51 protein-coding genes are annotated in these 55,145 nt (G+C 73.5%); 29 read left to right on the top strand and 22 right to left on the bottom strand.

All coding sequences use genetic code 11. The features are described 5' to 3' along the window. Nucleotides 1-171: 171 nt before the first annotated feature. The 4 genes from AB0D67_RS04160 to AB0D67_RS04145 all read right to left on the bottom strand — a co-directional run bounded on the left by AB0D67_RS04160 (nucleotide 172) and on the right by AB0D67_RS04145 (nucleotide 5,516). Entirely contained in the window at nucleotides 172-1,803 is a 1,632-nt protein-coding gene (locus AB0D67_RS04160; RefSeq protein WP_362929694.1) for an MFS transporter, read from the bottom strand. 323 nt (nucleotides 1,804-2,126) lie between these two features. Continuing rightward, nucleotides 2,127-3,065, bottom strand: a complete 939-nt coding sequence (gene cydB, locus AB0D67_RS04155; protein ID WP_362929692.1) for a cytochrome d ubiquinol oxidase subunit II — start codon at nucleotides 3,063-3,065, stop codon at nucleotides 2,127-2,129. A gap of 13 nt (nucleotides 3,066-3,078) precedes the next feature. Then, on the bottom strand, nucleotides 3,079-4,509 hold the full coding sequence (locus tag AB0D67_RS04150) for a cytochrome ubiquinol oxidase subunit I (RefSeq protein ID WP_362929690.1): 1,431 nt from the start codon (nucleotides 4,507-4,509) through the stop codon (nucleotides 3,079-3,081). A gap of 149 nt (nucleotides 4,510-4,658) precedes the next feature. Further along, nucleotides 4,659-5,516 (bottom strand): polysaccharide deacetylase family protein, encoded by an 858-nt coding sequence (locus tag AB0D67_RS04145; protein WP_362929689.1) that lies wholly within the window; start codon nucleotides 5,514-5,516, stop codon nucleotides 4,659-4,661. A gap of 350 nt (nucleotides 5,517-5,866) precedes the next feature. Between AB0D67_RS04145 and AB0D67_RS04140 the strand changes: the two genes are divergently transcribed. The 13 genes from AB0D67_RS04140 (at nucleotide 5,867) to AB0D67_RS04080 (ending at nucleotide 20,220) form a co-directional block, all read left to right on the top strand. Beyond that, nucleotides 5,867-7,195, top strand: a complete 1,329-nt coding sequence (locus AB0D67_RS04140; RefSeq protein ID WP_362929687.1) for an SRPBCC family protein — start codon at nucleotides 5,867-5,869, stop codon at nucleotides 7,193-7,195. A gap of 9 nt (nucleotides 7,196-7,204) precedes the next feature. Further along, complete coding sequence (locus tag AB0D67_RS04135) at nucleotides 7,205-8,374, top strand: zinc-dependent alcohol dehydrogenase (protein WP_362929685.1); 1,170 nt, start codon at nucleotides 7,205-7,207, stop codon at nucleotides 8,372-8,374. A gap of 81 nt (nucleotides 8,375-8,455) precedes the next feature. After that, complete coding sequence (locus tag AB0D67_RS04130; RefSeq protein ID WP_362929683.1) at nucleotides 8,456-9,238, top strand: carbon monoxide dehydrogenase subunit G; 783 nt, start codon at nucleotides 8,456-8,458, stop codon at nucleotides 9,236-9,238. A 133-nt stretch (nucleotides 9,239-9,371) separates the two neighbouring features. Further along, entirely contained in the window at nucleotides 9,372-12,167 is a 2,796-nt protein-coding gene (locus AB0D67_RS04125) for a Na+/H+ antiporter subunit A (protein WP_362929681.1), read from the top strand. Then, nucleotides 12,164-12,979, top strand: a complete 816-nt coding sequence (locus AB0D67_RS04120) for a Na(+)/H(+) antiporter subunit C (RefSeq protein ID WP_362929679.1) — start codon at nucleotides 12,164-12,166, stop codon at nucleotides 12,977-12,979. Before AB0D67_RS04125 ends, AB0D67_RS04120 begins: the two co-directional genes overlap by 4 nt. Continuing rightward, nucleotides 12,979-14,718 carry a Na+/H+ antiporter subunit D gene (locus AB0D67_RS04115; RefSeq protein ID WP_362929677.1) on the top strand — a complete coding sequence of 580 codons (1,740 nt, stop codon included), beginning with the start codon at nucleotides 12,979-12,981 and terminating at the stop codon, nucleotides 14,716-14,718. The genes AB0D67_RS04120 and AB0D67_RS04115 overlap by 1 nt, the downstream gene beginning before the upstream one ends. Beyond that, entirely contained in the window at nucleotides 14,715-15,263 is a 549-nt protein-coding gene (locus tag AB0D67_RS04110) for a Na+/H+ antiporter subunit E (RefSeq protein ID WP_362929675.1), read from the top strand. Before AB0D67_RS04115 ends, AB0D67_RS04110 begins: the two co-directional genes overlap by 4 nt. Beyond that, complete coding sequence (locus AB0D67_RS04105; RefSeq protein ID WP_362929673.1) at nucleotides 15,260-15,523, top strand: monovalent cation/H+ antiporter complex subunit F; 264 nt, start codon at nucleotides 15,260-15,262, stop codon at nucleotides 15,521-15,523. The genes AB0D67_RS04110 and AB0D67_RS04105 overlap by 4 nt, the downstream gene beginning before the upstream one ends. After that, the gene (mnhG, locus tag AB0D67_RS04100) at nucleotides 15,520-15,846 is read left to right on the top strand and encodes a monovalent cation/H(+) antiporter subunit G (protein WP_362929671.1); all 327 of its coding nucleotides are present in this window, start codon (nucleotides 15,520-15,522) and stop codon (nucleotides 15,844-15,846) included. The genes AB0D67_RS04105 and mnhG overlap by 4 nt, the downstream gene beginning before the upstream one ends. A gap of 26 nt (nucleotides 15,847-15,872) precedes the next feature. Then, complete coding sequence (locus AB0D67_RS04095) at nucleotides 15,873-16,772, top strand: hypothetical protein (RefSeq protein WP_362929669.1); 900 nt, start codon at nucleotides 15,873-15,875, stop codon at nucleotides 16,770-16,772. A 141-nt stretch (nucleotides 16,773-16,913) separates the two neighbouring features. Beyond that, nucleotides 16,914-18,317: an extracellular solute-binding protein gene (locus AB0D67_RS04090; protein WP_362929667.1), complete on the top strand. Its 1,404-nt coding sequence runs from the start codon at nucleotides 16,914-16,916 to the stop codon at nucleotides 18,315-18,317. A gap of 20 nt (nucleotides 18,318-18,337) precedes the next feature. Continuing rightward, on the top strand, nucleotides 18,338-19,300 hold the full coding sequence (locus tag AB0D67_RS04085) for a sugar ABC transporter permease (RefSeq protein ID WP_362929665.1): 963 nt from the start codon (nucleotides 18,338-18,340) through the stop codon (nucleotides 19,298-19,300). Then, nucleotides 19,297-20,220 carry a carbohydrate ABC transporter permease gene (locus AB0D67_RS04080; protein ID WP_362929663.1) on the top strand — a complete coding sequence of 308 codons (924 nt, stop codon included), beginning with the start codon at nucleotides 19,297-19,299 and terminating at the stop codon, nucleotides 20,218-20,220. The genes AB0D67_RS04085 and AB0D67_RS04080 overlap by 4 nt, the downstream gene beginning before the upstream one ends. A gap of 97 nt (nucleotides 20,221-20,317) precedes the next feature. On the opposite strand, the gene AB0D67_RS04075 is transcribed toward AB0D67_RS04080, so the two are convergent. Beyond that, entirely contained in the window at nucleotides 20,318-20,947 is a 630-nt protein-coding gene (locus AB0D67_RS04075) for a thymidine kinase (RefSeq protein WP_362929661.1), read from the bottom strand. A gap of 159 nt (nucleotides 20,948-21,106) precedes the next feature. Between AB0D67_RS04075 and AB0D67_RS04070 the strand changes: the two genes are divergently transcribed. Beyond that, entirely contained in the window at nucleotides 21,107-21,592 is a 486-nt protein-coding gene (locus AB0D67_RS04070; RefSeq protein WP_362929659.1) for a hypothetical protein, read from the top strand. A 62-nt stretch (nucleotides 21,593-21,654) separates the two neighbouring features. Here the strand turns inward: AB0D67_RS04070 and AB0D67_RS04065 are convergent, their stop codons facing one another. Further along, nucleotides 21,655-22,320 carry an AIM24 family protein gene (locus tag AB0D67_RS04065; RefSeq protein WP_362929657.1) on the bottom strand — a complete coding sequence of 222 codons (666 nt, stop codon included), beginning with the start codon at nucleotides 22,318-22,320 and terminating at the stop codon, nucleotides 21,655-21,657. 192 nt (nucleotides 22,321-22,512) lie between these two features. On the opposite strand from AB0D67_RS04065, the gene AB0D67_RS04060 reads away from it, so the two are divergent. The 4 genes from AB0D67_RS04060 to AB0D67_RS04045 all read left to right on the top strand — a co-directional run bounded on the left by AB0D67_RS04060 (nucleotide 22,513) and on the right by AB0D67_RS04045 (nucleotide 27,710). Continuing rightward, nucleotides 22,513-23,121 carry a hypothetical protein gene (locus tag AB0D67_RS04060; protein WP_362929655.1) on the top strand — a complete coding sequence of 203 codons (609 nt, stop codon included), beginning with the start codon at nucleotides 22,513-22,515 and terminating at the stop codon, nucleotides 23,119-23,121. A gap of 57 nt (nucleotides 23,122-23,178) precedes the next feature. After that, nucleotides 23,179-23,397: a hypothetical protein gene (locus AB0D67_RS04055; RefSeq protein ID WP_362929653.1), complete on the top strand. Its 219-nt coding sequence runs from the start codon at nucleotides 23,179-23,181 to the stop codon at nucleotides 23,395-23,397. Between the two features lie 221 nt (nucleotides 23,398-23,618). Continuing rightward, the gene (locus AB0D67_RS04050) at nucleotides 23,619-25,718 is read left to right on the top strand and encodes a hydantoinase/oxoprolinase family protein (RefSeq protein ID WP_362929651.1); all 2,100 of its coding nucleotides are present in this window, start codon (nucleotides 23,619-23,621) and stop codon (nucleotides 25,716-25,718) included. Between the two features lie 78 nt (nucleotides 25,719-25,796). Beyond that, nucleotides 25,797-27,710, top strand: coding sequence for a hydantoinase B/oxoprolinase family protein (locus AB0D67_RS04045; RefSeq protein ID WP_362929649.1), 1,914 nt, complete (start codon nucleotides 25,797-25,799; stop codon nucleotides 27,708-27,710). Between the two features lie 21 nt (nucleotides 27,711-27,731). Here the strand turns inward: AB0D67_RS04045 and AB0D67_RS04040 are convergent, their stop codons facing one another. From AB0D67_RS04040 to AB0D67_RS04030, 3 genes are all read right to left on the bottom strand, one after another. Beyond that, on the bottom strand, nucleotides 27,732-28,700 hold the full coding sequence (locus AB0D67_RS04040; protein WP_362929647.1) for a hypothetical protein: 969 nt from the start codon (nucleotides 28,698-28,700) through the stop codon (nucleotides 27,732-27,734). A 183-nt stretch (nucleotides 28,701-28,883) separates the two neighbouring features. Further along, a complete protein-coding gene (locus tag AB0D67_RS04035) occupies nucleotides 28,884-29,768 on the bottom strand; it encodes an ABC transporter ATP-binding protein (protein WP_362929645.1) in 885 nt (294 codons plus the stop codon). Nucleotides 29,769-29,838: 70 nt separating this feature from the next. After that, nucleotides 29,839-30,231 carry a GntR family transcriptional regulator gene (locus AB0D67_RS04030; protein ID WP_362929643.1) on the bottom strand — a complete coding sequence of 131 codons (393 nt, stop codon included), beginning with the start codon at nucleotides 30,229-30,231 and terminating at the stop codon, nucleotides 29,839-29,841. A 221-nt stretch (nucleotides 30,232-30,452) separates the two neighbouring features. Between AB0D67_RS04030 and AB0D67_RS04025 the strand changes: the two genes are divergently transcribed. Beyond that, a complete protein-coding gene (locus tag AB0D67_RS04025) occupies nucleotides 30,453-32,687 on the top strand; it encodes a hypothetical protein (RefSeq protein WP_362929641.1) in 2,235 nt (744 codons plus the stop codon). 8 nt (nucleotides 32,688-32,695) lie between these two features. On the opposite strand, the gene AB0D67_RS04020 is transcribed toward AB0D67_RS04025, so the two are convergent. Beyond that, on the bottom strand, nucleotides 32,696-33,292 hold the full coding sequence (locus AB0D67_RS04020) for a hypothetical protein (protein ID WP_362929639.1): 597 nt from the start codon (nucleotides 33,290-33,292) through the stop codon (nucleotides 32,696-32,698). Between the two features lie 204 nt (nucleotides 33,293-33,496). On the opposite strand from AB0D67_RS04020, the gene AB0D67_RS04015 reads away from it, so the two are divergent. Next, nucleotides 33,497-34,651 (top strand): CoA transferase, encoded by a 1,155-nt coding sequence (locus tag AB0D67_RS04015; RefSeq protein WP_362929637.1) that lies wholly within the window; start codon nucleotides 33,497-33,499, stop codon nucleotides 34,649-34,651. A 33-nt stretch (nucleotides 34,652-34,684) separates the two neighbouring features. After that, nucleotides 34,685-36,181, top strand: a complete 1,497-nt coding sequence (locus AB0D67_RS04010) for a carboxyl transferase domain-containing protein (RefSeq protein ID WP_362929635.1) — start codon at nucleotides 34,685-34,687, stop codon at nucleotides 36,179-36,181. 171 nt (nucleotides 36,182-36,352) lie between these two features. On the opposite strand, the gene AB0D67_RS04005 is transcribed toward AB0D67_RS04010, so the two are convergent. From AB0D67_RS04005 to AB0D67_RS03975, 7 genes are all read right to left on the bottom strand, one after another. Then, entirely contained in the window at nucleotides 36,353-37,573 is a 1,221-nt protein-coding gene (locus AB0D67_RS04005) for a hypothetical protein (protein WP_362929633.1), read from the bottom strand. Then, nucleotides 37,570-38,070, bottom strand: coding sequence for a SigE family RNA polymerase sigma factor (locus tag AB0D67_RS04000; RefSeq protein ID WP_362929631.1), 501 nt, complete (start codon nucleotides 38,068-38,070; stop codon nucleotides 37,570-37,572). Before AB0D67_RS04000 ends, AB0D67_RS04005 begins: the two co-directional genes overlap by 4 nt. Nucleotides 38,071-38,286: 216 nt before the next feature. Further along, on the bottom strand, nucleotides 38,287-38,718 hold the full coding sequence (locus AB0D67_RS03995; protein WP_362929629.1) for a hypothetical protein: 432 nt from the start codon (nucleotides 38,716-38,718) through the stop codon (nucleotides 38,287-38,289). Then, entirely contained in the window at nucleotides 38,715-39,176 is a 462-nt protein-coding gene (locus AB0D67_RS03990; RefSeq protein WP_362929627.1) for a hypothetical protein, read from the bottom strand. The genes AB0D67_RS03995 and AB0D67_RS03990 overlap by 4 nt, the downstream gene beginning before the upstream one ends. Nucleotides 39,177-39,185: 9 nt before the next feature. After that, on the bottom strand, nucleotides 39,186-40,025 hold the full coding sequence (locus tag AB0D67_RS03985; RefSeq protein ID WP_362929625.1) for a carbon-nitrogen hydrolase family protein: 840 nt from the start codon (nucleotides 40,023-40,025) through the stop codon (nucleotides 39,186-39,188). Nucleotides 40,026-40,095: 70 nt separating this feature from the next. Next, nucleotides 40,096-41,100 carry a DUF418 domain-containing protein gene (locus AB0D67_RS03980; RefSeq protein WP_362929623.1) on the bottom strand — a complete coding sequence of 335 codons (1,005 nt, stop codon included), beginning with the start codon at nucleotides 41,098-41,100 and terminating at the stop codon, nucleotides 40,096-40,098. Between the two features lie 69 nt (nucleotides 41,101-41,169). Next, nucleotides 41,170-42,189, bottom strand: coding sequence for a LacI family DNA-binding transcriptional regulator (locus tag AB0D67_RS03975; protein ID WP_362929621.1), 1,020 nt, complete (start codon nucleotides 42,187-42,189; stop codon nucleotides 41,170-41,172). Nucleotides 42,190-42,570: 381 nt separating this feature from the next. Here AB0D67_RS03975 and AB0D67_RS03970 point away from each other — a divergent pair, with 381 nt between their 5' ends. Then, nucleotides 42,571-43,947 (top strand): GH1 family beta-glucosidase, encoded by a 1,377-nt coding sequence (locus AB0D67_RS03970; RefSeq protein WP_362929619.1) that lies wholly within the window; start codon nucleotides 42,571-42,573, stop codon nucleotides 43,945-43,947. A 72-nt stretch (nucleotides 43,948-44,019) separates the two neighbouring features. Here the strand turns inward: AB0D67_RS03970 and AB0D67_RS03965 are convergent, their stop codons facing one another. After that, nucleotides 44,020-44,541: an AAA family ATPase gene (locus AB0D67_RS03965; protein ID WP_362929617.1), complete on the bottom strand. Its 522-nt coding sequence runs from the start codon at nucleotides 44,539-44,541 to the stop codon at nucleotides 44,020-44,022. A gap of 73 nt (nucleotides 44,542-44,614) precedes the next feature. Here AB0D67_RS03965 and AB0D67_RS03960 point away from each other — a divergent pair, with 73 nt between their 5' ends. Continuing rightward, on the top strand, nucleotides 44,615-45,799 hold the full coding sequence (locus AB0D67_RS03960) for a pyridoxal phosphate-dependent aminotransferase (RefSeq protein WP_362929615.1): 1,185 nt from the start codon (nucleotides 44,615-44,617) through the stop codon (nucleotides 45,797-45,799). A 59-nt stretch (nucleotides 45,800-45,858) separates the two neighbouring features. Further along, complete coding sequence (locus tag AB0D67_RS03955; RefSeq protein WP_362929613.1) at nucleotides 45,859-46,068, top strand: hypothetical protein; 210 nt, start codon at nucleotides 45,859-45,861, stop codon at nucleotides 46,066-46,068. 10 nt (nucleotides 46,069-46,078) lie between these two features. On the opposite strand, the gene AB0D67_RS03950 is transcribed toward AB0D67_RS03955, so the two are convergent. Continuing rightward, nucleotides 46,079-47,023 carry a LysR substrate-binding domain-containing protein gene (locus AB0D67_RS03950; RefSeq protein ID WP_362929611.1) on the bottom strand — a complete coding sequence of 315 codons (945 nt, stop codon included), beginning with the start codon at nucleotides 47,021-47,023 and terminating at the stop codon, nucleotides 46,079-46,081. Between the two features lie 97 nt (nucleotides 47,024-47,120). Between AB0D67_RS03950 and AB0D67_RS03945 the strand changes: the two genes are divergently transcribed. After that, nucleotides 47,121-47,675 carry a peroxiredoxin gene (locus AB0D67_RS03945; RefSeq protein WP_362929609.1) on the top strand — a complete coding sequence of 185 codons (555 nt, stop codon included), beginning with the start codon at nucleotides 47,121-47,123 and terminating at the stop codon, nucleotides 47,673-47,675. Then, nucleotides 47,675-48,211 carry a carboxymuconolactone decarboxylase family protein gene (locus tag AB0D67_RS03940; RefSeq protein WP_362929607.1) on the top strand — a complete coding sequence of 179 codons (537 nt, stop codon included), beginning with the start codon at nucleotides 47,675-47,677 and terminating at the stop codon, nucleotides 48,209-48,211. Before AB0D67_RS03945 ends, AB0D67_RS03940 begins: the two co-directional genes overlap by 1 nt. Nucleotides 48,212-48,301: 90 nt before the next feature. Here the strand turns inward: AB0D67_RS03940 and AB0D67_RS03935 are convergent, their stop codons facing one another. Continuing rightward, entirely contained in the window at nucleotides 48,302-49,882 is a 1,581-nt protein-coding gene (locus AB0D67_RS03935) for an MDR family MFS transporter (RefSeq protein WP_362929605.1), read from the bottom strand. A gap of 78 nt (nucleotides 49,883-49,960) precedes the next feature. Between AB0D67_RS03935 and AB0D67_RS03930 the strand changes: the two genes are divergently transcribed. Continuing rightward, the gene (locus tag AB0D67_RS03930; RefSeq protein WP_362929603.1) at nucleotides 49,961-50,521 is read left to right on the top strand and encodes a TetR family transcriptional regulator; all 561 of its coding nucleotides are present in this window, start codon (nucleotides 49,961-49,963) and stop codon (nucleotides 50,519-50,521) included. A 153-nt stretch (nucleotides 50,522-50,674) separates the two neighbouring features. Here AB0D67_RS03930 and AB0D67_RS03925 read toward each other — a convergent pair whose 3' ends face one another. Next, nucleotides 50,675-51,577 carry a cation diffusion facilitator family transporter gene (locus AB0D67_RS03925; protein WP_362929601.1) on the bottom strand — a complete coding sequence of 301 codons (903 nt, stop codon included), beginning with the start codon at nucleotides 51,575-51,577 and terminating at the stop codon, nucleotides 50,675-50,677. An 82-nt stretch (nucleotides 51,578-51,659) separates the two neighbouring features. Continuing rightward, nucleotides 51,660-52,634 carry a glucosyl-3-phosphoglycerate synthase gene (locus tag AB0D67_RS03920; RefSeq protein ID WP_362929861.1) on the bottom strand — a complete coding sequence of 325 codons (975 nt, stop codon included), beginning with the start codon at nucleotides 52,632-52,634 and terminating at the stop codon, nucleotides 51,660-51,662. 418 nt (nucleotides 52,635-53,052) lie between these two features. Here AB0D67_RS03920 and AB0D67_RS03915 point away from each other — a divergent pair, with 418 nt between their 5' ends. Together AB0D67_RS03915 and AB0D67_RS03910 are read left to right on the top strand one after the other, a co-directional pair. Next, nucleotides 53,053-54,144 (top strand): ring-opening amidohydrolase, encoded by a 1,092-nt coding sequence (locus AB0D67_RS03915; protein ID WP_362929599.1) that lies wholly within the window; start codon nucleotides 53,053-53,055, stop codon nucleotides 54,142-54,144. 216 nt (nucleotides 54,145-54,360) lie between these two features. Further along, nucleotides 54,361-54,996 (top strand): SseB family protein, encoded by a 636-nt coding sequence (locus AB0D67_RS03910; protein ID WP_362929597.1) that lies wholly within the window; start codon nucleotides 54,361-54,363, stop codon nucleotides 54,994-54,996. Nucleotides 54,997-55,145 lie beyond the last annotated feature (149 nt).

Below are 55,145 nucleotides of genomic sequence, written 5' to 3'. Positions count from 1 at the left end.
GTACATCCGCGCCGTCCGGGCCGTGCCGTACATCCGCGCCGTCCGGGCCGTGCCGTACATCCGCGCCGTCCGGGCCGTGCCGTCCGCGCCGGGCCGGGCCGGGCCGTCCGTGCCGGAACCGGTGCCCGGCGGGATCGGTCGCCGCGTCGCTCGTCCCGGCCGGGGCCGGTGTCAGGAGCCGTCGGCGGGATCCGGCCGTCCGGTGTCGTCCCGTACGGAGGTCCCGTCTCGGCCGGGGTCGCCGGCCGGTGCGGAGCCGGAGACCGGATCGGAGGCGGGGTCGTGCGCCGGGACGGAGCCGGGGACCGGGCCGGAGGCGGGGTCGTGCGCCGGGGCGGGCCGCTCGGTCACGGGGATCCCCGCCACCGTCTCTCCGATCAGCGGAACCTCCGCCGCCGCCTCCCCGGTCGCCTGGTCCTCCGTCACGGTGCCGCCGCCCGCCGCCCGCTCCTTCGCCGGTCTCCCGCTCGGCGGGCCCTCCGCGGCCGGATCGCCGGCCGCCGGCTCCTCCGCCGCCGGCTGCTCCGCCATCGGACCGGCCGCCGGGCCCTCCGTCCCGGGCCCGTCCGGGTCCGGGACCTCGGGCAGGTCGCGCATGGTGCGCAGCGGGGAGAGCACCGGCGGCACCACCGCCAGCAGGGTGACCCCCACGACGACCCACAGCGTGGCGCGGGCGCCGAACTGCTCACCCAGCAGACCGCCGACCAGGCCACCGATGGGCAGCGTGCCCCACACCAGGAAGCGCATGGTGGCGTTCATCCGGCCGAGCATGCGCTCGGGGGTGACGCTCTGACGGAAGGTGACCTGACCGACGTTGTAGAGCACCACGCCGATCGACTGGATGAACGCGCCGATCGCGAAGAGCGAGACCCGCCAGCCCGGCTCGGTCAGCGGCACCAGGGCGGTGAACGGCGACGTCACCATGATGGACAGCCAGATGATCCGGGCCGAGCCGATCCGGCGGCTCATCGGCCCCACGAGCGCCGCGCCGGTCAGGCCGCCGACGGACACCACCGAGAACAGCACGCCGATCGCACCGGGGGACAGGCCGACCACCCGGGCCAGGAAGATCATCTCGACGGCGACCATCATGCCGTTGGCGAAGTTCGCCAGGGCCGTGGAGGCGGCGATCAGCCGCAGGATGCGGTGGGAGACCACGTACCGCAGGCCCTCGCCGATCTCCTTCAGCAGTCCCCGCCGCTCGCTGCGGTCCGGGACCTGCTCGGTGGCGTCGATCCGCCCCAGCATCAGCGCCGAGCCCAGGAAGCTGACGGCGTCCAGCACCACCGCGACCGGCGCGGTGAGCAGCTGGATCAGACCGCCGCCGACGGCCGGGCCGGCGATCTGCGCCGAGTTGCGGACGATCTCCAGTTTGGCGTTGCCCTCCATCAGGCGGTCCCTGCCGACCAGGCTCGGCAGGTAACTCTGGTAGGCGACGTCGAAGAAGACCGTGGCCAGGCCGGTGCCGAGCGCCACGCCGTACAGCTGGGGCAGGCTCAGTGCGTCGAACCACCAGGCGAGCGGCACCGAGGCCAGCAGCACGGCCCGGACCACGTCGGCGCCGACCAGGATCCGCCGGCGCGGCATCCGGTCCACCCACACCCCGGCCGGCAGTCCGACCAGCAGGAAGGCCGCCGTCTGCGCGGCGGCCAGCAGGCCGGTCTCGAACGGGCTCGCGTGCAGCGCGAGCACCGCGACCAGCGGCAGCGCGAGGGTGCTGACCTGCGTGCCGATCTGGCTGATCGTGTCCGCTCCGAACAGGAGCGAGAAGTTCCGGTGCCGGAACAGACTGGGGGTGGTCACCGAGGCATGTTTGCGATCTTTTCACTGGAAGTCAATGCCTCTGTTTCCCAACTCCACCACCCGGAAAATGTCAGATCTCACAGTGATAACGGTGGCCGCCGGGCTCGTGGAGACGGCCACGGCCGCGGTGGCGGCCGTGGTCACGGTGTTCCCGGTACGGCGCCGGCGGCGCGGCGGACGGGGAGGGCGGCGCGCCGCCCGCTGTCAGGACGCCCCGGCCCGGGCGGCCCGCCCGGGCGGCCCGGGCCGCGAGACCCCGACGCGAGGGCCGGTCCGGGAGGCCCCGGAGCGGGGGCCGGATCCGGGAGACCCGGGCCGGGGAGTCAGGCTCGGGAGACCTCGGCGACCAGGCGCCTGCGGAACACCCAGTAGGTCCACGCCTGGTAGCCGAGCACGAACGGCAGCGCGATCAGGCCGATCCAGGTCAGCATGCCCAGCGTGTAGGGGCCGGAGGCGGCCCCGGCGACGGTCATGCCCGGCATGGGGGCTTCGAAGAGGGTGGCGAACAGCGCGGCGCCGGTCAGGACGATGGCGGAGGCGGTGGCGGTGAACGCCCAGCCGTCCCTGCCCCGCCAGGTCAGCGCGACCCCGGCGGCCAGAGCGGCGACCGCGGCCAGCGCGCCCGCCCACGGCCACGGCGCCGCGGCCCAGCCGCTGCCCGCCGGGGGGATGCCCGGCAGCGCCACCACGGCCGCGGGCAGCGCCACCGCCGAGGCGGCCATCGCGGCGCGGCGGGCGCGGGCCCGTACCGGGCCGGTGGTCTTCAGCGCGACGAAGACCGCGCCGTGCAGGGCGAACAGCGAGAGCGAGAGGACCCCGCCGGCCAGCGCGGCGGCCGCGCCGCCCCGCAGCAGGTCGGCGAAGACGGCGCCCCACAGGAACGCCGGGAGCGCGCTGCCCGCCACGATGCCCAGGTCGCACCAGCGGCGGTCCGTGGCGTGGTGCACCTTGCCCCGCCACTCCAGGCCGACGCCGCGCACGATCAGCCCGACCAGGACCAGCGTGAGCGGCAGGTAGAACTCGCTGAGCAGACCGGCGTACCAGGCGGGGAACGCGGCGAACATCGCGCCGACCGCGGTGATCAGCCACACCTCGTTGCCGTCCCAGACCGGGCCGATGGTGCCGAGCACCTGCCTGCGCTCGGCCTCGTTCCGCGACAGCGCCGGGGCCAGCATGCCGACGCCGAAGTCGAAGCCCTCCAGGACGAAGAAGCCGGTCCACAGGAAGGCGATGACGATGAACCAGAAGGTCGTCAGTTCCATGTCCGTTGTCCGCTCAGTACATCAGGGTCGGCTGGAGCAGTGCGGTGCGGTCCTCGTCGCCGTCGCGCGAGGGCGGGGCGAGGGGGCCGGGGGCGGCGGGCTCGGGGCCCGCCTTGACGTGCCGGACCAGCAGTACGGCCTCGGCCAGGGCGAGCGCGCCGTACAGGACGGTGAAGACCGCCAGGGAGACGGCGACCTCGGCGAGGCTGACGCCGGGGGAGACGCTCGCGGCGGTGAGCAGCTCGCCCTGGACGGTCCAGGGCTGGCGGCCGATCTCGCTGAGCAGCCAGCCGGCGATCATGGCCAGGGGCGGCAGCGGCAGGGCCAGAACGCAGGCGCGGGCGAACCAGGAGGGCAGCGGGCGCGGGTCGCGGCGGCGCCGGCGGGTCAGCCACAGGCCGAGGACCGACAGGGCCACGGTCGTCATGCCGAAGACGATCATGACGCGGAAGGACCAGTAGACGACGGACAGGTCGGGCACGTAGTCGGCCGGGCCGAACTGCCGGGCGTAGACGGCCTGGAGGTCCTCGGTGCCCCGGATGACGGCGCCGAAGTCGCCGGTGGACAGGAAGCTGAGCACGCCGGGCAGCTCCACCCCGGGCACGGGGGAGAACGGCGCGCCCGCCGTGCTGTGCCGGAGTCCCTCGGCGGCGGCCAGCTTCATCGGCTGCTGCTCGTTCAGGAGCTTGGCGGAGGCGTCGCCGGTGAAGGCGACGACGGCCCCGGCGATCGCCGTCATGACCAGCGCGGCGCGCATCGGGGCACGCCACATGCCCTCCTCGCCGCGCCGTACGGGAACGGTGCCGCCGGGGCCCGGGCGCCGCTCGCGCAGGACGCGGTAGCCGCAGACGGCCAGCACGAACCCGCCGGCGACGACGAACGCCGCGCCGACCACGTGGGGCACCTGGGCGAGGGCCGTGGGGTTGGTGAGCACCGCCCACAGGTCCGTCATGCGGGCCCGGCCGCCGACCACCTCGTAGCCGACCGGGTGCTTCATCCAGGCGTTGGCGGCGAGGATGAAGTAGGCCGAGAGGTTGGAGCCGATCACCGCCGCCCAGATCGTGGCGAGGTGGACGCGCTTGGGGAGGCGGTCCCACCCGAAGATCCACAGGCCCAGGAACGTCGACTCCAGGAAGAACGCCAGCAGCGCCTCCAGTGCCAGCGGGGCGCCGAAGACGTCGCCGACGAAGACGGAGTACTCACTCCAGTTCATCCCGAACTGGAACTCCTGCACGATGCCGGTCACCACGCCCATCGCGAAGTTGATCAGGAAGAGCTTCCCGAAGAACTTGGTGAGCGTCAGGTACTGCTCCTTGCCGGTGCGGTGCCAGGCGGTCTGCAGGCCGGCCACGAAGACGCCCAGGCCGATGGTCAAGGGTACGAAAAGAAAGTGGTAGACGGTGGTGATCCCGAACTGCCACCGCGCCAGGTCCAGTGCGTCCATCTTCCCCTCACGGGTCAAAGCTCTACAAGCGGTAGTGCTACCTCCAGTAGTACTACAACGTGTAGAGCAAAGGGGGGCGCCGACGCCGCGAGCTGATGCGATCTTCGTCACACGGCCCGGTCCGGACCGCACTCCGGCTCGGACCCGGGTCAGGACCTGCGGCCCGCGGCCTCCAGGTAGGCGTGGAGGTTGCCGAGCTCGAAGCCCCGGCGCTGGATCTTCTTGACCAGGACGCGGAAGTCGCGGGACAGGTTCGGCCGGAAGTGCAGCAGCAGCACGTCGCCGGGGCGCAGCTTCTTGTCCGGCACCTGGTAGGCGATCTTCCCGCCCGGCTGCACGGTAGCCGTCCAGAGCAGCAGCGCGTCCATGCCGCACGCCTTGGCCGCCCTGCGCGTCAGGGTGTTGAAGGCGCCGAACGGCGGGCGGAACAGCCTGGGCGACTCGCCGGTGTGCCTGCGGACCAGCTTGGCGGTGCCGCAGATCTCCGCCTTCTGCCGCTCGTAGCCGAGCGTGGGCATGCTGGGATGGGTGAGCGTGTGGTCCTCGATCGTCGCCCCGGCCTCGCGCAGGTCGCGCACGTAGTCCCACTTCCCGGCGCCGAGGTATCTCCCTCCCTGGGCGGTCGGGTCGGTCGCGCCCCTGGCCTCGACGGCGTCGCGGGTGACGAAGGCCGCGATCGGGATCCGCCGCTCGCGGACCTGCGCCAGGAACCCCGGATCCTGCTCCCATCCGTCGTCGATGGTGAGGAAGACGACCTTCCGCTTGGTCGGGATGGAGCTGATCACGGGCGGCAGCCCGTCGGCGGGCACGGGGATCCGGGCCACCTCGCCCGGCCTGGGCAGCGCCCCGGGCGGACCGGTGGGGGACGGCGAGGCGGACGCGGCGGAGGAGGGGACGCGGGCGGCGCCGTCCCTGCCGTCCGCCGCGCCGCCGTCCGCACCCGTGCTCCCCTGGCCGCAGCCCGCGCCCGCCGTCACGACCGCGAGCGCGACCGCCGCCCCGGCCATTCGTGATCTCCCCGATGCCATGGCGCACCATCCTGCCAGGGGCCGGGGACCGGTAATCGCATAAATGGCCATATGGGGCATTTGTCGGCGACGAGATCCGGCGGCCGGGGCCGGCGGAGAGTCCGGCGATGTTGGGATCTCCTGACCCATTCCGGACCGGAGAATCAGCGTCTTCCCATGTCAGAGGGGTAATACCTGCGGTTACCGGGAGGTTCGCCACCGGCCGTTCCCGCCTGCCGGGCCGCGCCGGACGGCGGCGGCGCCGGTGCGGCGTGGCGGCCGGGAGCGGCCGCGGGGCCGAGCCGACGGCGGGCCGGAATCGGAGAAGCGACCAGCCATGCGAGGACCATATGACCCATGAACATCAGCACACCGCCGACCCGCTCGCCCGCGTGCTGGGCTGGGCCGGCCTCGGCCTGGGCCTGGCGCACGTCGTCGCGCCGAAGACCGCCGAGCGGATCCACCGGAGGCTGACGCCGACGAGCGGCCGGGAGTTCATCCAGGCCATGCCGATGATGGGCGGCACGCCCGGCCGCGGCCCGAGGCGGAGGCTCATGCCCACCGGCGGCCGGGAGTTCCTGCACACGCTCCCGTCGCGCGGAGCGGGGGGCATGCTCAGCGGGATGCCGATGGCGGGCGGCCGGAGGCTTCCCCGCGGCCTGCGGCGGGCGCTGGCGCCGACCGGCGGCCGGGAGTTCCTGCACGTCATCCCGCAGCCCGGGGCGCGGGGTCTGCTCCACATGACGCCGCCCGGCACGGGCCGCGGCATCGCCGGCCGGATCCGCGCGATGCTGGCGCCGACCGGCCGGCGGGAGTTCCTGCACGTGATCCCGTACCCGGGAGGCCGCGGGCACGTCCGCGGGATGGGGGACCACCACCGCATGGGCGGCGCGATGCGCATGATGGCGCCCGGCCGCCGCATCGGCGGGATGAGGCGGATGACGGCGTCCGGACACGGCCTGGGCGGCGCGATGCGGATGATGGCGCCCGGCCGCGCGAAGACCGGCCGGGGCGGCCGCTCCGGCGGCGGAGGCGGCCGCATCGGGACCCTCACGGCGGCCACCGGGCTCGCCGCCGCCGTGTACGCCGCGATGCGGGCAGGCCGGCGCGCCACGGCCACCCGGGGCCCTGAGGGCCGGGAGGGCCGTGAACTGGGCGATCGGGTCCGGGACCTGCGGGCGGCGGTGACGATCAACCATCCCCGCGAGGAGGTCTACCGGTACTGGCGGGACTTCGGGCACCTTCCGCGGTTCATGACGCACCTTGAGTCGGTGGAGGTGACCGGCGACGGGCGGTCGCACTGGACGGCGCGGGGCCCGGCCGGCAGGAGCGTGCAGTGGGACGCGGAGATCGTCGAGGACCGCCCGGGTGAGCTGATCTCGTGGCGGTCCACGGGACGGGCGACGGTGCCCAACAGCGGGACGGTGCGCTTCGCCGACGCCCCGGGCGGGCGCGGCACCGAGGTGCGGGTGAGCCTGAGCTACGACCCGCCGGGCGGCAAGGCGGGCCTGGCGCTGGCCCGGCTGCTGGGCGAGCACCCCGAGCAGCAGGTCCACGACGACCTGCGGCGGTTCAAGCAGGTCATGGAGACCGGGGAGGTGGTGCGTTCCGAGGGCAGCCCGGAGGGCACCCGCGCGCTCCGGCAGGCCGTACAGCGTCCCGCCCAGCCGGTGGGGTGAGGGGAAGACATGAAAGCCACATGCTGGATGGGCCGCAACACCGTCGAGGTCCGGGACGTCCCGGACCCGGGGATCGTCAACGCCCGCGACGCCGTCGTCCGCGTCACCTCGACCGCGATCTGCGGTTCGGACCTGCACCTGTACGACGGGTACATGCCCACGATGAAGAAGGGCGACATCCTCGGCCACGAGTTCATGGGCGAGGTGGTGGAGGTGGGCCCGCAGGTGCGCAACCTCAAGGTCGGCGACCGGGTGGTCGTCCCCTTCCCGATCGCCTGCGGCAACTGCCTGTCCTGCCAGAACGGCATGTACTCCGTGTGCGAGAACTCCAACCCCAACGCGGGCGTCGCGGAGAAGCTCCTGGGGCACTCCCCGTCGGGGATCTTCGGCTACTCGCACATGCTCGGCGGCTACGCCGGGGGCCAGGCCGAGTACGCCCGGGTGCCCTTCGCCGACGTGGGGCCGATCAAGGTCGAGGACGGCCTGCCGGACGAGAAGGTGCTGTTCCTGTCCGACATCCTGCCCACCGGCTGGATGGGCGCGGAGATGTGCGACATCAAGCCCGGCGACGTCGTCGCCGTCTGGGGGGCCGGGCCGGTCGGCCAGTTCGCGGCCCTCAGCGCCCGCCTGATGGGCGCCGAACGGGTCATCTCCATCGACCGCCTCCCCTACCGGCTGCACCACGCCGAGCGCGCGGGCGCCGAGACGCTCAACTACGAGGAGGTCGACGTCATGGAGGCGCTGCGGGACATGACCGCCGGCCGCGGCCCGGACGCCTGCATAGACGCCGTCGGCATGGAGGCCCACCACGGCAACCCGGCCATGTACGCCTACGACCGCACCAAGCAGGCGACCCGCCTGGAGACCGACCGGCCGTACGCCCTGCGCCAGGCGATCATGGCCTGCCGCAACGGCGGGACCGTCTCGGTGATCGGCGTCTACGGCGGCATGGTCGACAAGTTCCCGATGGGATCGATCATGAACCGGTCGCTGACCCTGAGGGCCGGCCAGTGCCACGTGCAGCGGTACATGAGGCCGCTGATGGAGCGGATCCGCAACGGCGACATCGACCCCAGCTTCGTGATCAGCCACCGCATGCGGCTGGAGGACGCCCCGCGGGCCTACGAGATGTTCAAGCACAAGGAGAACGAGTGCAACAAGGTGGTCCTGACCGCCTAGCGGGGTTCCGCCGTCTCGCCGTCCGCCGCGCCGAGGGCACACGCCCTACCGGCGCGGCGGGCGGATGCCTACAGTACTGGGATGAAGGTCGCAGGCAGCGCCGTGCTCGGCGTCGACAGGGACCGCGTGTGGTCCGCGCTCCAGGACCCGGCCGTGCTCGTGCGCACGATCCCGGGCTGTGAGCGCCTGGAGGAGACGGGGCCCGGCGCCTACCGGATGACGGTCACCGCCGGGGTCGCCTCGATCAAGGGCGTCTACCAGGGAGAGGTGACGCTGACCGAGCCGGACGCGCCGGAGCGGTTCGTGCTCCGGGCCCGGGGGCAGGGCGCCCCCGGTACGGTGGACGCCACCGTCGAGATCCGCCTCAGCGACGCCGGGGACGGCACCCGGGTCGACTACGACGCCGAGGCGGTGGTCGGCGGCATGATCGGGGGCGTCGGCCAGCGCATGCTCGGCTCGGTGGCGAGGAAGACCGCGGGAGAGTTCTTCACCGCCGTCGAGAACCACCTCGCCGCCGTCGTGACGGCCCCCGCGGTCCCCGCCGCCTCCGTGATCGGAGTCACCGGGACCGCCGGGACCGCCGGGACCACGGCGACCGTCCCGGAGACAGCCGCGATCCCCGTCCAGGCCGGCCCGGCGGCCCTCGCCGGAGAAGCCGCCCGGCCCGGCCCGGCGGTCGTCCCCGCCGGAGAGCAGGCCCAGGCCGCGCCGCGGGTCTTCGAGCGTCCCGCCGCCGGCCCCGCCCCGCGACCCGCCGCGAACGGCCCCGCCTGGCCGGTCCTCGCCGCGTTCGGGATGGGCGCCGGGGTCGCGCTCGGCAGCGCGGTGATCGGCTGGCTGCTGGGCCGCGCCGGCCGCCGCTGAGCCGTACCCGGCGGGTCTCATGTCCCGGTGAAGGACCGGGACTTTTCCCGTCAAGCGGCCGCGCGCCCGTACGGCGGTGCGGCGGATCCGGTGGCACCGTCGGGTCGTCGGCCGACGACGGGCCCGGGAGACCATGGAGCCGCTGCTGATCCTGCACGCCGTCGCGGCGGTGTGCGCCCCGGCTCTGGTGCGCAGGCTCGGCCGCGACGCCTTCCTCGTGCTCGCCCTCCCGCCCGCCTGCGGGTTCGCCTACACGCTGTGGGCCGTCGTCACGGGCGCACCCGTCTCCTCGCGGCACGACTGGGCGCCCGCCCTGGGGATGAGCCTGTCCTTCCGCGCCGACGCGCTGGGCCTGCTGATGATGACGCTGGTCACCGGGATCGGCGCGCTGGTGCTGCTGTACTGCTCCCGCTACTTCTCCGCCGGCGAGGACGGGCTCGGGAGGTTCGGCGGGTCGCTGACGGCCTTCGCCGGGGCCATGCTCGGGCTGGTGGCCGCCGACGACCTGCTCCTGCTGTACGTGTTCTGGGAGCTGACCACGATCTTCTCCTACCTGCTGATCGGCCAGGACCCGGCGAGCCGGGCCGGACGGCGGGCCGCGCTGCAGGCGCTCACCGTCACCACCTTCGGCGGGCTGGCCATGCTCGCCGGGTTCGTCATGCTGGGCGAGGCGGCCGGCACCTACCGGGTCTCGCGGCTCCTCGCGCACCCGCCGGCCGGCGGGACGGTGCCGGCCGCGCTGGCGCTCGTCCTGGCCGGGGCGCTGTCGAAGTCGGCGATCTTCCCGTTCAGCATGTGGCTGCCCGCCGCGATGGCCGCGCCGACCCCGGTCTCGGCCTACCTGCACGCCGCGGCGATGGTCAAGGCCGGGATCTACCTGCTGGCCAGGCTCGGCCCGGCCTTCGGCGAGGACGTCCCGTGGCGGGCGGCGGCCGTGTCGCTCGGCCTGCTCACGATGCTGCTGGGCGGCTGGCGGGCCCTGCGTGAGAACGACCTCAAACGGCTGCTCGCCTACGGCACGGTGAGCCAGCTCGGCTTCCTGACCGTGCTGTTCGGCGCCGCCACCCGCGGCGCCGCGCTCGCGGGCGCCGCGATGCTGGGCGCGCACGCCCTGTTCAAGGCGTCGCTGTTCCTGGTCGTCGGGATCGTCGACCACGCGGCCGGGACCCGCGACCTGCGCGCGCTGAGCGGCCTGCGGCGCTCGGCGCCCTGGCTGTGCGCGGTCGCGACGGCCTCCGCGGCCTCCATGGCGGGCGTGCCGCTCTTCTTCGGGTTCTCCGCCAAGGAGGCTGCCTTCGAGTCGCTGCTCGGCGGCGGGCCCGCCCAGGTGGCGACGCTGGCCGGGGTGGTGCTCGGCTCGGCGCTGACCGCCGCCTACAGCCTGCGCTTCCTCGCCGGGGCCTTCGGGAGCCCGCCGGGCCGGGAACCGACCCCGATGGCGCCCTACGGCGTCGCGACGTTCCTGCCGCCCGCCCTGCTCGCCGTGCTCGGGCCGGTCGCCGCCCTCCTCGCCTCCCGGTACGGCCATGCCGTGGAGCCCTACACCGCCACCTTCGCCGACCCCGGCCACGAGGCCCACCTCGCGCTGTGGAGCGGCGCGCCCGTCCCGCTGCTGCTGTCCGCCGCCGCCCTGGCCGGGGGTGCGCTGATCTTCGCCGCCGGGGACCGGGGGGCGCGGGCCGGGCGGCTGCTGCGCACGATCGACTCCGGACGGGTCTACTGGGCGCTCGTACGCGGCATGAACCGCTTCGCCGGGCAGCTCACCGGCGTCGTCCAGCGCGGCTCCCTCCCCGACTACCTGATGATCGCGTTCATCACCCTGGCGGGCATCGCGGTCTTCGCGCTGCTGTACGGGCCCGTCACCACGGTGGGACCGGTCGTCGTCCTGTGGGAACGCGCCGAGCAGCCCGTCGTGGGGCTCCTCCTCGCCGTCACCGCCGTCCTCGCGCCGTTCGCCCGCTCCCACGTCGTGCTAGCGCTGCTGGTCGGGCTCACCGGGTACGGCACCGCGCTGCTGTTCCTCTCCCACGGCTCACCCGACCTGGCGCTGACCCAGCTCCTCGTCGAGACGCTGAGCCTGGTGGCTTTCGTGCTGGTGCTGCGCAGGCTCCCGATCGTCCCGCAGGAGGAGCAGCGGCCCAGGGTGCCGCTGGCCGTACGCGCCGTGCTCGGGGCGGTCACCGGCCTCGTCGCGGCCGGCGCCGGGGCGCTGGCGGTCAACGCGCGGTCGGAGACGCCGGTCGGGACGCTGCTGGCCGGGCCGGCGGAGCAGGCGAAAGCCTCCAACATCGTCAGCGCGCTGCTGGTGGACATCAGGGCCTGGGACACCCTGGGGGAGAGCACCGTCCTCGTCGTCCTCACCCTGGGGGTGACCAGCCTGGTCTTCCTGCGCCGCCGCACCTACGCGCTGGAGCGGCCCCCCGCCGGGCACCGCAGGCCGCCGGGCCGGACCTACTGGCTGACGGCGACCCTGCCGCAGGGGGAGCGGGCGGCGGTCCTGGAGGTCATCGCGCGCATGATCTTCCACACCCTGCTGCTCGTCTCGGTCTTCCTGCTGTTCACCGGGCACGGCTCGGTGGGCGGCGGGTTCGCCGGCGGCATCGTGGCCGGGCTGTCCCTTGTCGTCCGCTATCTCGCCGGGGGCCGGTACGAGCTGGCCGTCGCCGCGCCGACCGGCGCCGGGGTGCTGATGGGGCTGGGCCTGGTGCTGTCGGTGGTGTCCGCGGCCCTGGGCATGGCGTTCGGAGGCGCGCCGCTGCGCGCGTTCTCCGCCGACCTGGCCGTCCCCCTGGCCGGGAAGGTCCACCTGTCCACCATCCTGCTGTTCGACCTCGGGATCTACCTGACGGTGCTCGGCATGGTCCAGGACATCCTGCGCAGCCTGGGCGCCGAGCTGGACCGGCAGATCGAGGAGGAGGAGACCCGGTGAGCGTCCCGCTGCTGCCGATCGCCGCCTCCGCGATCCTGATCGCGGTCGGGGCGGCGCTCCTTCTGGAACGCAGCCTGGTGCGGCTGCTGGCCGGCGTCATCCTCCTCGGCAACGGGGTGAACCTGCTGATCGTCACGGTCTCCGGCCCGCCGGGGGAACCACCGATCCTCGGCGTCTCCGATCCGGCCCGGATGGCCGACCCGCTGCCGCAGGTGATGGTGCTCACCGCCATCGTGATCACCCTGGGCGTCACCGCGTTCCTGCTGTCCATGGTCCACCGGTCCTGGCAGCTCACCGGCGGCGACGAGGTGCAGGACGACACCGAGGACCGCCGGGTGCGGCTGCGCTCCCGGCGCGGCGAGATCGCCGAGGCGGTGCGCGAACGGCGGAGGGCCTACCGCAGGCTGGTCGCCGGGCAGCGCGCCGAGCTGGCCCGCCTGGACACCGCCCGGCACGAGCGCGAACGCCGCGAGGCCCGGGAGATGCGGCAGCGGATCGACGAGGCCGGCGCCGAGCTCGACCGCTGGGTCCGCGAGCACGGGGAGGCGCAGTCCCCCGAGCGGATCGCCGAACGGCGCGCCGAGACCCGGCGCGCCGAGGAGGAGTCCCGGCGCGAACGCCACGAGCGGGTCCGCCGGATCCGCGAGGAGTTCGCCCGCCGGGAACGCGAGCTGGCCGAGCGCGAGCGGGAGGTCCGCGAGCGGCTGCGGGCCCGCCGCCGCGAGGCCCGGGAGGCGATGCGGGCCGCCATCCGGGCCGACCGGTCACGGCAGGCCAGGGCCGACGACCCGGACCTGGAGGGCGAGGACTGATGGAGGCCCTGATCCCCGTGCCCGTGGTGCTGCCGCTGCTGGCCGCCGGTCTGAAGCTGGCCATCGGCGGCCGGCTGCGCCGGACCCAGGCGCTCATCAGCGTGGGCACCCTCGCGATCGTGCTGGCGGTGTCGCTGGCCCTGCTGGTGGCGGCCGACCGGCGGGGGCCGCTGGTGACGGACGCCGGCGGCTGGCCGGCGCCGTTCGGCATCTCACTGGTCGCCGACAGGCTCGCCACCGTCATGCTGGCGGTCTCCTCGGCGGTGACGCTGTGCGTGATGGTCTTCGCCCAGGCGCAGGCGTACGCCGACCAGGAGCAGGCCGCACCGCTGGCGATCTTCCACCCGGCCTACCTGATCATGTCCGCCGGCGTGTCCGACGCGTTCCTGACCGGCGACCTGTTCAACCTCTTCGTCGCCTTCGAGATGCTGCTCAGCGGGTCGTACGTGCTGCTGACCTTCGGCGGGACGGAGTCGCGGGTCCGGGCGGGCGCCACCTACGCGGTGGTGGCCCTGGTGTCGTCGATGCTGTTCCTGGTCGCCATCGCGGTGACCTACGGCGCGACCGGCACCGTCTCGATGGCCCAGCTCGCCGAGCGGTTCACGCCGCTGCCGGGTTCGGTGAGGCTGCTGGTGGAGCTGACGCTGCTGCTGGTCTTCGTGGTCAAGGCCGCGGTGTTCCCGATGTCGGGGTGGCTGCCCGACTCCTACCCGACCGCGCCCGCGCCCGCGACGGCGCTGTTCGCCGGGCTGCTGACCAAGGTCGGCGTCTACTCGATCATCCGGCTGGAGGCGCTGCTGTTCCCCGGCGGCCCGGTGGGCGGCCTGCTGATGTGGGCGGCGCTGGCCACCATGCTGCTGGGGGTGCTCGGGGCGGTCGCCCAGACCGACATCAAGCGGATGCTCTCCTTCACCCTGGTCAGCCACATCGGCTACATGGTGTTCGGCGTCGCGCTCTTCTCCGTCGGCGGGGTGGCCGGCGCGGTCCTCTACGCGGTCCACCACATCACCGTGCAGACCAGCCTGTTCCTGGTGGCCGGGATGATCGAGCGCCGCACCGGCACGACCTCGGTGGACCGCCTGGGCGGGCTGCTGGGCCTCGCGCCGCTGATCTCGGTGCTCTTCTTCGTCCCCGCGATGAACCTCGCCGGGATCCCCCCGATGTCGGGCTTCCTGGGCAAGCTGGCGCTGGTCCGGGCGGGGGTGGCCGACGGGAGCCCGGTGGCGCTGATCCTGGTCGCCGGAGGGCTGGTGACCAGCCTGCTCACCCTGTACGCGGTGGCCATGACCTGGAACAGGGCCTTCTGGCGGACGCCGCCGCCGGACGTGACCGGGGCGGGCGTCGTGCTGGAGGGGGAGGAGTCTTCAGAGGGTCCGGAGGGCTCAGAGGGCTCCCAGGGTTCGGAGGGCTCGGAGAGCGCGGGAGGCTTCGGGGGCGCCGGGGAACGCGGGGGACCGGGCGGACCCGGCGGACCCGGCGAATCGGGCGGACCCGGCGGGCCCGGCTCCGGGGAGCCGGGCGCGGGCCGGGCGCGGGGCACCGAGGGGATCACCGGCAGGGAGATCGTCACCAGCGTGCGGATGCCTCTCCCGATGATCGGCGCCACGGCCGCGCTGGTGGCGCTGGGCCTCTCCTACACCGTGCTGGCCGGGCCGCTGAGCGCGTTCACCGTACGGACCGCCGCGGAGCTGCTGGCCCGTAAACCGTACGTCTCGGCCGTCCTCGGGGGCGGCCGGTGATCCGGCCGGACGGCGGCCGCGCGCCCCGGCTGCTCGGCAGGCCCGTCCCGCCCCGCACGGTGGCCTGGCTGACGCTGGTCTGGCTGCTGCTGTGGGGCGAGCTGAGCGTCGCCAACATCCTGGGCGGGCTGCTCGCCGCGCTGGCCGTCGTCTGGCTGCTGCCGCTGCCGGCCCGCGAGCCCGCGCTGCGCGTCCACCCGGTCGGGCTGCTGGTCTTCCTGACCGGCTTCGCCGCCGACCTGGTGGTCTCCAGCGCCCGGGTCGCGTTCTGGGCGCTGCGCTTCGGCACGGTGCCGCCGATGGAGATCGTCGAGGTACGGCTGCGCACCTCATCGGAGGTGATGGCGGTGCTGACCGTGGTGGCGCTGTCGGCGCTGCCCGGCAGCCTCGTGCTGGAGGCCCGCCTGACGGAGGGGGAACTGCTCCTGCACGTCCTCGGGCCCACCGGAGACGTGCAGAGGATGGTACGGGCGGATGTGGCGAAGCTGGAGGCGCGCATCGTGGCGGCCTTCGGCACCACCGCCGACAGGGAGGAGCTGCGATGACGGCGATGGTGTACCCGGTGGTGCTGGCGCTGCTCGGCGGCGCGGCGGCGATGACGCTGTACCGGCTGGTGCGCGGCCCGTCCATGCTGGACCGTGCGATCGCCCTGGACGTCATGACCGCCGTGGTGATGTGCGTGATCGGCGCGGCGGCGGTCGCGCGCGGCCAGTACTCGGCGCTGCCGCTGCTGCCGGTGCTGACCCTGCTGGGGTTCGTCGGATCGGTCTCGCTGGCCAGGTTCTTCGCCGGGCGGGCGCGGTGACCGTCCTGGACGCCGCCGCCGCGGCGTGCCTGCTGCTGGGCGCCGCGCTGGCGTTCGTCGCCGGGGTGGGGATGGTCCGCTTCCCGGCCACCCTCGCCCGCATGCACGCCGCCACCAAACCCCAGGTGCTCAGCCTGCACCTGGTGCTGCTCGCCATGTGGCTGCACCGCCCCACCTGGGCGACGGCCGGGCCGCTGCTGCTGGCCGCGGTCTTCCAGGTGATCACGGCGGCGGTGGCCGCCTACATGGTCGGCCGCGCCGCCTACCGCGGCGGCGCACCGGAGGACGGCACGGCCATCCCGCCCGGTGAGCCTCGCGCCTGAGGGTCCTCCGGCGTAACGTGGCGGGTATGCGGGAGGCACGTGCGGAGGATGCCCGGACCGAGGCCAGAAGGCTCGTCACGAGTCTGCTGGGCACGGAGAGACCCCAGGGCGGCGCCCTGCTCCGCGAGGCGGAGACGGCGCTGGGGGCCGGTCGTGTCGAGCGATGCGCGGAGCTGGCGCGCGGAGCGCCGCTCACCCGCCGCTCCACCGAGCTCTCGGCGGTGGCCGCCCTGCTGGTCGGTACCCGCGACCTGGGGGAGGAGTGGTGGCGGCGGGCCCGCGGCGACAAGCTGCCCGCGCCGGACGAGGCGCTCTCGGCCGCGACCGCCATCGACCCGTGGACCGACCTGACCGTGCTGGAGATGCTCGCCGCCTGGATCGCCGACGACGCCGCCGACGAGGTGTGGGGCCCGCCGGCGGGTGCGGCCGACCTGAACTCCTGGCAGGCCGAGGACCGCGTCGGCCTGCCGCGGGACGCCGAGCCCGGCCGGCGCCTCGTCGTCGCCTTCGACGCGGGCGGCCGGCTCGACGCGCTGGTGGTCAGGCGCCCCGACGGTGAGCTGGGCTCCAACCTCGACTTCGACTCTTTGCGCTACTCCCGCCCCGCCGAGGCCCAGTGGAGCTGGGGTGTGGCGGCCGGCCTCGGCCCGCACCCGCTGGGGGAGGACCCCGACCCCTACGCCGAGCCCGTCGACGACGACGTCGCCCGGACCCTGCGCGCCTGGGCCCTGGACAACGGTGCCTCCGCGCGGCAGGCCGGTGAGCCGTGGCGGACCAGGGGCGACGTGGTGGCGGCGGTCGACCGGGCCGACTGGATGTGGCGCAGCGGGGAGTGGTTCGCCTGGTGGCGGGCCGTGTCCGCGCTGGTCGACGGAGACGTCGACCGGCTCGCCGCCCGGCTTTCGGACATCGCTGACATGTCCTGATAGCGGCTGTCCGTTTCATCGGTGGAACGCCGGGCAGAGGAGCGCTCCCTCACCCCATCTCTCGCGCTCCGTCCGGTGTCCGCGGGCCGCGCCGCGCGGCGGCCGCCCGCCGGAGGCGGCGGCCGGAAGGACAACATGACGATGTTCCGTCGAAGGACACGACTCCTCGCCCTCGCACTGCCGGTCGCCGTCCTCCTGTCGGCCTGCGGAGGAGAGGGGGGAGAGGGAGGCGGGAGCGACGGCTCCGACCGGTCACTGACGGTCTGGACGGTCGAGGACGTCGCCGACCGGGTGGAGGCGCAGAAACGCATCCTCGCCGACTTCACCAAGGCCACCGGGGTTCCGGCCAAGCTGGTGCCGGTCGCCGAGGACCAGCTCACGAGCGTCCTGTCGTCGGCCGCCGCGGCCGACGACCTGCCCGACGTGATCGGCGCCCTCCCGCTGACGGCCGTCAACCGCCTGCTCACCGACGACCTGCTCGACACCGAGACCGCCGCCGCCGTCGTCGGCGACCTGGGGGAGGACACCTTCACCGAGCAGGCCCTGAAACTGACCCGTGGCAAGGGCGCCCAGCTCGCCGTGCCCAGCGACGGATGGGCGCAGCTGCTCTTCTACCGCAAGGACCTCTTCGACAAGGCCGGCCTGGCCGCCCCGGACACCTACGACGCGATCAGCAAGGCCGCCCGGACGCTCGGCAGGGACGGCACGACGGGCATCGTCGCCGGCACCGCGCCCGGCGACTCCTTCACCCAGCAGAGCTTCGAGTCGCTGGCCCTGGCCAACGGCTGCGACCTGGTCGGCGCGAACGGCGACGTCGCCCTGGACAGCCCCGGCTGCGCCGAGGCGTTCGGGTTCTACTCCGGACTGCTCCGCGACCACTCGGTGCGCGGCAACCAGGACGCCGACACCACGCGGGCGTCCTACTTCTCCGGCAGGGCCGCGATGACGATCTGGTCGTCCTTCCTGCTCGACGAGCTGGCCGGGCTCCGCGACGACGCCCTGCCCTCCTGCCCGGAGTGCAAGGACGACAAGACCTTCCTGGCGAAGAACACCGGCGTCGTCAGCGCGCTGCGCGGCCCGAAGGGCACCGCTCCGGTCACCTTCGGCGAGATCGTCTCCTGGGCGGTCGTCAAGGGCGCCCCGAGCGCCGAGGCGCGGAAGTTCGTGGGATACATGATGGGCGACGGCTACGAGAAGTGGCTCGCCGTCTCCCCCGAGGGCAAGGTCCCGGTACGGCAGGGCACCAAGGACGACCCGCGGCGCTACCTGACCGCCTGGAAGGACATGAAGGCGGGCGTGGACCGCAAGGAGCCCCTCTCACGCTTCTACGGCGAGGACGTCCTGGAATCGGTGATGAAGAGCCCCGAGTCCTTCGCCCGCTGGGGCGTCTCCCAGGGGCAGGGCGAACTCGCCGGGGCCGCCGCCGGCCAGTTCATCGTCCCCAGGGCGCTGGCCGACCTCATCGGCTCGGGCGGTGACCCGGCGAAGGCGGCCGGCGAGGCCGCCCGCAAGGTCAGGTCCCTCAAGGAAGAGATCGGCTCCTGACGCGCCCGGGAGGCCACCCCATGAGAAAGAACCACCCGGAGGAACCGGCGGGCGGCCTCCGCAGGAGGGACGCGCGCACCGGGCTCCTGCTCATCTCCCCGACCCTCGTCATCGTGCTCGCGATCGTGGTCGTCCCGCTGCTGTGGTCGCTGCTCATCGCGTTCCAGCGGATGCGCCTGCTCAGCATCGGGCGGGCCGGGCTGTTCGACAACCTCACCCTGGCCAACTTCCAGCGGGTCCTCACCTCCGGGGAGCTGGGGGAGGGCCTGGTGACCACGCTCGCCTACACCGCCGGGGCCACGGCGCTGTCCGTCTCACTGGGGCTGGCGGTGGCCCTGGCGCTCCGGCGGCCCTTCCGCGGCCGGGGACTCGTCAGGGCCGCCATGCTCCTGCCGTACATCGCCCCGGTGGTGGCGGTGACCTTCGTGTGGCGCGTCATGCTCAACCCCGAGTTCGGGATCGTCAACGCCGTGGGCACACGCCTGCTGGGGTGGGACGACCCGGTGGCGTTCCTGTCCCAGCCGACGGGCGAGCTGTCGCTCCTGGGTCTGCACCTCACGGTGCCGACCGCGCTGCTCACGCTGATCGCGTTCGAGGGGTGGCGGTACTTCCCCTTCGCGTTCCTGTTCCTGCTCGCCCGGCTGCAGGCGATGCCCCACAGCGTCGAGGAGGCCGCCACCGTGGACGGCGCCACCCCGCTGCAGTCGTTCCGCCACGTGATCCTCCCGCAGCTGATGCCCGTCATCGCGGTGCTGGTGGTGCTGCGCACCATCTGGACGTTCAACGAGTTCGACGACGTCTTCCTCCTCACCGGAGGCGGCGCCGGGACCGAGGTCGTCAGCGTGCGGGTCTACGAGCTGCTCACCGTGCAGCGCAACGTGGGCGCGGCCGCGGCCCAGTCCGTGGTCCTGGCCGCCATCCTCGTCGTGCTCATCGGCGCCTACATGTGGCTGCTGCGGCGCCGCGGAGAGGAGTCACCGTGACGACCGCAGAGGAGAGCCGGGCGGTCGCCCGCGCCCGCCCGGCGCGCCGGCCCTGGAGCCGGGACCGTGTCGAGCGGACGGCGCTGGGCGTCGCCCGCCCGATGGTGATCGTCCTGGCGCTGGTCGCCACCCTGGTCCCGTTCGCCTACATGCTCGCGCTGTCGGTGCGGCCGATCAGCGACCTGCTGCGGGACCCGCTGGCGGTGTTCGGCGCCTTCGGCGACCTCACGACGTCCACCTACCGGCAGGTGCTGGCCCCGGTGGACGCCGGAGGGCAGGGCTTCCTCGGGCTGCTGGGCAACAGCACCCTCGTCGCCGTCGGCTGCGTGCTGGCGACCCTCCTGGTCTCCATCCCCGGCGCGTACGCGGTGAGCCGGCTGCCGTTCTTCGGCCGCCGGAAGGTCGGCGTCCTGTTCCTGGCCGTCTACCTGTTCCCGAGCATCGTCGTGGCGATCCCGCTCTTCGTGCTCCTCACCCGCCTGCACCTGCGCGGCTCGCTGGCCGGCCTGGTGCTCGTCTACGTCGCCCAGACGGTGCCGGTGGCCGTCTACATGCTGCGCAACTACTTCGACGCGTTGCCCGAGAGCGTGGAGGAGGCGGGCCTGGTGGACGGCCTCGGCCGGCTCGGCGTCATCCGCCGGATCAGCCTGCCGCTGGCCATGCCCTCCGTCATCGCCACCGCCCTGTTCGTCTTCATGATCGCCTGGAACGAGTTCCTGTTCGCCCTGCTCTTCCTCGTCGACCGCCGGGAACGGTGGACCGTGTCGCTGGGGCTGTCCCAGCTGTCCGGCGGCGCGGAGGTCCCCACCACCACGCTCATGGCCGGATCGGTCATCATCACGGTGCCGGTGGTCCTGCTGTTCCTGTTCACCGAGCGGCTGCTCACCGAGGGACTGACCAGCGGCGCCGAGAAGGGCTGACCCGCCCCTTCCGCCGGGGCCACGGAGAGAGGAGGCCCCGGCGACCCGGAGGCGGTGGTCCGGCGGCCCGGAGGCCCGGTGAGGACGCCGGGCCCGGTCAGCCCCCGCCGAGGTCGCCCGCGCGGTGGTGCCGCCGGCACAGCACCCGGTAGCGGATCGGGGCGGCGTCGGTGTCGCCGATGACGACCTGCTCGCCGGTGTGGACCATCTTGTCGCCGACCACGCGGGCGTTCAGCAGGCCGGGACGCCCGCACCAGCACAGGACCTCGACCTGCAGGCGGCTGATCTCGTCGGCCAGCTCGAACAGGCGCTGGGCGGCGGGGAACATCTGCGACCGGAAGTCCGAGGCCAGCCCGAAGGCGTAGACGTCGACGCCGTGGTGGTCGGCGAGGTCGGCGAGCTGCTCGATCTGGTCCACGGTGTAGAAGCACGCCTCGTCGCAGATGACGTAGTCGACGGGCTCGTGCCGCCGGACCAGGGCCATCAGGTCGAGGTCGTCCTCCACCTCGATGGCCTCGCTGTCGAGCCCGATCCGGCTGGTGACCTTCGGCCCGCCTGAGCGGTCGTGCTTGGTCAGCACGAGACCGCGCCTGCCCTGACGGCCGTGGTTGTAGTTCATCTGCAGGGCCAGGGTGGACTTGCCGCAGTCCATCGGGCCGAAGTAGAAGCGCAGCACCCCGTCCCGGGTTCTGGGGGGAACGGTCGAAAGCGCGGACGATTCGGTCACGGGCCGCCAGCCTAGTGGGTCGGGGCGGGGTGTTTGGGCGGACGGTGCGCTGGTAGGAATTAACAGGTCCTTTGCCGGCACGGCCGAGTCCGGCCGGATCCGGCACCATGTGAACAGAGAGGGAGATCCCCTTTTGACCTTGAGAGAGTGGGAGAGCCCGTGACGACCACGAAACCCTCCATGCCCCCCGTCGACGGCGTCGACAGGAACTCCACGGGCCGGAAACCCGCCGCGACCGCCCCTGCGCCTTCGGGCGCCGGTCCGGTCAAGGCCGCCGAGACCGGGGAGATCCCCGCGCTCACCGCGATGATGACCGAGGACGAGGTCGTCGCCGCCAAGGCCGAGGCGGCCCGCTGGCGCTACGGGTTCTACGTCGTCCTCACCGGACTGCTGGTCATCCTCGTCGCGTTCGTCGTGATCGCCCTGCGCGCCGGTGAGAGCGCCGCACCGTTCGCCGGCCTGGTCGGGGTGTCGGGCGCGATCATCGGCGCCTACTTCGGCGTCCAGGTCGGCCAGTCCGGCAAGGACCGGGCCGAGGCGGAGCTGCGCCGTACCAACGAGATGGCCATCCGGCTGGCCGCGAAGGTCCACGCGCACGACGCGGACGCGGTGATCGGCTCCATCATGGGCCCGCGCCGCCGCTGAGCACGGCCCTGCCGCCCGGCGGGAGAACCTTCCCGCCGGGCGGATCTTCGTCCTCCGGCGGGTCAGCCGCGCGGCTGCGGCACGATCGGGCCCTCGCTCGCCTGGACCAGGACGAACCCCTGCCCCTGGAAGGCGAGCTGTACGGCCTCGCCGCTCCCGCGCCCGATGAGCGCCGCCGCCTTGAAGGTGCGGTTGATCCCCACGCCCAGCCCGGCGCTCCAGCACACCGCCGACTGGCTGTCGGCGAACGTCGGCCCCCAGGAGGTGTCGAGCAGCGCCGGAGTGCCGTGCGCGGTGACCGCGACCCAGCCGGTGCCGGTGAGCGTCGTGTTGAACAGGCCCCCGGCCGCGATGCCCGCGCCCTGCACCCGGTGGATGTCCCAGGAGAGCTGTGGGTCGAAGGCCAGCAGGTTCGTCCCGTTGACGGTGATCGCGTCGTTCTCCAGGTAGAACAGGTGTACATCCTGGGCGTTGTCGGCGAGGAAGAGCATGCCCTGCCCGCGGACCCGCATCAGCGGCGCGCCCTCGCCGGTGACCATCTTCTTCAGTAGCTTGCCGACCCCGCCGCCCTCGTAGTCGAAGTCCATCTTCCCTTGGAAGGCCACCATCGACCCCTGGCGCGCGAGCACCTCACCGTTGAGCTGGACCCGCAGCATCCTGGCGTTCTGCAGGACGAAGTGGCCGGGGACCTGGTCCTGGTCCAGGTTGCCGAAGAACGAGCTGCGCACGGGCGATGCCTTCCACGTCGGGGATGCGTCGGAGATGACGGTCACCTGTTCAGCGATCGCGACGGCCCTGGAGTTCCCGCCGGTCCCAGGGAGGCCACCGCCCGGCGAAGATCCGCCGTCACGCACACGCGCGGCTCCTGCCCGCGCCCATGGGGCTTCTGGTCTCCCGCCGTGACCAATACCCTGGCCCGCATGGGCGAAGGCGAACCATCCCTGCGGCTGACGGACGTCATGACCACGCTGGACACGGCGCTCACGGCCTTGAGAGCCACAGGCACCGGCCTCGACTACCGGGTGGGCGGCACCGGTGCCGCTCTCCTGCAGGGCGTCCGTCTCCCGGCCGGGGACATCGATCTCCTGGTGGCCAGGCGAGAGGACGTGGACACGTTCGCCGCGGCCCTCTCGTCGTTTCCGTGCCTCCACCCGGCCGCCTGGATCCCGGAGTCATCGCAGTACTTCACCAGGTACGAGATCGACGGGGTGACGACAGAGATCAGCACCGTGGAGCGGCAGACCGACTCGGACGGCCTGGAATGCGTCGGCCCCGGCCCGTGGCGGCACTACGTCGTGATCCCGTGCGGCTCTCACCGCGTCCCCGTGGTCCGCCTGGAACTCCGGCTGGCCACGGAGCTCCTACGGGATCGGCCCGATCGCTACGAACCTCTCCTTGATCACATGGGCTCCCACGGATTCGATCCTGATCTCCTGCGGACGGCGATGAACGCGTGCCGCCTTCCAGCGGAACGCCGACGACTGGCCCAAGATCGCCTCACACGCTTCTCCGCCGGCCTCGAATCGTGAAGCGGCGAATGGAAAGAAGCCGGTTCGATCAAGGCATGAAGTCGTAGGCTCGTGGTCATGGGGGCCGGACACGCCGATGAGGAGCTTCGTCGTCCGGTGGACCGGTTTTCGCCGGCCCGGACGCGTCGCCTCCTGCCTTCGGTGAAGGCAGATCCCGAACCGCCTGAGCCGGTTCGGCGTCGTCTGCCGATCGCCGGGATCGGCGCATCCGGAGAAGGTGATCTGTCGGAACGGGTCGAAGACCTGCTGATGGAGCGGTTCAATCGATCGGGATGACCGCCACGCTCCTGGACACCGGCCCCATCTCAAGGCATGGAAGATCCCGCCGGTGAAGAAACATCTGGGATCGAAGGCCGGGCTCGTCATCGCCGTGGTCGTCGACGAAGGTCCGCCCGTGAGTTCCCCGCCGGTACCCCGAAGAGTGCCCAACCGTGCCGGGTCGCTTCGGCATTCTCCGCCGATTCGCCGGGACCGCCGTACTGGGTAGACACGGGAGCATGCGCAGCGTCCGTATCGGGGTCGACACCGGCGGCACGTTCACCGACGTGGTCGCGGTGGACGAGCGGACCGGGGAGATCACCACCGTCAAGACCCCCTCCACGCCCGCCGACCCGGCGGACGGGTTCATGGAGGGGGTGCGCAAGGTCCTCGCCGCGGCCAGGGCCGCAGCCGAGGCCGGAGCGGAGGGTGAGGGCGGTGTCGGGACCGAGGTCGGTGACAGGGGCGACCGCCTGGAGGGGGTGAGCGCGGTCGTGCACGGCACGACCGTGGCCACCAACCAGCTCCTGGAGGACCGCGTCTCCGGCCTCGGGTTCGTCACCACCGAGGGGTTCGAGTTCATCCTGGAGATCGCCCGGCAGAGCGTCCCGGACGGCTACGGCAACTCCTACTTCTGGGTGAAACCGCCGAGGATCGTCCCGGTGCACCGGGTCAGGACCGTCGGCGGGCGCCTGGACCACACCGGCGCCGAGGTCCGGCCGTTCGACGACGAGGAGGCCGTGGCGGCGGCCAGGTGGTTCCGGGAGCGGGGGATCACCGCGATCGGCGTGTGCTTCCTGCACTCCTACGCGAATCCCGCGCACGAGCTGCGCATGCGCGAGATCCTGGCACGGGAGCACCCCGAGGCGGTCGTCTCGATCTCCAGCGACGTGCTGCGTGAGTACCGCGAGTACGAGCGATCCGTCACGACCCTGGTGGACGCCGCGGTCAAGCCGACCGTGCGCCGCTACATCGCCGGGCTCGCCGAACGGCTCGGCATGCCGTTCTCGGTCATGAAGAGCAACGGCGGCATGCTGTCGGCGGCCGAGGTCGTCCACCGGCCCGTCACCACGGTGCTCTCCGGCCCGGCGGCGGGCGCGCTCGGCGCCGCGCTGATCGCCTCCACCGCCGGGCATCCGTCGGTGATCACCCTGGACGGCGGCGGCACCTCCACCGATGTCGCGGTGGTGGTCGACGGTGAGCCGTCGCTGACCACGGAGGGTTCCGTCGGCCGCTATCCGTGCAAGATCCCGATGATCGACATGGTGACCGTCGGCGCGGGCGGGGGCTCCGTCGCGTGGATCTCACCCGAGGGGACGCTCAAGGCCGGGCCGCGGTCGGCCGGGGCCGACCCCGGGCCGCTCTGCTACGGCCGCGGCGGCACCGACGTCACCGTCACCGACGCGCACGTCTTCCTCGGCCGGGTCCCGCCGTACCTGCTGGGCGGGGAGATCCCGCTCGACGCCGGCGCCGCGCGGCGGGGCGTCGAGGAGCTGGCGGGCAAGCTGGGGCTGAGCGCCGAGCGGACCGCCGCCGGCATCCTGGAGATCAGCGCCTTCAACCAGTCCAACGCGATCCGCCGGATCACCGTCGGACGGGGCCTGGACGTGCGCGACTTCCCCATGGTGGCGTTCGGCGGCTCGGGCCCGCTGCTCGCGTGCCGCCTGATCGACATCCTCGGACTGCCTTCGGTGCTGGTGCCGCCCGACCCGGGCAACGTGTCGGCGTTCGGCCTGCTCACCGTGGACGTCAAGGACGACTACGTGCGCACCTTCGTCACCCGGGACCTCTCCCTCGCCGACGCCGCCGACGTCTTCGGCGAGCTGGAGGAGCGGGCCGCCGCGGCCCTGACCCGCGAGGGGTTCCCCGCCGACCGGCACGTCTACGCCCGCAGCGCCGACCTGCGCTACTACGGCCAGGCGTACGAGGTGCGGGTGCCCGTACCGGCCGGGCCGCCGGACGAGGCGTGGCGGGCCGAGGTGCTGGCCCGCTTCCACGAGGCCCACCGGCGGCTGTACGGGTACGGCTACCCCGATGACCCCCGCCACGGCGTCGAATGGGTCAGCCTCCGCGTCTCCGGCATCGGCCCGATCACCCGCCCGGCCATCCGGCGCAGGCCGTACGGTGTCGCGGAACCCCCGCCGCCGGCGTCGGTCCGGGAGGTCTTCTACGACGGGTGGGCGCGGGTGCCGATCCACCGCCGCGCCGCGCTGGCCCCCGGGACGACCGTCCGCGGCCCGGCCGTCATCGAGGAGTACGGCTCCACGCTGCCGCTGCACCCGGGCTTCACGGCGCGGATGGACGAGTACGGGAACCTGGAGGTGCGCCGTGAATCTTGAGCGAGGGAGAGCCGATGGCGGAAAGCGGGAGCGAGCCGGGCGTGGCCCGCGGAGCGGGCGAGGAGTGGTGAGCGACCGATGAGCGCGGCCGATCCGGTGCTGGTGGAGATCGTCGAGGGCACGCTCGCCTCGGTGGAGCGGGAGGTCGAGACCGCCATCGCCCGCACCGCCCGCTCGCCGATGATCCGTGACGCCCACGACTTCCGCGCCGGCATCCACGACGTACGGCTGCGCAAGCTCACCGGCAGGTCGTACTCGGCGCTGGTCCAGCCCGTGGTCCGCGACTTCCCGGTCGCGGAGATGAACCCCGGTGACGTGTTCTTCCACAACGACGTCTACCTGTCCGAGGGCGGCATCGGCCATCTGCCCGACCTGTGCGTGACGGTCCCGGTCTTCCACGACGGCGACGTGGTGGCCTTCGTGCAGGCGTTCGGGCACCACGACGACATCGGCGGGACGGTCCCGGGGTCGATGCCCTCGCACGCGCGCAGCGTGTTCGAGGAGGGCCTCATGGTCCCGCCGATCAGGCTGTGGGACCGGGGCGTGCCCAACCGGGCGGCGCTGACCATCATGACCCGCAACTCCCGCATGCCCGACTCGCTGGCCGGCGATCTGGACGCCGAGTGCTCGGCCTGCCTGATGGGCGCCCGGCGGCTGGCGGAGCTGTTCGCCCGCTACGGGCGCGAGGCGGTCGAGGCGTGCTTCGACGCGATCGTCGCGAACACCGCCGAGACGTTCCGCAGGGAGCTGCTGGCGAAGATCCCCGAGGGGGTCCACGTCTGGGAGGACTACGCCGAGCACGACGGCGTCGACCCGCCCCGGCTGCACGCCCAGCGGATCACCCTCACCGTCGACCACTCCGCCGCCGTGCCGCTGGTCATCGACTTCACCGGCACCTCACCGCAGGCGAAGGGGCCGATCAACCACGCCGGCGACTACGCCGGCGGGGTGTTCCTGAAGAAGTGGCTCGCGCCGATCCTGCGCAACCTCGCCGACACCCCCGAGCGGATGGCCGGGCTGGACGTCAACGAGGGCGTCGTCCCGCTGATCGGGATGCGCTTCCCGGAGAAGGGCACGCTGCTCACCCCGATCTTCCCGGCCCCCACCAACGCCCGCACGTTCGTGATCCTGCGGCTGCTCGGCGTGCTGGCCGGGGTGCTGGCCAAGGCGACCGGCGGGCGGATGCCGGCCGACCAGGAGACCATCCGCTACACCGGCGTCCACGGGACCGGCGCGGACGGCGCGCCGTACCTGATGCGGGAGGTCCTCGGTGGCGGCTCGGGCGGCCGGTGGTACGCCGACGGCGAGGACACCATCCACGTCGTGCCCGACTCGCGGAACATCCCGGTGGAGTTCGCCGAGTCCCGCTGGCCGCTGCGGGTCGAGCGGCTTGGCCTGGCGTGCGACTCCGGCGGCCCCGGCCTCCACCGGGGCGGCCTCGGCTACGACAAGCACATCCGGATGCTGCGCGACGCCTCGTTCATGTCCATCGCCGACCGGTCGATCCTGTCGTGCTGGGGGGTGAACGGCGGGCGGGCCGGGCGGCCGTTCTCCGTGGAGATCGAGGGCCGGGCGATGGAGGGCCTGGTGGACGACGCCCCGGTCCGCGCGGGCGAGGTCATCCGGGTGCGCACCACCGGGGGCGGCGGCTGGGGCTGCCCGCTGGACCGCGACCCGGAGGCGGTGGCCGCCGACGTCCGCGACGGCAAGGTCTCGCCGGAGAGCGCCCGCGACGACTACGGGGTGATCCTGCGCCTCCCCGACGGGTCGGCCACCGCCGCTGTCCCGGATGGCCTGTACAGCTCGTACGGCTCCCACGACGCGGACGGCCCGAATCCCGTGGACGCGCCGACGGTCGACGCCGAGGCCACCGCCCGCCGCCGAGCCGAGCTCCGCGCCCTGCTCCCCGGAAACGCGCCCTTCTTCGACCGCGGCCCCGGCTTCCCGTCACTGTCCGGCGGCCTGCCGTATGCCGATGTGGACTTCAGGTGACGGCTCCGGACGACCTGCGGTTCAGCCGCGGTGGCGGAGGGTGCGGAGGACGGCGAGGGCGCCGAGGGCGAGGGCGGCGGTGAGCAGGATGGCCGTCTCGGTCCACTGGAAGCGCCAGAACCGGTCCACGGGGTGGTGGTAGACCGCCCGGCGGTAGCCCTCGGCGACCAGGCATTCCTCCCTGAGGATCTGGGCCCGCTCGGAGCGGACGTCCACCCCCGCCGGGGGCGGGCAGGCGGCGGGGGGCGGGACGGCGATCTCCCGGCCCGAGGGGTCCACCCAGGACTCCTCGACCAGCAGGTCGCCGCGTTCGTAGAGCGCCGTCCGCTCGGCGGTGACGGTCCGCACCGGCTCGGCGTAGGCGTCCCTGGAGAAGAAGACGGCCGGGATGGCGACGGCGATCACCGCAACGGTCACGGCCATCGCCGCGAGGGTGCGGCGCACGAGCGCCCCGGCGGCGGTGCCCAGCATGAAGGCGAACAGCCACCACGCGGACGGGACGACTCCGATCACGGTGAACGTCCCCGCCTGCAGCTTCCGCTCGCCGACGGCGCCCTCGAACACCGTCAGCCACAGGCTGATCATCACCGAAACGGTGAGCGCGGCGGCCACGACGATCCCGCCGAGTGTCGTCAGCTTGACGGCCAGCCACCGCCGGACCGGTGCCGACTGGGTCCAGGCGAGGGCGTTGGTGCCGCGCTCGAACTCCGCGGCGAGCACCGGCGCGCCCCAGAACGCCCCGACCAGCCCGGCGCCGAGGAAGGGGAGCAGTCCGAAGACCAGGTAGACGGGGTTGTAGTAGTCCTCGTAGAGGACCGAGTTGACGCTCCGGCACGCGACGCCGGAGCCGGGGCAGCCGGGCGGCGCGTGCCCGGCGATGTAGGCGGAGGCGCGCAGGCCGGAGACGAGCAGCAGGATCCCCAGGGCGAGCAGCAGCCCGCCGGTCACCAGGATCTGCGTGCGGTGCTGCCGCCAGGTCAGCCAGAACAAGGGGGTTCCTCCCGAAGGGACTCGTGGAGGGCTCATCGGAGGAGCCGCAGGAGGGCCGGACCGGAGCGGCCGGCCCGGGGTACGGAGATCGGGATCCGGAGGTCAGGACGGACCGGGGACGGCCGGGATCGGAGGTCGGGGCGCGCCGGGGAGACCCGGAGTGCGGAAGCCGGGGCGCGGAGGTCAGGGCGCGGGGGACAGGGCCGGACGGGGGAGCGCCGCGGCGTCGGGGGCGCGCAAGTAGGCCAGGACCATCTCCTCCAGCGTCACGGGGCGGGCGCTCCAGCGCGGGTCGGGGGGCGGCGCGGCGTCGCGGACGAGCAGGGTGGCCTGCCGTCCGGTGCCGCCCCGGGAGACCGTCGGCAGCCGGGCGGCGAGTGCGCCGGCGGTGTCGGACGGCCCGGTCAGCAGGCTGTGCCGGGCCATCAGGTCGTCGATGTCGCCGCTGACCTGGACCCGGCCCCCGTTGACCACGACCAGCCAGTCGCAGACGCCCTCCAGTTCGGAGACGACGTGCGAGGACAGCAGGACCGTCAGGCCGGTCTCGGCCACCGCGCCCATCAGGCCGCGCGTCACGTCGTCGCGGGCCAGCGGGTCCAGGTCGGCCAGCGGCTCGTCCAGCACCAGCAGGTCGGGGCGCTTGGCCAGCGCGACGGTCAGCGCCACCTGGGTCCGCTGGCCACCGGAGAGCCGGCCGACCCTGCGGTCGAGCGGGATGCCCAGCTCGGCCAGCCGCCGCCGGGCCGCCGCGTCGTCCCAGCGGCGGGGGTTGAGGCCGCGGCCGAACCGCAGCATCTCCGACACCCGGAACCCGGGGTAGAGCGGCTTGTTCTGGGCCACGAACGCCATCCGCTCCCCGCTCTCGCGGACCGGGCGGCCGAAGACCCGCACCTGCCCCGTGGTCGGGGTGAGCAGGCCCACGGTGAGCCGCAGGAGGGTGGTCTTGCCCGCGCCGTTCGGCCCGACCAGGGCGGCGACCCGGCCGGCCGGGACCGCCACCGAGCAGTCGCGCAGCGCCCAGGTGCGCCGGTGGCGCATGCCCAGGCCGGTGGTCTCCAGCGCGTTCATACGGCCTCCTCCCGGAAGAAGGCGGTCTCCCGCCGGTTCTCCTGACGAAGGGAGGCGCTCTCCGGCGCGTTCATGCGGTCTCCTGCCGGAAGGAGTCGGTCAGGACCGAGGCGATGAGCGCCTCCAGGTCCTCCAGCGTCAGACCGGCCCGGCGGCCGTCGCGCACCCAGCGGACCAGCTCGGTGCGCAGCCGGGCGCGGTCGTCCATGGAGGTCTGGCCCAGCGACCGCTGCACGAACGTGCCGAGGCCGGGCCGCCCGGCGACCAGGCCCTCCCGTTCCAGCTCGCGGTACGCCTTGAGCACGGTGTTGGGGTTGATCGCGAGCTGGGCCACGACCTCCTTGGCGGTGGGCAGCCGGTCGCCGGGCCGCAGGACGCCGAGGCGGAGGGCGTGCCGTACCTGCTGGACGAGCTGGAGGTAGGTCGCCACCCCCGACCCCCGGTCGAGGCGGAATTCGATCACGCCGCCACCTTTCACTAATGAATTAGGTAAATAGTGGAGACCTTCCCGGCGCGTGTCAAGCCACGCCTTCGCCCTTGCGGTCTCTTACAACGGGTTCGACACGCTTTGACGTCATCCTGTGATCTCCCATTGACGGGGAGATCGTCCTGGGTTCTGCTTCGGTTGGACATTTGTGATCGTCGCCGGGTCAGGGACGATCCGGGAGACGGGATGGGACGCGCATGCGCCTTCGATCGGTGGTGGCGAGCCTCGCGCTGGCCGCGGCGTCCTTGTCGATCACGGCCGTTCCCGCCCCCGCGGAGACCGGTCCCGTACCGGCGAAGGCCGCCGCCCGGTCCGTCTCGGAGTCCGTCTCGGAGTCGGCCTCGGAGACGGCAGCGAGGGCCCCGGCGAGGACCCTTCCGGAGATCACCGTGCGGACCCTCCCGGAGTCCGTCGCGAAGTCCCTCTCCGAGACCGCCGCGCGGTCTCTTTCGAAGGCCGTCGCGAAGTCCCTCTCGAAGACCGCCGCGCACGCCGAGCCCGTCCGGCCCGCGACGCCCGCCCCGGGCACCGCCGGATGCGATCCCGTCGCCGGCGTCGAATGCCTGCTGCCGTTCCCCAACGACTGGTTCACCACCCGGGCACGCACCCGTACCGGCCTGCGGATGAACCTCGCGGCCGAGGCCATGCCGCGCAACGCGGCGGGCGTCCCCGTCGATCCGGCGCAGTGGAACGCCGCCGACGGCTTCTCACCCGGGTCCATGCTGCTGGCCCACGTCCCCGGGATCGACCTGGGCAGGACCGGCGCCGCGCCGGTCACCGACATCGGGTGGTCGCTGCGCCGCGACGCCCCCGTCGTGATCGTGGACACCCGCACCGGGGAGCGCTGGCCGTACTGGGCGGAGCTGGACGCCAACGCCGCCGACCCCGCCCGGCGGGCGCTGATCGTGCGGCCGGCGCGCAACTTCCGGGAGGGGCACCGCTACGCCGTCGCCCTGCGCAGGCTGAAGGACGCCGACGGGCGCGACCTCCCGGCGCCGGAGACCTTCGCCCGGCTCCTCGGCGACGACCTGCCGGCGCGGGACCCGCTCGCCGCCCGGCAGCGGGCGCTGCGCCGTACGGTCGAGGATCTCGGGCGGGCCGGGGTGGACGCCGGGGACCTCTACCTGGCCTGGGACTTCACCGTCGCCAGCGAGCAGGGCATCGCCGGGCCGGTGCTCGCCATGCGCGACCGGACGCTGCGCTCGCTGCGCGGCCGCTCGCCGGAGTTCACGGTCGGCTCCGTCACCGACCTCACACCCGAGCAGGACCCGGGCATCGCCCGCGAGGTCACCGGCGAGATCTCCGTCCCCAACTACCTCGACAGGCCCGGCGGCCCGCCCGGGTCGAGCCTCAACCGGGGCCCCGACGGGCTGCCCCGCCCGCTCGGCGACACGCTGAAGGCGCAGTACCAGTGTGAGATCCCGCGCTCGGCGTTCCGGCGGCCCGCCCGAGCCGCCCTGTACGGCCACGGGCTGCTGGGCCGGGCCACCGAGGTGCGCGCGGCCAACGTGCGGGCGATGGCCGCCGAGCACGGCTTCGTCTTCTGCGCGACCAAGTGGATCGGCATGGCGGAGGAGGACGTCCAGCACGTGGCGGGCGTGTTCGCAGACCTCTCCCGGTTCGGCACGGTCACCGACCGCCTCCAGCAGAGCCTGCTGGACTTCGTCCTCCTCGGCCGGGCGATGACCGCCGGGGACGGCTTCGCGGGCCACGACGCCTTCCAGGACGGGCACGGCAGGGCGCTGATCGACCGGCGGGCCGGTCTCGCCTACGACGGCAACAGCCAGGGGGCCATCGCGGGCGGCGCGCTGGTCGCCGTCTCGCCCGACGTGCGCAACGCCGTGCTGGGCGTGCCGGGGATGAACTACAGCACGCTGCTCAACCGCAGCGTCGACTTCCAGCCGTTCCAGCGGCTCATGGACGCCTCCTACCCCGACAAGCTCACCCAGCAGGTCTGCTTCGCGCTGATGCAGATGCTGTGGGACCGGGCCGAGACGAACGGCTACGCCCAGCACCTGACCGACGACCCGCTGCCCGGTTCGCCCCGCCACCGCGTGCTGCTGCACGCCGCCTTCGGCGACCACCAGGTCTCCACGGTGACCGCCGAGGTGGAGGCCCGCACGATCGGGGCCCGGATCCACCGGCCCGCCCTCACCGGGGACCGCAGCCCGGACGTGGTGCCGTTCTGGGGGCTGCGGGCGCTGCCCCGCGAGCCGTACGAGGGGTCGGCGCTGGTGGTCTGGGACAGTGGCACGCCCGTCCCGCCGACGGTCAACGTCCCCCCGCTCGGCCCGCAGTACGGTCACGACCCGCACGAGGACCCGCGCAACGACGTCCGCGCGCGGGTGCAGAAGGCCCACTTCCTGCGGGACGGCCTGGTGGTCGACGTCTGCGGCGACGCCCCCTGCACGACCGCGCCGGCCCAGGACTGAGCCGAAGGTCAGCCGGGGGAGTCCTCGCCGGCCGGGTCCAGCAGGACGAACTCACCCGGTACGGCGGCGCCGTCGATGAGGAGGTCGGCCCGCTCGCGGGTGCCGTCGGCGGTGAACCACTCCTGCTCGGACCGCGTCCACTGCTTCCACTGCGGCGCGAACCCGGCGCCGTCCCGGGTGAGGGCGCGCGCCAGCCGCAGGTCGCCGGGCGCCTCCACCCAGACGGTGAGGGCGGCCGGGGTGGTGCGCCGGGCCGTGCTCACCCCCTCCAGGAGCAGCACCGGCGCGACCGGCACCGCCACCCAGTCGGCGTAGGCCTCCCGGACCCAGTCGTAGCGGCGGTACCCGCCCGGCTCGCCGGCGGCCAGGGGGGTGAGCACCCCCTCCTCCACGTGCCGGAACCACGCAACCGGCGGTTCGTTCCACGGCACCGGGAAGTCGTCGCTGTGGACCACCTGGGCGTTCAGGGTCCGTGCCAGCCGTCCGGCGAAGGTCGTCTTGCCGGACCCTCCGGGCCCGTCCACCGCGACGACGCGGACCGGGCCGCACGACGGCGGCAGTTCCAGAACCGTCCGGGCGAGATTCTCGAAGGAGATGACATCCACCTTTCCATTAGAAACCACCGGAAAGCTGGGGAAAAACCTGCGGATCCCCAGAGAGGCCGCGGTTTCTGACAACATTTTTCACTTCTGTCATGGTTTAGTGGGAAGCCGCGGCGATCCGGGGTACGGAGCGGCCCCGCCGATGGCGGAGAATGATTTCCCCGCCTCGGTTCGACTAGGCTCGACCACCACCGACGGAGGTTGATCTTGCACGGAGCCCTCGGCGACATCGTCGTCCTCGACCTGTCGCGTGCGCTCGCGGGGCCGCACGCCGCGCAGATGCTCGGCGACCTGGGCGCCCAGGTGATCAAGGTCGAGCACCCCGGCGGCGGCGACGAGTCACGGGGCTGGGGCCCGCCGTTCGTCGGCCCGGACGCCGATGTCTCCACCTACTTCCTCGCCGCCAACCGCAACAAACGCTCGGTCACCGCCGACCTCAAGACACCCGAGGGCAGAGCCCTCGTCGAACGCCTGGTACGGCGGAGCGACGTGCTGGTCGAGAACTTCCGCACCGGGGTCCTGGACCGCCTGGGCTTCCCCGTGACGCGGCTGCACGAGCTCAACCCCCGCCTGGTCATCCTGTCGATCACCGGGTTCGGCCACGACGGCCCCGAGGGCGGCCGCCCCGGATACGACCAGATCGCCCAGGGCGAGGCCGGGCTGATGAGCGTCACCGGCCCGCCCGGCGAGCCGTACCGGGTCGGCTCTCCCATCGCCGACCTGCTGGCCGGCATCCACGGCGCCTACGGCGTGGCCGCCGCCCTCTACGAGCGGGAGCGGACCGGGCGCGGCAAGGTCGTGCGCACCTCCCTGCTGGCCTCGGTGACCGCCGTGCACGCCTACCACGGCACCGCCTGGACCGTCGCGGGCGAGGTCCCCGCGGGCGTCGGCAACCACCACCCCTCCATCGCCCCCTACGGCGCGTTCCGCTGCGCCGACGGCATGATCCAGATCGCCGCGGGCAACGACGCGCAGTGGCGGAAGGCGGCCGCGCTGCTGGGCCTCGACCCCGCCGCCCCCCGGTACGCGACGAACCGCGACAGGTGCGAGCACCGCGACGAGCTCGTCGCCGACATCGAACGGGCACTGGCCGCGCACGACCGCGCCCACTGGCTGGCCGCACTCGACGCGGCCGGCGTGTCCGCCGGGGCGATCAGGTCCATCGACGAGGTCTACGCCTGGGAGCAGACCCGCTCGCAGGGCCTCCTCGTCGAGGTGGACCACCCCGTGCTCGGCGCCATCGAACTGCCCGGCCCGCCGTTGCGCTTCGACGGCGAGCCGCCCGCCCGGCACACCGCCCCGCCGACACTGGGCCAGCACAACGACGAGGTCCTCGCGTGGCTGGAGGACCGTGAAGGCTGACGCCCTCCTCCCGGCCCGGACCGGGGGAATCCGATGAGCCCGAACCGTCCCGACGTCCGCACCATGATCGGCATCGTCCTCGACCCGGGGACGTGGCGCTCCTGGGACGCCCCGCCCGCCGAACCGGCCGAGCACGGGTCCGACTACGCCGAGGAGCTGGCCGCGGCCCGCGCCCGGAGCGGATACGACGAGTCGGTCGTCACCGGCGAGGGACTGCTGGACGGCCGCCGGGTCGCGGTCGTCGCCTGCGAGTTCTCCTTCCTCGCCGGGTCGATCGGGGTGGCCGCGGCCGAGCGGCTCACCGCCGCCGTCGAGCGGGCCACCGCCGAGCGGCTCCCGCTGCTGGCCGCGCCCGCCTCCGGCGGCACCCGCATGCAGGAGGGCGCGCTGGCCTTCACCCAGATGGTGAAGATCACCGCCGCGGTCGCCGCGCACCGCGCCGCGGGCCTGCCGTACATCGTCTACCTGCGCCACCCCACCACCGGCGGGGTCTTCGCCTCCTGGGGATCGCTCGGGCACGTCACCGCGGCGGAGCCGGGCGCGCTCATCGGCTTCCTGGGGCCCCGGGTGTTCGAGTCGCTGCACGGCTACCCGTTCCCCGAGGGCGTCCAGGTCGCCGAGAACCTCTTCGCCCACGGCCTGATCGACGCGGTCGTCTCCGCGGAGGACGTCCGGAAGGTCGCCATCGGCGTGCTGGCGGTGCTGTGCGCGCCGCGCGAGGTGCGGGTCAAGGAACCCGAGGCGGACGAGCGCGTCCAGCCGGTCGAGGCGTGGGATTCGGTCATCCGCTCCCGCCGCGACGACCGCCCCGGGGTGCGGGCCCTGCTGCGCCACGGCGCCTCCGACGTCACCCCGCTCAACGGCACCGGCGAGGGGGAGAACGACCCCGGCCTGCTCATCGCCCTGGCCCGCTTCGGCGAGGCACCCGCCGTCGTGCTCGGCCAGGACCGCGAGCGGGGGCGGTCGGGGGCCCAGCTCGGCCCGGCCGGGCTGCGGGTCGCCCGCCGCGGCATGCGCCTGGCCTCGGAGCTGGGCCTGCCACTGGTCACCGTGGTCGACACCTCCGGGGCGGCGCTGTCGAAGGCCGCCGAGGAGGGCGGCCTCGCCGCCGAGATCGCCCGGTCGCTGGCCGACCTGGTGACGCTCGACGCCCCGACCGTCTGCCTTCTGCTCGGCGAAGGGGCCGGGGGCGCCGCCCTCTCGCTGCTCCCGGCCGACCGGGTGCTGTGCGCCCAGCACGCCTGGCTGTCCCCGCTGCCCCCCGAGGGCGCCTCGGCGCTGCTGTACCGCAGCGTGGACTTCGCCCCCGAGATCGCCGCCGCCCAGGGCGTGAAGTCCACCGACCTGCGGCGCGACGGCATCGTGGACCGGGTCATCCCCGAGCTCCCCGACGCCGCCTACGAGCCGGAGGCGTTCTGCCGCCGCCTGTCCGCCGCCCTCGAACACGAGATCGCCGGCCTGCTGGCCGCCCCGCCCGCCGACCGCCTCACCGCCCGCCTGGCCCGCTACCGGCGGCTCGGCACGCACTGAGCCCGCCGCCGGTACGGCACGAGTGCGCCGGTACGGCGTGAGCACCCCGACACGCCTTGAGCCCGCCGGTAGGCGCCTCGGGCCCGCCGACACGCCGTGAGCCCGCCGGTCGCCGGTACGGCCGCGCCCCCGCGGCCGGCCGTACCGGACCGGTGCGGCTCACCCCTGCGGTCACGAGGTGGGCGTGGCCCCGAGGGTGGACCGGGGCCCGCGCGTCCTCCGTTCCTCACTCGAGGGCACGCGGTGCCGCCAGATCTCCGCGCCGCCGGCGTCGAACCCGACGTACACCGCGCCGTCCCGCGGCGGGTCGGCGTCCGGGGGCAGCTCGCCGCCGAACAGGCGGATCCCCTGCCCCGGGAACCCCTCCACCGTGCGGACGGAGGCCCGCCCGCCGCCGGCCGTCCGCACCTCGACGCGGACGGTCTCCGCGCTCGTGTAGCCGTACCAGAGCCCGGCCACGGCCGTCCCCGGGCCGGCCCAGACCGCGAGGGGCTCCTTCCCCCGTCTCAGCCGGGCGCCCAGCGTCGCGGCGGGGTCGCCGCCCACCACCCCGGCCTGCTGCCCGTCCCACCAGAACACCAGGCAGTTCTCCCGGTCGAGGTGGGCGGTCAGCCGCCCGGTCAGGGGGACACCGGCCCCCTCGGGGGCCGTGGCCTTGAAGCAGGCCGGCGCGACGACGTCGTCCAGCCGCTGGAGCCTTCTCCCCTTCTCGTCGGTGAAGTCGTAGCTGACCTGCGGCGGACTCGTACGGGCGGAGCCGGAGAACCGGACGACCCAGACGGGCAGCGGCATGCCCCGCCCGTGGAGCACGAGACCGGGGAAGGCACGGCCGCCGAGGGTCGCGCTGACCGAGCCGACCGCCGCCTTCGCCGGGCCGAAAGTGACGATCTCGGAGGGCAGGGGAAGCGTTCCGTTCGTGTCACCGATCCGGCCGGCCTCCTCGGCGTCCATCGGCTCGGCGAGGACGCAACGGGCCGCGATGTCCCCGGCGGCCGTGGTCGGCCGCGCGCTGCAGAACCGCAGCGGGCCGCCCTTGCCGGAGCGGCTGTACCAGACCCGGATGGGCGTGCCGGGGAACTCCGGGTGCGGGATCGTGAGCACCTGGCCGGTCGGCGGGTCCTCCCGCAGCGCCCTGCCCAGCGGTGACCCGGGGCCGGCGGCGGAGGCCACGCTCGTGCCCTCCGGGTCTCCCGCGGACGGGCCCGCGACGGACCAGGTCACGGCCGCTACCGCCGCCACCGCCGTGGCCGCGGCGGGGAGCAGCACGGCCCGGCGGCGCAGCCGGATCCGCTCGCCGCGGGCCAGGACCTTCGCATAGGCGTCCGGGGACGTGTCATGGGTTCCGGCGCGGGCGTCGAGTGCGGCGCGCAGCCGCTCCTCCAGATCGTTCATGATTCCTCCCCGAGAGCCCTGCCGAGGGCGGCCAGGCCCCGGCTGGTGTGCGTCTTGACGGAACCGGGGGAGACGCCCATGGCGTCGGCGATCTCCCGTTCCGAGAGGTCCAGCCAGTAGCGCAGGACGACGGCCTCGCGCTGGCGGCGGGGGAGCCGGTCGACGGCGGCGAGGAGCTCCCGGTGCCGTTCGGCGACCAGGGCGAGGTGCTCCCCGCTGTGCGCGTCCGGCGGCGGCTCGGGGCGGCGCAGCCGGGCCAGCCGCAGGTGACGCAGCCGGTTACGGGTCAGGTTGCAGACGGTGGACCGGACATAGGCGACGGCCGCGCCGTCGTCGCGCAGCCGGGCCCGCCGCGCGTGGAGGCGGGCGAACGCCTCCTGGGCGATGTCCTCGGGGTCGTCGGCGCCGAGCAGCCCGGCCAGGCGCACCATCGACGGATGGTGCGCCGCGAACAACTCGGCGAACGAGGGCGGCGTCCCGGACGAGACGCCTGGCATGTCGGAAACGTCGATCATGGTAGCGAGACACCCGGAGGGCCCGCCGGTTGACAGGGCCCCACCGGAAAAGACCACCGGGGCCGGGTCACGCCGGAGTCCAGGGCTGGGGAGCCGGGACCTGCCGGGAGAAGCCGCCGGGACCGGGTCACTCGGCGGGGCCGAGGTGTCAGGACCGGCCGGGAGAAGCCGCCGGGGCCGGACGGAGCCGGCCCCGGGTCACTCCTCGGCGGCGGGGAGGGTGAGGGGGATGGGGACGCGCTCCACGCGGACGGAGAAGACCTCCTCGCGCGGCACGACGACCTCGTAGGCGCCGTGGTCGACCATCCAGTAGCCCAGCGCCTCGGCTTTGAGGCCGCTGTGGCCGGTGTAGGCGATGTGCAGGCTCTCCTCGCCGTTCTCCTCGGAGACGTCGAGGACGAGGCACGGCTCGCCGCCGAACGAGCCCACCGTGCGGACCAGCGTCAGCCGGTCGAGGTCCTCGCGCTCCACCACGGCCCGCCAGTACCCGGAGGCGGGCTCGAAGCCCTCCAGGGCCTCCTCGTCGAACAGGGTGACCTCCGAGGCGCCCGGGCCGAGGGCCGCGACGTGGGTCCGCCCGCCATAGTGGGCGACGAAACCCGACGCCACCGGCTCGATCTCGTCGCTCATGCCGCCGGCCGCCAGGTCAGGCCGTCGTAGACGCCGAACGGGCGCTCGCCGCCGGAGGTCACGTGGACGATCTCCGCTCCGGCCGGGATCGGCGCGGGCATGGTGTGGAACTGCGGTATGCCGTGTTCGCGCGAGGTCGTGAAGCCGTTCCCGGTGAACGGCGGTGCATCGTTCCAGTCACCGCCCATATGCGGGCCGTACGGCACGACGTAGTCGTCGATGTCGCGGGCGAACCAGCGCATGAGGTAGATCTCCGGGGTCGTGGCGGTCAGCTCCGAGCCCTCGAATCCCAGGTCGAGACCCGTGAAGAGCTGGGCGGGGGTGGTCAGGCGGGCGCAGTCCTGCACCCGGTAGACGTATCCCGAGATGACGGTCCGCCTGCCTGACAGGTAGGGCACGAGCAGCCGAGGCGGGATGACCTTCTGCATCTGCGTTCTGCGCCCAGGTGGATCACTCACGGTCGCATTTTACGATCCGCCGGCTCCGAGCCGCCGGTGTTCCAGGCACGGCAGGGCATTCCGGGTGTCAATCGTGATCTGAGGGTCGAGTACGGACGTCAGCACCCCAGGGGCCGGCCCCAGGTCGGCGCGGACGACGCCCATCGGGTCGACCAGCATGCTGCGGCCGACGCCGAAGCCGTCACGGGAGGCGGGGTTGGGGGCCTGGCCCACGGCCGCCACCCAGACCGTGTTCTCGATCGCCCTGGCCCGGACCAGGGTCGCCCAGTGATCCTCCTTCATCGGGCCGGACCCCCATGCCGCGATCACCGCCAGCACCTCGGCCCCCCGGTCCACCAGGGCGCGGCCCAGTTCGGGGAAGCGGACGTCGTAGCAGGTGACGAGGCCGACCCGCAGGCCGGCCAGCTCCACCACGACCGGCGCGTCACCCGGCGCGACCAGCTCGGACTCGCGGGCTCCGAAGGAGTCGAACAGGTGGATCTTCCGGTAGGCGGCCGCGATCTCACCGGACGGGCCGAGCGCCACCGCGGTGTTGTGCACCAGGCGGGTCCCCGGCCCCGCCGGCCCGCCCGCTCCGTCCGGCGCGCCCGGCTCGCCCGGTTCGAACACGCCCGCGATCACGGCCATGCGGTGCGCGCGGGCCGCCTCGGCGAGCCCGGTGACGAAGGGGCCGTCCAGCGGCTCGGCCAGGTCGGTGATCCGCTTGCCGTACCGGGTGAGCGTCGCCTCGGGGAAGACCGCCAGCCCGGCGCCGTCGGCGGCGGCCCGCTCCATCGCCTCGCGCGCGCGGCGCAGGTTGACGGCGGGCTCCTCATCGACGGGGATCTGGCACAGGGCGATGCGCGTCACCGTTTGCCTCCTGCTGGGATGGGGCCCCGCCCGCCGGGACCCGCCACGGCGGAGATTCGTCCGGCGGATCCTAGGCGGAAGGAGCCGTTGATGTCTGCGACACTACCCGGCGGTTCGGCACCCGCTCCAGCCACGTCAGGCACCGCCACAGCCATTCGGCGGGGCCGTAGCGGAAGCGCCGCAGCCACAGGCGGCTGAGGACGATCTGCGCCGCCAGCACGACCGCCGACAGCGCGAGCACACCGGACCTGGTCGGATCGGCCGTCAGCAGCGGCAGCGCCGCGAGGATCGCCGCGGTGCTGAGCAGGTAGTTCGTCAGCGCCATCCGGCCGAGCGGCGCCAGGGCCGCCAGCAGCGCGCGGCGGGCCCGGGTCCGCAGGAGCAGCAGCAGGCCGGTGCAGTAGGCCGCCGCCGCGGCCAGCCCGGCCGCCGGGTAGACGGCCCGGTGGAACAGGGCCGGGTCGGCGGCGGTGCGGACCCACCAGGCGGTGAGCGTCACCGCCAGGACCGCCGAGACGGCGAAGGCGGGCGGCAGCAGCCGCTCCGGCGGGGCGTAGCGCATCAGCGCCGCGCCCAGCAGGAACAGCCCCGGCACCAGGATCAGCCCGCCGCCCTCCTGCACCGCCCAGGCGGTGGCCGCCGCGCCCAGCGCCGCCACCGCCGCCCGGGGGAGGTAGGAGGCGGGCAGCAGGACGGCCGCGCCGAAGATCGCGTACGGCAGCAGCACCTCACCGGGGTTGACCAGCTGGTGGAGCGCGCCGAAGCAGGCCAGCACCGCCAGCCTGCGCAGCAGCACCGCCCGCGGATGCCGCGCCCGCCCGGCGGCCGACCGCAGGAACAACACGAAGCTCAGCCCGAACAGGAACGAGAAGATCGGATAGAACCTGCCCTGCAGCAGGTTCTCCACGCCCCAGTCGACCGCGTCGCGGCCGGCGGACGGCAGGCGCGCGCGGGTGTGCTGCCAGGCGTTGACCACCATGATCCCGCACACCGCGAAGCCGCGCAGGACGTCCAGCTCGTGCAGCCTGCGCGCCGCGGCGGCCGGGGGCGTCCCGGCGGGTCGGGTCTCGCTCATGCGATCCAGACAACCAGACCGGCCCGCCGTACGGGGAGGCCGCCCAGGGGAACGTCCCGCGCGGGGAGGTCACCCGGCGCGGGGCGGCCCGCTCGTCTCGCGGACGACCAGCCGGGCCGGCAGCACCGTGGGCGGCGGCGCGGGGGCGGCCGGGTCGTCGATCATGGAGATGAGCGCGGCGGCGACCGCCTCGCCGAACCCCGCCTTGTCCTGGGCGACGGTCGTCAGGGCGGGCCGGACCAGCGAGGCCAGCTCGATGTCGTCGAAGCCCGCCACCGCGACGTCGCCGGGGACGTCCAGCCCCGCCTCCGCGGCGGCCCGGACGGCGCCGACCGCCATCTCGTCCCCGGCGGCGAAGACGGCGTCGGGACGCTCGTCCAGCGCCAGCAGCCGCCGCATCGCCGCGTGCCCGCCGTCGAGGTAGAAGTCGCCCTCCACGACGTACTCGTCGCGGACCGGCAGGCCGAGGGCGGCGAGCGCGGCACGGTAACCGGCCAGCCGCTCGGCCCCCGGGTGCGTGCGGCCGGGCCCGGTGATCGTGGCGATCCGCCGCCGGCCCCGCTCGTGCAGGTGCCGTACGGCGGCGGCGGCGCCCCCCGCGTTGTCGGAGGTGACGTACGTCGCCCGGCGGCCGGTGACCGGGCGGTCCAGCGAGACGCAGGGCACGCCGGCCCCGGCCAGCCGGTTGAGGGTGGGGTCGGCGGTGCCGTCGTCGATGAACACCACGCCGTCGAGGCTGTGCCGCCGTACGGCCCGCAGGTGGCCGTCGGCGTCCTCGCTGGAGGCGAGCATCAGCAGGTGCCGTCCCCGCTCGTTCAGCGCGGTCTTCAGGCCGACGAGGATCTCCTGGAGGAAGGGGTGGCGCCATCCGGGGCCGCGGTGGCCGGTGTCCCACGCGAGGCCGATCATGTCCGACCGCTTGGTGGCGAGGGTCCGCGCCGGCGCGCTCGGTGTGTAGCCCAGGAGCGCGGCGGCGCGCAGGACGGTCTCGCGCGTCTCGCGGGTCACCGCGTCGGGGTTGTTGAAGACGCGGGAGACGGTCGCCACCGACACGCCGCACTGGCGGGCCAGGTCTCGGATCGTTGCCACCCCCGCACGCTACCCCATCTCTGTAACCGGTTACATGTAACCGGTTACAGAGAAACTACAGGCCCGGGATGGAGAGACGACTCCGCTGATCACGACGGGTTCGGGAGATCGGTCAGGAATGGTGAAAAGGGTTGACAAACGGGGCGTTCCAAATGTGAAATTCAATAAGTCGCTCGTTTTCCGGCGGGCAGGCGCGTTCTCCGGGTTCTCCGGAACGCCCCGCCCGCCGGGACGGCCGGTCGCGTCCTCTCCAGGGGGCGGTGACTCCGTCGCAGGGCGAGCCGGGGTGGGCCGGGGGAGCCGGGGGCGGTCAGGGCCGCCGGCTCCCCCTCCTCTCCTTCCCCGACCTTTCCGCGACCGGGTCTTCCAGGGGGTTCCTCGATGACGGCGACCGAAGAGCGCGCCCCGGTGGCCGGGGGCTTCCCGGCCGGGTTCGTCTGGGGCGTGGCCACCTCGGCCTACCAGATCGAGGGGGCCGTCGACGCCGACGGCCGGGGCCCGTCGATCTGGGACGTCTTCTGCCGGGTCCCCGGCGCGACGGCGGCGGGGGAGTCGGGTGACCCCGCCTGCGACCACTACCGCCGCTGGCCCGAGGACGTGGAGCTCCTCGCCGGCCTCGGCGTCGGCGCCTACCGGCTGTCGGTGGCCTGGCCGAGGATCCTCCCCGAGGGAGGCGGCCGTCCCGAACGGCGGGGCCTCGACTTCTACCGCCGCCTCGTCGACGCGCTCCGCGAACGCGGCATCACGCCGTTCGTCACCCTCTACCACTGGGACCTGCCCCAGGCGCTGGAGGAGCGGGGCGGCTGGCGGGCCCGCGACACCGCCGAGCGGTTCGCCGACTACGCCGCCGTCGTGCACGAGGCGCTGGAGGGCGTGCCGTACTGGACCACGCTGAACGAGCCCTACTGCTCCGCCGTCACCGGATACGCCGAGGGCCGCCACGCGCCCGGCGCCCGCGAGGGGCACGGGGCCCTGGCGGCGGCGCACCACCTGCTGCTCGGGCACGGCCTGGCGGCCGCCCGGCTGAGGGAGCGGGCCCGCCCGGGAGAGCGGATCGGCATCACGCTCAACATGTCGCCCGCCGTGCCGGCGAGCCCGTCGGCCGAGGACGCGGCCGCCGCGCGCCGGATGGACCTGATGGTCAACCGGCAGTTCACCGAACCGCTGCTCGGCGGCGTCTACCCCGGGGACATGGCCGAGGTCTACGGGGAGATCAGCGACTTCTCCTTCCGCCGCGACGGCGACCTCGCGGTGATCTCGGCGCCGCTGGACTTCCTCGGGGTCAACTACTACTACCCGATCCACGCCGCCGCCGCGCCGTACGACCAGCCCGACCCGGCGCTGCGCCCCGCCTTCGACATCGGCGTCCGCACGGTCACACCGGACGGGCCGCCGGTCACCGGGCTGGGCTGGCGGATCGAGCCGGACGGCCTGCGCGACACCCTCACCGGCCTCGCCGCCCGCTTCCCCCGCCTGCCGCCGGTCTTCGTCACCGAGAACGGCTACGGCGACGACGGCGACCTCGACGACACCGGCCGCGTCGCCTACCTCGCCGCGCACCTGGACGCCACCCGCGCCGCCCTCGACGAGGGGGTGGACGTGCGGGGGTACTTCTGCTGGTCGCTGCTGGACAACTTCGAGTGGGCCCGGGGGTACGCCGCCCGGTTCGGCCTGGTGCACGTCGACTACGCCACCCAGGCCCGCACGCCCAAGGCCAGCTACCGCTGGTACCGCGACGTCATCGCCGGCCGCGCCTGAGCCTCCCCGTCCCGGACGGGGTCCTCCCCCGGGTACGGCCGGCACCGGTCACCGGTCACCGGCTGGCACTGGTCACCGGTACCCCGCCGCGGAGGCGACCAGGCGGGCGACCCGCTCCGGCGCGATCCCGGTCGTGTCGACGACCTCCGCCGCCCGCCGCAGCCAGGGCAGGGCGGCGCGGTAGCGGGGGAGGTGGTCCAGGCGCCACCGCAGGGCACCGGTCTCCACGAGGTCGGTCTCGATCCGGTGGGTGAGGGTGTCCTCGTCGGTGTGGAGCAGGAAGTGGCGGACGGGGACGCCCGCCTTCCCCAGGCCGTCGCGGATCTCCGCCCAATACCCCTCGACCAGGACCGTCTGCGGGGCGACGAGCACCCCGCCGACGTGGTCGAGCAGCCGGACGGCGGTCTCCACGACCAGGTCGCGCCAGGCGGGCCACTGCTGGAAGTCCGGCACCTCGGGCAGGACCTTGAGGTACCGGAGCATGAAGCCGACCACCTCGGGGTCGAAGACCCGCGCGTCCGGGACGATCTTGACGAGCTCTCCGGCGGTGGTCGTCTTGCCCGCGCCGAAAGTGCCGTTCAGCCAAATGATCATGTGGTGACCGTACCGGGACCCGGGGACCGGTTCGTACTCGATCGGCGGATCCGGTGCCGGTTACCCTGGGCGGATGAACGATCCCCTGGTGGCGCGGATGCGCGGGTTCGGCACGACGATCTTCGCGGAGATGTCGGCGCTGGCCGTACGGACCGGTTCGATCAACCTCGGGCAGGGCTTCCCCGACACCGACGGCCCGGCGGCGATGCTGGAGCGGGCGGCGTCGGCGATCCGGGAGGGGCACAACCAGTACCCGCCAGGTCCGGGCGTCCCCGAGCTGCGCCAGGCCGTCTCCGAGCACCGCAAGGAGCACTACGGCCTCGCCTACGACCCCGACGGGGAGATCCTGGTGACCGTGGGGGCCACCGAGGCGGTCGCCGCGTCGGTCCTGGCGCTGTGCGAGCCCGGCGACGAGGTGATCGCCTTCGAGCCCTGCTACGACTCCTACGCCGCCGCGATCTCCCTGGCCGGGGCCGTGCTGCGGCCGGTCACGCTGCGCCCTGACGGCGGGCGCTTCACCTTCGACCCGGCCGAGCTGCGCGCCGCCGTGGGCCCCCGCACCCGGGTGATCCTGGTCAACTCCCCGCACAACCCGACCGGCACGGTCCTCACCCGCGCGGAGCTTTCGGAGATCGCCGACCTGTGCCGGGAGCGCGACCTGGTCGCCGTCACCGACGAGGTCTACGAGCACCTCACCTTCGACGGCGTCGAGCACGTCCCCCTCGCCACGCTCCCGGGCATGCGCGAGCGCACCGTGACGATCTCTTCGGCGGGCAAGACCTTCTCGGTGACCGGCTGGAAGACCGGCTGGCTGTGCGCGCCGCCGGAGCTGGTCCGGGCCGTGCAGACCGTGAAGCAGTTCCTCACCTTCACCGCCGCCGCCCCCTGGCAGCTCGCCGTGGCCCACGGCCTGCGCCACGAGATGGAGTGGGTCGCCGCGCTGCGCGACGGGCTGCAGGCCAAGCGCGACCGGCTGGCCGCCGGGCTCGCCGCGGCCGGGTTCGACGTCTACCGCCCGGCCGGGACCTACTTCGTCCAGGCCGACATCCGCCCGCTCGGCTTCTCCGACGGCCTGGCCCTCACCCGCGAGCTGCCGTCGCTGGCGGGCGTGGTGGCCGTCCCCACCCAGGTCTTCTACACCCGCCAGGAACGGGGCGCCCACTTCGTCCGCTTCGCCTTCTGCAAGAAGGACGAGGTCATCGACGAGGCCGTCCACCGCCTCACCCGCCTCGGCAAAACCGATGGTCACCATCAGTGATGATTAATATCCTCTCCGTTGAAGATCCTTGATGTGGGGATCCGCCGCAGGAGATGATCATGGTCGTGGAACTGCCCGCCGAGCTCACCGAACGGCTGTGCCGACACGCCGAGAGGAAGGGGTGGAGCGTCCAGCGGGTGGTGTCGGCCGCCATCGACGAGTATCTGAGTCGAGCCGCCGAAGAGGAGGCCGATGACGAAAGGGTCGATCAGATCGCGGCGGAGGGATACCGTCGATGGAAAACTCTTCTCGATCGCCTCGCCGAGTGAGCCGGGGTGGTCAGGGGGCGATGCGGATGGGCAGGCGGCGGGCGCGGAGGGCCGTGCGGACGGCGGCGGCGATCCGGGTGTACTCGGCGGTGCGGGCGGAGCTGGCGCGGTAGGCCAGGCCGATGGTGCGGCCCGGAGCCGGGTCGCGGAAGCGGCGCAGCGCGAGCCGTGAGCGCCTGCCCGTCTCCACCTGGACCGCCGACTCCGGCAGCAGGGTCACCCCGAGCCCGCCCGTCACGAGCTGCACCAGCGTCGGCAGGCTGGTCGCGTACGTCGTGGCGGTGGCGCGGGCGCCGACCTCGCGGCAGACGTCGATGGCCTGCTCGCGCAGGCAGTGGCCCTGGTTGAGCAGCACGATGTCCAGCCCCTTGAGCGTCTCGCGGTCCACCGGCCCCGACCCCCCGGCCAGGGGGTGGTCCGCGGGCACGGCGAGCAGGAAGTCCTCCTCGTAGAGGGGCTCCTCGACCAGTCCCGCGGCGTCGGCCGGCAACGCGAGCAGCACCATGTCGAGACGGCCCTCACGCAGCTCCTCCAGGATGGTCTCGGTCCTGGCCTCGTGCACGGTCAGCTTGAGCCGGGGGAACTCCCGGGCGAACATCGGCAGCAGCACGGGCAGCACGTACGGCGCGACCGTGGGGATCACCCCGAGGTGCGCCGGGCCGCGGAACGGCTCCCGGGTCTGCGCCGCCTCCGCCATCAGGCCCTCCACCGCCGCCATGACCCGCGCGGCGTGCTCGGCCACCCGCTCGCCGGCCGGGGTCAGCAGCACCTTCCTGGTGGTGCGCTCCAGCAGCCGGGCCTGCAAAGTCTCCTCCAGCGCCGAGACGGCCCCCGACAAAGCGGGCTGGCTCATCCGGAGCGACGCGGCGGCCTCCCGGAAGTGCAGATGGTCGGCCACGGCGAGGAAGGCGCGCAGCTGGGCGAGGGTGGGGGCGGGATCACTGATAGGAAACATCTCTCGGATTGGTCCGTCTGTTCGATTTCACGGATCAATGCTAGGTGCGGCAGGGTAGGGCCCCGACAACGAAGTCGACTTCAAAGGAGATCCGGACTTGCTCACCATCGGTGACCACTTCCCTGAGTTCGAACTGACCGCGTGCGTCTCCCTGGACGCCGACAACGCGTTCGCCGATATCAACCACAAGTCCTACGAGGGCAAGTGGAAGGTCTACTTCGCGTGGCCGAAGGACTTCACCTTCGTCTGCCCGACCGAGATCGCCGAGTTCGGCCGGCTGGAGGGCGAGTTCGCCGACCGCGACGCCCAGGTCCTGGGCTTCTCCGTGGACTCGGAGTTCGTCCACCACGCCTGGCGCAAGGACCACCCGGACCTGCGTGACCTGCCCTTCCCGATGATGTCCGACATCAAGCGGGAGCTGTCCGAGGCCCTGGGCATCCTGGGCGAGGACGGCGTCGCCCAGCGCGCCACCTTCATCGTGGACCCGAACAACGAGATCCAGTTCGTCATGGTGACCGCGGGTTCGGTCGGCCGCAACGTCAAGGAGGTCCTGCGGGTCCTCGACGCGCTGCAGTCGGACGAGCTGTGCCCCTGCAACTGGAACAAGGGCGAGTCGGGCCTCGACGCCAAGAAGCTGATGGCCGGCGCCTGATGCCGATCGACAACCTGAAGGACGCCCTGCCGGCCTACGCCAAGGACGTCAAGCTCAACCTCGGGTCGCTGGTCACGACCTCCTCGCTGACCGAGCAGCAGCTCTGGGGGACGCTGCTCGCCTGCGCGGCGGCCACCAGATCCCAGCGGGTGATCGCCGAGATCGCCTCCGAGGCGGCCGGCACCCTGTCGGCCGAGGCGTTCACCGCGGCCAAGGGCGCCGCCGCGATCATGGCGATGAACAACGTCTACTACCGGTCGACGCACCTGATCGGTGACGAGACGTACGCCACCATGCCGGCCAGGCTGCGGATGACGATCATCGGCAACCCCGGCGTGGAGAAGATCGACTTCGAGCTGTGGTCGCTCGCGGTCTCCGCCATCGGCGGCTGCGGCCGGTGCCTGGAGTCGCACGAGCAGGTGCTGCGTCAGTCCGGCATGCCCCGCGAGCAGATCCAGGAGGCGATCCGGATCGCCGCGGTGGTCAACGCCGTCGCCGCGACGCTGGAGACCGAGGCGGTCCTGGCCGCCGTCTGAGGTCCTCCTCCCGCACGCGGGAAGGGCGGGCGTCCTCTTTCGAGGGACGCCCGCCCTTTCGCGTCTCACGGGACGCGGGTCAGACGGGGGTCACTCGACCGTGACCGGGGGAGCCGAGGGGTCGGCGGTGTCGGGGCGGGGGCCCCGGGCCGAGCGCAGCGGCACCTCCTTCAGCAGCAGGGCGGTCACCACGGCGACCAGGGCGATCGGCACGCCGACCAGGAAGACCATCTGCATGGCCCGGGTGAAGGCCTCCAGGATGACCTCCAGCACGGGGGCGGGCAGCTTGCGGATGTCGGCGGGAGCGCCGAGGTTGGGCGCGCCGCCGCCGGTGAGGCGCAGGTGCGCCTCACGCGCCAGCGAGACGATCTCGGCGCTGAGCCGGTTGGTCAGGATGGCGCCGAAGGCCGCCACGCCGACCGCGCCGCCGAGGGAACGGAAGAACGTCACGCCCGAGGTGGTGGAGGCCATGTCGCGGCGGGGGACGGAGTTCTGCGCGGCCAGGATCAGGATCTGCATCGTCGCGCCCAGGCCGATGCCGAGCACCGCCACGTCGACGCCGACGACCACCAGCGAGCTGTCCACGTGCAGGCGGGAGAGCATGAACAGGCCGGCCGCGACCAGCAGCATGCCGAGGATCGGGAAGATCTTCCACCTGCCGGTCCGGGTGACGACCCGGCCGGTCGAGATCGAGGCGGTCAGCAGGCCGAGCACCATGGGCAGGGTCATCAGGCCCGAGCCGGTGGGGCTCATGCCCTTGACGATCTGCAGGTACTGCGGCAGGAACATCAGCGCGCCGAACATGGCGGCGCCGACCAGCAGGGAGGTGACGCTGGTGAGCACGAAGGTGCGGTTGCGGAACAGGTGCGGCGGCAGGATGGGGTCGGCGGCCCGGCGCTCGGCGAAGACGGCGACCACGAACATGACCAGGCTGAGCCCGCCCAGGGCGTAGGTCCAGCCGGAGTTCCAGGCGAACTCCTTGCCGCCGAGGGACAGCAGCAGCATCAGGGCGGTGGTGCCGCCGGTGATGAAGGTGGCGCCCCACCAGTCGACCTTGGTGTCGCGGCGGACGAACGGCAGCTTGAGCACCTTCTGGATGACGACGAACGCCACCACGGCCAGCGGCACGCAGATCCAGAACGTCCAGCGCCAGGACATGTTGTCGACGATGAAGCCGCCGAGCAGCGGCCCGGCCACGGTGGAGACGCCGAAGACGGCGCCGATGTACCCGGAGTAGCGGCCCCGCTCGCGGGGCTCCACCACGTCGCCGAGGATGATCTGCGGCAGCGCGGCCAGGCCGCCGGCGCCGATACCCTGTACGGCACGGGCCGCGATGAGCTGTCCCATGTCCTGGGAGAAGCCCGCGGCCACCGAGGAGAACAGGAAGACCAGCAGGGCCGCCTGGAACATGAACTTGCGCCCGTACAGGTCGGACAGCTTGCCCCACAGCGGGGTGGACGCCGTCATGGTCAGCAGGGTCGCACTGGCGACCCAGGAGAGCTGCTCCTGACCGCCGAGCTTGCCGACGATGGTCGGCAGCGCGGTTCCCACCACGGAGGTCGAGATCATCGACGTCAGCATGGCGAGCATCAGCCCGGCCAGAATTTCCAGCACCTGTTTGTGTGTGAAGTGCGGTGCGGTCTCGGCCTGGACCTGTTGTCCGGTCAGCATGAAGCGGCCCCCAATGTATGTACGATACATATGAAGTTAGTAGACGCTTGTTTACCGGTCAAATCGGAAGGACCCGAGGTGGACGAGACACGGCAGCGAGACCGGGAGGGCACCCGGCGGCGCATCCTCGACGCCGCCCGCCGGCTGTTCACCGAACTCGGCTACGACCAGGTGACGATGCGGCTGATCGCTGCCGAGGCCGATGCCAACATCGCGCTGATCAACCGCTACTTCGGCAGCAAGCGGGAGCTGTTCGCCGAGGTTCTGGCCATGCAGGGACGCTTCCCGGGCGTGCTGGAGGTGCCGCCCGCGGAGCTTCCCCGCCGCCTGGCGGAGTACGTCGCCGACCGGCTCAGGTCGGACCAGGGCAGCCTGATCATGTCGGCGCTCGTCAGGTCGTCGGGCTGCACCGAGACCCACGAGATCATCCGCGACCGGGTCGGCTCGGCGATCCTGGAGCCGCTGGCCGCGCGGCTGCCCGGCGGCGACGCGGCCTTCCGGGCGACCGCCGCCACCGCGATGATCACCGGGGTGAGCATGCTGAGCCAGCTCTACGGCAAGGGCGAGCTGGAGACGCCGGACCGGGAGGCCGTGGTCGGGCGGCTCACCGCCGTCTTCGAGGCGTGCCTGGCGCCCTGACCCCGGCCGGCGGCGGCCCGGCCCCGGTTCGTCACGGCTCAGGACCGGTTCGTCACGGCGCGGGCCCGGCTCCCTGCGGCCCGGTTCTCCGCGGCCCGGTCCTCGGCTGTCCGGTTCTCCGCGGCCCGGTCCTCTGCCGTCCGGGCGGGACCGTTACGGCCTGGCCCCGGCGATCCGGCAGGTGGTGCCGGGGACGTGGTCGACCTGCAACGTGGTGTGGTCGATCTGGAAGCGCTCGTGCAGCAGCTCGGCGAGCTCGCGCCGGACCCGGTGGCAGTCGCCGCCGGGCCGTACCGACACGTGGGCCGACAGCGCGGGGAAGCCGCTGGTCACCGTCCACACGTGCAGGTCCTCCACCCCCGTGACGTCGGGATGGCCGCAGATCGCGGCGCCGACCTCGGCCGGGGGCGCACCCGAGGGCGCGGCCTCGAACAGCACGCGGCCGGCCTCGCGCAGCAGGCCGTACGCGGCCTTGGCCATCAGCGCCGCCACCACCAGCGCGGCGACCGCGTCGGCCCGGGACCATCCGGTGACCCAGACGACGACGCCCGCCACCACGGTCGCGATGAAGGCGTACATGTCGTTGAGGATGTGCTGGAAGGCGCCCTCGACGTTCAGGCTGGTCCGGTCGGCCCGGGAGATGAGCCAGGAGGCCACCGCGTTGACCGCGATCCCGGTCAGGGCCGTGCCGACTACCAGGGGGGCCGCCACCTGTGGCGGCTCGATGAGCCGCCGCACCGCCTCGTAGACGAAGTAGGCGACGAGCAGCACGAACGTCAGCCCGTTGGCCGCCGCCGACAGGATCTCCGCGCGCTTCCAGCCGAAGGTGTAGGCGCCGCTGGCCGGGCGGGCGGCCAGGCGCATCGCGAACAGGGCGAGCGCGATGGAGGCGGCGTCGGTGAGCATGTGCCCGGCGTCTGAGATCAGCGCGATGGAGTTGGCGACGACGCCCACGACGACCTCCGCCGCCATGAAGACGACGAGCAGCACCAGCGCCGCCGTCAGCAGGCGGCGGTTCGAGCCGGCGCTGTGGCCGTGACCGTGTCCGTGACCCATTCCAAGACCCGTCTCGTCAACACTTGAACAGTTGCTCAGACATTATGAAACCACGCCGGGCCGGACAAGAGCCGGACCGCCCTCATCCCGGGTTCGGGTGGAGGCTCCCGGTGTACTCGGGCACGGTGATCAGCGGCGGTCGCTCGTGCACGCTCACGTCGCTCACCCGCGGCCACCGGTCGTCGCCCGCCGTGGGGAACTGCAGGATCTCGTGGTACGGCGGAGCCGCGGACACCCGCCCCTGGCGTTCCAGTCGCGTCCAGGCGGTGAGCATGATGTGCGCGGCCATCCGCCCCAGCGCGTCGAGCGGCTGGTGGGAGTGGGCCCGCACACCGAGATCCACCTGTGCGAGCGCGTCCAGCCCCACCAGGCCGAGCAGGTCGATGAGCAGGCCCAGCTCGACGCCGTACCCGGTGACGAAGGGGATCCGCTCCAGCACGGCGCGCCGGCCCGCGTACTCGCCCGCCAGCGGCTGGCGGAAACCGGCCAGCTCGGGCCAGTGCAGGTTGATCAGCGGCCGGGCGACCAGCTCGGTGACCCTTCCGCCCGCGTGCGGCCGGAGGGCCTCGCCCTCGGTGAGCGGCCGGTCGTAGCAGCCCTTGACGTAGGCCACCGAGGGGTCCGACAGCAACGGGCCGAGCAGCCCGGTGACGAAGTGCGAGGAGAAGCCGCGCAGATCGGCGTCCACGAAGACGACCACGTCGCTGGTCGTGACGGCGAGCGCCTTCCAGAGGGCGTCGCCCTTGCCGGTCATGGCGCCGTAGCGGGGCAGCGGGGCGTTCTGGAAGACGACGCGGGCCCCCGCGTCCGCGGCCCTCCGCGCGGTCGCGTCGTGGGAGTGGGAGTCCACCACCACGAGCTCGTCGACCAGCGGAAGGCGTTCCTGCAGGTCACGCCGGATCAGTCCGACGATCTCCCCGACGGTGCGCTCCTCGTTCCGGGCGGGCAGGACGACGCTCACCCGGTGCTGCCCCTTGGCCGCCGTCACCGCCTCGGGGGGCCAGTCGCCCGACAGGCTCGTACGGGCCTCCAGCCAGTGGCCGACCTCAGTGAACATCACCCGTCGAGGGGGCGGGTCCCGGTGTCGTCATCGCTCCTGGCTCCCCTCCGCCGTGTGACTGTATTCCCCGTTTTGCCCCGATATGAGGTGTTTAACCCGTTATGTGGGTTTTTGTGGAACAGAGCCGGCCGGGACGGAGAACCCGGCCGGCTCGCGGACGACCCCGGTGAGTCTCGGTGAGTTCTGTCGAAGAGCGGTCCCGCCTTGGGCAAGGAGTGCCCATGAGCCTGGCCGTACCGGCCGTTAGCGTCGCGGTGTGGGCGGACGGTCCGGCGGAGGCGAACCCCCGCCGGCCCCGGCCGGGCGATCCCCGCCGCGCCCGGCCGCGCGTGGCGCGCACCGCGGCCGGGCCGCCGGGCGCAGCATGGAAGTCGCGGCACGGACGCGGACACGACCCGACGGAAAGGCGGCAGGGATGCCGGAACCCATCGAAGTGCGGAAGGTCGCCATCGAGAGCGTCACCGACGCCTCCGGGCTGGCCCGGCTCATCGACGACGGGGTGATCGAGGCCCACCGGGTGCTCGCGGTGATCGGCAAGACCGAGGGCAACGGAGGGGTGAACGACTACACCCGCATCCTGGCCGACCGCGCCTTCCGCGAGGTCCTGGCGGCCAGGGGCCACCCCTCGCCCGAGAGCGTGCCGCTGGTGTGGTCCGGCGGAACCGACGGCGTGCTCAGCCCGCACGCCACCGTCTTCGCCACCACGGCCGGCGCCGAACCGGGCGACGAGCCGCGCCTCAGCGTCGGCGTCGCGATGAGCGACGTCATCCTCCCCGAGGACATCGGCCGCCCGGCCATGATCGAGAAGGTCGCCGCCGGCGTGCGGGAGGCGATGAAGACCGCCGGGATCGACGACCCGGCCGACGTCCACTACGTGCAGACCAAGACCCCCCTGCTGACCCTGGCCACCATCGAGGACGCCCGTTCCCGCGGCAAGGAGGTGGTCACCGACGACACCGGCGCGTCGATGGACATCTCCAATTCCACCACCGCGCTCGGCGTGGCGGTCGCCCTCGGTGAGATCGAGATGCCCTCCGCCGACCGGATCCACCGCGACCTGTCGCTGTACTCCTCCGTCGCCTCCTGCTCCTCCGGCGTCGAGCTGGACCGCGCGCAGATCGTGGTCGTCGGCAACGTGCGCGGCATCGGCGGCCGCTACCGCGTCGGCCACTCCGTCATGAGGGACGCCCTCGACGCCGACGGCATCTGGGCGGCCATCCGGTCCAGCGGCATCGAGCTGCCCGAGCGCCCGCACCCGTCCGACCTGGGCGGCAGGCTGGTCAACGTGTTCATGAAGTGCGAGGCCGACCCGTCGGGCAGGGTTCGGGGACGCCGCAACATCATGCTGGACGACTCCGACGTCCACTGGCACCGCCAGATCAAGGCGGCGGTCGGAGGCGTCGCGGCCTCCGTCACCGGCGACCCTGCCGTCTTCGTCTCGGTCGCCGCGGTCCACCAGGGTCCGAGCGGTGGCGGCCCGGTGGCGGCCATCGCGGACCTGGGATAGCTCCGGACCCGGCCGCGTCGCCCGGATCCGGCGCGCCGCCCGGTCACGGCCGGGTGACCCGGAGGCCCAGTGGTCCGGTGGCCGGAGGCCCGGCGGTTCGGACGGCCCAAGCGGCCTAAGGGGCCCAGGTGGTCCAGGTGGGCGGCCCCGAGGGCCCGGGTGGCCGGTGCCGCCCACCGTCCTGACCGGCCGGGGGCGCGGGTAGGCTCCGGGTTCGTGCCGAGCATCCCGCAGCCCCTGGTCCCCGACGACGACGGCGCCGCCGACGCCGCCCTGGCGTCCGCGCTCGCCGCGTTCTCGTCCGGCGCCGCCGACGCCGGTGCGGTGGTGACGGCGTTGTCCGGCGCGCGGCTGCTCGTCCCGGTGGTGGCCCTGCTGACCTCCTCCGAGGTCGGCGAGCACGGGCTGCGCCAGGAGAAGGAGAGCGAGATGGCCCTGCCGAAGCTCGTCGGCAAGGACGGACGGGAGGCCGTGCCGGCCTTCACCGGGGCCGAGCCGCTCCGTCTCTGGCGTCCGGACGCCCGGCCCATCCAGACCACCGCCCCGCTGGTCTGCCAGGCCGCGGTCCACGAGGGGGCCGCCGCGGTGGTGCTCGACGTGGCGGGGCCCGTGCCGTTCGTGGTCGAGGGAGCGGTCCTGCGGGCCCTCGCCGCGGTCGCGTCGGGCGACGTCGGCGGGCTGGGCCCGGGGGCCACCGTGGCACGGATGGCGGACGTCCCTTCCGCCCCCGAAGCGCCCGAGGCCTCCGAGCCGTCCGAGTCGTCCGAGTCGTCCGAGGGCCGCGAACCCGTGCGGGCCGCCGGGGTGTCCGGACGCGGGCGGTTCGGCCTGCCCTGGCGCAGACGCGCCTGACCCCGGGCCCCCGGACTCCGGCGTGCGACCGTCCGGCCGGTGGGCCGTACAGACCGGGCACCGGCCGCAGCGCGCGGTGGGCCGCGACCGCCTGGCGGACACGGCGGTCCCGGCCCCGGCCTCGGCGTACGGCGGGCGTGGCCGGCCCG

This window comes from Streptosporangium sp. NPDC048047 (assembly GCF_040653115.1).
Taxonomy (GTDB): Bacteria; Actinomycetota; Actinomycetes; order Streptosporangiales; family Streptosporangiaceae; genus Streptosporangium.
Note: the sequence above shows the minus strand (reverse complement) of the source record. Positions and strands in the feature narration are given on the sequence as shown.

What these genes read in the sequence shown, in the direction of transcription:
- AB0D67_RS04135 (WP_362929685.1), top strand. Translation starts at nt 7,205, where the DNA reads ATGAAAGCCACATGCTGGATGGGCCGCAACACCGTCGAGGTCCGGGAC.
- AB0D67_RS03935 (WP_362929605.1), bottom strand. Translation starts at nt 49,882, where the DNA reads ATGCTGACCGGACAACAGGTCCAGGCCGAGACCGCACCGCACTTCACA.
- AB0D67_RS03995 (WP_362929629.1), bottom strand. Translation starts at nt 38,718, where the DNA reads ATGAGCGACGAGATCGAGCCGGTGGCGTCGGGTTTCGTCGCCCACTAT.
- AB0D67_RS04115 (WP_362929677.1), top strand. Translation starts at nt 12,979, where the DNA reads ATGGAGGCCCTGATCCCCGTGCCCGTGGTGCTGCCGCTGCTGGCCGCC.
- AB0D67_RS04025 (WP_362929641.1), top strand. Translation starts at nt 30,453, where the DNA reads ATGCGCCTTCGATCGGTGGTGGCGAGCCTCGCGCTGGCCGCGGCGTCC.
- AB0D67_RS04125 (WP_362929681.1), top strand. Translation starts at nt 9,372, where the DNA reads ATGGAGCCGCTGCTGATCCTGCACGCCGTCGCGGCGGTGTGCGCCCCG.
- AB0D67_RS04150 (WP_362929690.1), bottom strand. Translation starts at nt 4,509, where the DNA reads ATGGACGCACTGGACCTGGCGCGGTGGCAGTTCGGGATCACCACCGTC.
- AB0D67_RS03920 (WP_362929861.1), bottom strand. Translation starts at nt 52,634, where the DNA reads ATGTTCACTGAGGTCGGCCACTGGCTGGAGGCCCGTACGAGCCTGTCG.
- AB0D67_RS04105 (WP_362929673.1), top strand. Translation starts at nt 15,260, where the DNA reads ATGACGGCGATGGTGTACCCGGTGGTGCTGGCGCTGCTCGGCGGCGCG.
- AB0D67_RS03965 (WP_362929617.1), bottom strand. Translation starts at nt 44,541, where the DNA reads ATGATCATTTGGCTGAACGGCACTTTCGGCGCGGGCAAGACGACCACC.
- AB0D67_RS04130 (WP_362929683.1), top strand. Translation starts at nt 8,456, where the DNA reads ATGAAGGTCGCAGGCAGCGCCGTGCTCGGCGTCGACAGGGACCGCGTG.
- AB0D67_RS04060 (WP_362929655.1), top strand. Translation starts at nt 22,513, where the DNA reads ATGGGCGAAGGCGAACCATCCCTGCGGCTGACGGACGTCATGACCACG.
- AB0D67_RS03940 (WP_362929607.1), top strand. Translation starts at nt 47,675, where the DNA reads ATGCCGATCGACAACCTGAAGGACGCCCTGCCGGCCTACGCCAAGGAC.
- cydB (WP_362929692.1), bottom strand. Translation starts at nt 3,065, where the DNA reads ATGGAACTGACGACCTTCTGGTTCATCGTCATCGCCTTCCTGTGGACC.
- AB0D67_RS04035 (WP_362929645.1), bottom strand. Translation starts at nt 29,768, where the DNA reads ATGAACGCGCTGGAGACCACCGGCCTGGGCATGCGCCACCGGCGCACC.
- AB0D67_RS04140 (WP_362929687.1), top strand. Translation starts at nt 5,867, where the DNA reads ATGACCCATGAACATCAGCACACCGCCGACCCGCTCGCCCGCGTGCTG.
- AB0D67_RS04000 (WP_362929631.1), bottom strand. Translation starts at nt 38,070, where the DNA reads ATGCCAGGCGTCTCGTCCGGGACGCCGCCCTCGTTCGCCGAGTTGTTC.
- AB0D67_RS04010 (WP_362929635.1), top strand. Translation starts at nt 34,685, where the DNA reads ATGAGCCCGAACCGTCCCGACGTCCGCACCATGATCGGCATCGTCCTC.
- AB0D67_RS04145 (WP_362929689.1), bottom strand. Translation starts at nt 5,516, where the DNA reads ATGGCCGGGGCGGCGGTCGCGCTCGCGGTCGTGACGGCGGGCGCGGGC.
- AB0D67_RS04005 (WP_362929633.1), bottom strand. Translation starts at nt 37,573, where the DNA reads ATGAACGATCTGGAGGAGCGGCTGCGCGCCGCACTCGACGCCCGCGCC.
- AB0D67_RS03950 (WP_362929611.1), bottom strand. Translation starts at nt 47,023, where the DNA reads ATGTTTCCTATCAGTGATCCCGCCCCCACCCTCGCCCAGCTGCGCGCC.
- AB0D67_RS03955 (WP_362929613.1), top strand. Translation starts at nt 45,859, where the DNA reads ATGGTCGTGGAACTGCCCGCCGAGCTCACCGAACGGCTGTGCCGACAC.
- AB0D67_RS04055 (WP_362929653.1), top strand. Translation starts at nt 23,179, where the DNA reads ATGGGGGCCGGACACGCCGATGAGGAGCTTCGTCGTCCGGTGGACCGG.
- AB0D67_RS03925 (WP_362929601.1), bottom strand. Translation starts at nt 51,577, where the DNA reads ATGGGTCACGGACACGGTCACGGCCACAGCGCCGGCTCGAACCGCCGC.
- AB0D67_RS04045 (WP_362929649.1), top strand. Translation starts at nt 25,797, where the DNA reads ATGAGCGCGGCCGATCCGGTGCTGGTGGAGATCGTCGAGGGCACGCTC.
- AB0D67_RS03915 (WP_362929599.1), top strand. Translation starts at nt 53,053, where the DNA reads ATGCCGGAACCCATCGAAGTGCGGAAGGTCGCCATCGAGAGCGTCACC.
- AB0D67_RS04085 (WP_362929665.1), top strand. Translation starts at nt 18,338, where the DNA reads ATGAGAAAGAACCACCCGGAGGAACCGGCGGGCGGCCTCCGCAGGAGG.
- AB0D67_RS04095 (WP_362929669.1), top strand. Translation starts at nt 15,873, where the DNA reads ATGCGGGAGGCACGTGCGGAGGATGCCCGGACCGAGGCCAGAAGGCTC.
- AB0D67_RS04090 (WP_362929667.1), top strand. Translation starts at nt 16,914, where the DNA reads ATGTTCCGTCGAAGGACACGACTCCTCGCCCTCGCACTGCCGGTCGCC.
- AB0D67_RS03970 (WP_362929619.1), top strand. Translation starts at nt 42,571, where the DNA reads ATGACGGCGACCGAAGAGCGCGCCCCGGTGGCCGGGGGCTTCCCGGCC.
- AB0D67_RS04050 (WP_362929651.1), top strand. Translation starts at nt 23,619, where the DNA reads ATGCGCAGCGTCCGTATCGGGGTCGACACCGGCGGCACGTTCACCGAC.
- AB0D67_RS03980 (WP_362929623.1), bottom strand. Translation starts at nt 41,100, where the DNA reads ATGAGCGAGACCCGACCCGCCGGGACGCCCCCGGCCGCCGCGGCGCGC.
- AB0D67_RS03960 (WP_362929615.1), top strand. Translation starts at nt 44,615, where the DNA reads ATGAACGATCCCCTGGTGGCGCGGATGCGCGGGTTCGGCACGACGATC.